Genomic DNA, 55,417 nt, shown 5'->3' with positions numbered 1-55,417 from the left:
CTGGCAGCTGTCGGCATTCCACCGTCAAGGTAAAGTGTTCGGCGGCGGCAACACCTTCGGCGTGCAGTACGGCGTCGGTCCTGGTGTCGGCGGTGCCGGCAACGGCCAGTTCGGCGCTTCGGGCGACACCGGTTTCGGTTCGGACCGCAAACGTACACGCGTCTTCAATGACATGGCGATCCAGCCGATGCCCAACTTCGGCATGGAATTTGTCGCCCTGTGGCAAAAAGACGAGTCGAAAGCTACCGGTTCCTCGACCTGGACCTCGGTCGGCGTGCGTCCTGTGTACGCGTTCACCGACAACTTCAAGCTGGTGGGCGAACTGGGCACGGACCGCGTGACGCAATCGGGCGGCCAGCCAGCCAAGCGCTTGACCAAGCTGACCATCGCACCGACGATTTCGGCAGGTCCTGGCCTGTGGTCGCGTCCTGAACTGCGCGCTTTCGTGACCTACGGCAAATGGAACGATGCGGCCACCGCCTCGGTCAACGCGTCGAACAACGGCGGCCCGATCTACAACAACAATACCAGCGGCACTTCGTACGGCTTCCAAGTCGAAACCTGGTTCTAAACACCGAACCAAACCTGCTGCGCGGCGCGCTTTGCGGCCTGCGATGCTCACCGTGCTCCAGCACGGCTGCGCTTCTCGGCCACAAATCACTGCCGCTCGCCACGGTTTTGTTCAGTGTTGATGTTTGTAAGTGCAGATCAACCTGGCGCATCCTTCGCGGATGCGTTTTTGGCGCCGTCCCGTGATATAAATACGCAGTAAGCATGTCATGGATCACGGCGCCGTCTTTACACCAAGATGATGCCCGTTTGCAAGCGGGTCTGAGCACAAGAGCGCCGGTACAGGCGCAGATTTCACCTTTTTCGGCTCCCGTATGCCGAAGCCCCCTAAAAGCTTGATCAAAAAAGGAATGTGGAGATGAAACTGAAATTCAAGATTACCCAACTGGCCGCATTGACCACCCTGGCATTCGCTGGCAGCGCCTTTGCGACCGACGTGGAAGTGTTGCACTACTGGACCTCCGGCGGCGAAGCGAAGTCCGTGGGCCAGTTGCAGCAAATCGTGAAGGAAAGCGGCTTCGGCTGGAAAGACTTCGCCGTGGCCGGCGGCGCTGGCGAAAACGCCGCGACCGCACTGAAAACCCGCGTCATTTCCGGCAATCCGCCGACGGCCGCCCAGATCAAGGGCCCATCGATCCAGGAGTGGGGCGCAGAAGGCGTGCTGGCCAATATCGATGATGCCGCCATTCCAGGCAAATGGGATGCCGTGCTGCCGAAAGTCGTCGCCGACATCATGAAATACAAGGGCCACTACGTTGCCGCCCCCGTCAACGTCCATCGCGTCAACTGGATGTGGGTCAATCCGGAAGTGCTGAAAAAAGCCGGCGTGGCCACCACACCGACGACCTGGGATGCGTTCTTCGACGCGGCCGAGAAGATCAAGAAGTCGGGCGGCATCGCGATCGCCCACGGCGGCCAGCCTTGGCAGGACGCCACCGTGTTTGAATCCGTCGCGCTGGGCGTGGGCGGCACGGAGTTCTACAAGAAAGCCATCCTCAAGCTGGACCAGAAGGAATTGACCGGCCCGACGATGCTCAAGGTGTTCGACACCCTGGGCAAGGTCAAGACCTACATCGACAAGGATGCGGCAGGCCGCGACTGGAATCTGGCGACTGCCATGGTCATCAACAACAAGGCCGGCTTCCAGTTCATGGGCGACTGGGCCAAGGGCGAGTTCACGGCCGCTGGCAAGGTGCCGGGCAAGGACTACCTGTGCGTGGCAGCGCCTGGCACGGACAAGGCCTACACCTTCAACATCGATTCGTTTGCCATGTTTACGCAAAAGGATGCGAATGCGAAGAAAGGGCAGATCGCCCTGGCCAACGCCATCATGAATCCGAAGTTCCAGTCGATCTTCAACCTGAACAAGGGTTCGATTCCTGTGCGTTCCGGCGTTTCCAAGGACAAGTTTGACGCTTGCGCCCTGAAATCGATGGAAGACATGGACGCCACCAACAAGTCCGGCGGCCTGGTGCCATCGTTCGCCCACGGCATGGCGCTGCCATCGGCCACGCAAGGCGCCGTGACCGACGTCATCGCCAAGTTCATGAACACCAACATGAGCTCGAAAGACGCGGTTGCAGCCCTGGCCAAAGCGGCAAAAGTGAAGTAATCACGACGGCGCCGGCACGCTCGCCGGCGCCCGCTGCATTGCATGCATCGCAGGCGTCCGCCCTGGCTTCGACCAGGCCGGCGCCACACGCAGTTCTCTCTACGGCTCTTCTATGTCCATACGCAAGCAATTCGACCGATGGATACCGCAGATGGTGTTGGGCCCCACGCTCATCGCCAGCTTGGTATTCGTCTATGGTTTTATCTTTTTGACCGGTTGGCTGTCGCTGACCGAATCGCGGCTGATGCCGAACTACGAGTTCGCCGGCCTGGTGCAATACGTCGAGCTGTTCGACAACGAGCGCTGGTGGACCTCGCTCAAGAACCTCGGCATCTTCGGTGTCCTGTTCATCGGTTGCAGCATCGCCATCGGCCTGTTCCTGGCCATCCTGCTGGACCAGAAAATCCGCGCCGAAGGCGCGCTGCGCGCCATCTACCTGTATCCGATGGCGCTGTCCTTCATCGTCACCGGCACTGCCTGGAAATGGATGCTCAATCCCAGCCTGGGCCTGGAAAAGGTCATGCACGACTGGGGCTGGACGTCGTTTACCTTCGACTGGCTGGTGAACTCCGACATGGCCATCTACACGGTGGTGATCGCCGGCGTCTGGCAATCGTCGGGTTTTGTCATGGCCCTGTTCCTGGCCGGCCTGCGCGGCATCGATGACGAGATCATCAAGGCGGCGCAAGTCGATGGCGCGTCATTGCCGACGATCTACTGGCGCATCGTGATTCCCGCCATGCGTCCCGTGTTCTTCAGCGTGCTGCTGATCCTCGCGCATATCGCCATCAAGAGCTTCGACCTGGTCATCGCACTGACGGCTGGCGGACCTGGCAACTCGTCGTCCGTGCCGGCCATCTTCATGTACCAGTTTTCCTTCACCCGCGGCCAGCTGGGCCTGGGCTCGGCATCGGCAATGATGATGCTGGCCACCATCGTGGCCGTGCTCGTGCCGCTGATGTATCTGGAAACGCGCAGCGCAAAGGCGATGAGATGACACACACTCCTACACGTAACAACAAACTCACCCTGGGACGGGTGGTGTTATACCTGCTGCTGATCCTGTTCGCGGTGTACTACATCGTGCCCCTGTACGTGACCCTGTCGACGTCGTTCAAGTCGCTCGACGAGATCCGCAGCGGCAACCTGCTGGCCTTGCCGCAGGTGTGGCAGTTCGATTCCTGGTCCAAGGCCTGGTCTTCGGCCTGCACGGGCGTCACCTGCGACGGCATGCAGCCGTTCTTCTGGAACTCGATCAAGATGGTGATTCCCGCCGTGCTGATCTCGACCTTCCTGGGCGCCTTCAACGGCTATGTGTTCGCGCACTGGCGCTTCCGCGGTTCGGAAATCCTGTTTGCCGCCTTGCTGGTGGGCTGCTTCATTCCGTTCCAGGTCGTGATCCTGCCGATGGCGCGTTTGCTGGGCGAATTCGGCCTGGCCAATACCACCACGGGCCTCGTCTTCGTGCACGTGGTGTATGGCACGGCGTTCACGACCCTGTTCTTCCGTAACTACTACATCGGCGTGCCGGAAGAACTGATCAAGGCGGCCCGCATCGACGGCGCCGGCTTCTTCCTGATCTTCCGCAAGATCGTGTTGCCGATTTCGGGTCCGATTTTCGTCGTCTGCATCATCTGGCAATTCACGCAGATCTGGAACGACTTCCTGTTCGGCATCGTCTTCGCCAGCGGCGATTCGCAGCCGATCACGGTGGGCTTGAACAACCTGGTCAACACGTCCACGGGCGTGAAGGAATACAACGTCAACATGGCCGCCGCGGTGATTGCCGCGCTGCCGACCCTGCTGGTCTATCTGGTCGCAGGCCGTTATTTTGTGCGCGGTCTGACCGCAGGCGCAGTCAAAGGTTAAGGAAAGAATATGTCCAGTTTATCGATACGCAGCATCCGCAAGGTGTACACGAATGGCGTCGAAGTCCTCAAGGGCATCGACATCGAGATCAAGGATGGCCAGTTCCTGATCCTCGTCGGCGGCTCCGGCTCCGGCAAGTCGACCTTGCTCAACATGGTGGCCGGCCTGGAAAGCGTCACGTCCGGCGAAATCCTCATCGACGGCAAGGTTGTCAACGACTTGCCGCCGAAGGACCGCGACATCGCCATGGTGTTCCAGTCCTACGCGCTGTACCCGTCGATGACGGTGCGCGAAAACATCGCGTTCGGCTTGAACGTGAAAAAAGTGCCGAAGGCGGAGCAGGAAGAAATCGTCGCCCGCGTCGCCGAAACCCTGCAGATCACGCACTTGCTGGATCGCCGTCCGGCGCAGCTGTCGGGCGGCCAGCGCCAGCGCGTGGCCATGGGCCGCGCCATTTCGCGCAAGCCGTCGCTGTTCCTGTTCGACGAACCGCTGTCGAACCTGGACGCCAAGCTGCGCGTGGAAATGCGCGCCGAGATCAAGCTGCTGCACCAGCGTCTGAAGGCCACCATCGTCTACGTCACGCATGACCAGATCGAGGCGATGACGATGGGCGACCTGATCGCCGTCATGAAGGACGGGGTAGTGCAGCAACTGGGCACGCCGCAGGAAATCTACGACAATCCGGCCAACCTGTTCGTGGCCGGCTTCATCGGCTCGCCATCGATGAACTTCATCACCGTCAAGCCTGTCATCGAGGGCAACGACGTCTTTGTCGCCATCGAGAACGCGGGCAAGAGCTTGCGTCTGGCCCTGCCGTTCGCCGCCGACAAGCTGCGCAGCTATGCGGGCCGCGACGTGATCCTGGGCGTGCGTCCGGAACAGATCACGGACATGAGCAGCGCGCACGGCGACGTGGGCCAGGAACTCGGTTGTTTGATCGATCTGGTCGAGCCGACCGGCCCCGACACCTTGCTGACGACGCGTTTGAACGGCGCGGCCGTGACTTGCCGCACGCACCCGCGCGAAGCCGTGCTGCCGGGACAGACCATGCAGTTGTCGTTCAACCTGTCGAAAGCGGCCCTGTTCGATCCGGCCAACGGCGAACGCATCGCCTAAGCGTTGTATTCATAAAAACGGCCCGCTTGTCGCATGACAGGCGGGCCGTTGTCGTTTATGCCGCCGCGCTTATTGCGCCAGCGATTTTTTATAGGCGATGGCGTGGCGCAGCTTGCCCTTGTCGTCGATCAATTCATCGAACGCTTCCCGGTTGACTTCCCGCAGGGCGCCCAGTTCGCGCGCGCTCTTGCCGCCGCTGACGATATCATCTGGCCGCAGCGCCACCATCGCCTGCGCGGCCAGCAGGACCGCATTGGCGTACGCCGTGGGATCGCGCAGATCGACGCGTGCCAGGTCCAGCGCCGGCATGCCGCGCAGCCAGTCGGCCCAGTAAAACTCGAGAAATTCCGTGGCGTGCTCCGGCGGCTCGTAGCCGATCCCGCGCGTAAAGTAGACAAGCGAGCGGTACGGGTCGTCGCCAAGGGACTGCAGGCCGATGGAGGGCGGCAGCTGCCGCGGCGTGATGGCCTGGTGGCGGCCGTTTTTCAGCCATACCTTGTTTTCCTCGCGCATGCGCGTCCAGAATGCCGCTTCGCCCAGCGCGCTGAAATTGTCGCTGACCTTGACCCAGACTTTCATTTGACGATTGCGCCCGCCGTCGGCCTCCCAAAATGTGGAAAACGTGTGGTGGCCATCGGTCAGGTACACGATGCCGCGCGGGCCGATGACGACGGTCTTCATGTCGCCCGGACGGCTGCCCACGGCAGCCTTGCAGCGGTAGCCGGCCGGTGGCGCGGCCAGGGTGGCGCCGGCCACATTGGCCGTGTTGGGCAAGACGTCGCCCTGGCCATTGGCTTCGCACAGGTCGGCGAATTTCTTCGGCTTGGCGATGTCGGCGAGGTGCTTTTCTTCGGCCGCATAGCGTCCCAGTTTGTAATACACCTGGTCGTAGCCGATGGCCGGCTGGGTCGGATGCAATTCATCGAGGCGTACTTGCAGGATGCGCGGATGGGCGGCGCTGCCCACGACGGTCGCCATCAGCGCCTGCTGGCGCGCGCTGAGGGCTGGTGCCTGCACGACGGCGGCATCGCGGGCCCAGGCCATGCTGGCGAAAGCGAGGGCCAGCGCGGCGGCGGCCCGGGGGAATGCGGCGTGCATGCGGCCTCCGAAGTGAGCGGTATGGCGTGCAGCATAGCGCGGCACGCGATTTCGCGCAGTCCGATAGGCGCATGCACTGCGCCATATCAAGACAGCTTCTTAAAACCACGTCTCCACTTGCAGGCCGAACGAGGTGCCGCTGGTGGCGTTGCCATACACGGGGCCCGATTCATTGGCCTTGTTGACGGCGGCCGTGGCGGCGTCGTTCCATTTGCCGTAGGTGACGAAGGCGCGCAGTTCGGGACGCGACCAGTAACCCTTGCCCGCCGTCAGGGTAGGCGCGAAGGTCAGCTTGGTCAGGCGCTGCGCGGCGCCGCCCGTGGGCGAGGTCACGCGGTCCGTGCCCAGTTCGAACTGCAGCTTGAAGTTGTCGTTGACGGCATATACGGGGCGCACGCCCAGGGTGGTCCAGGTCGAGCTGCCGCCCGTGGTGTCGGACTTGTCGCGCTGCACGATGGCGATCATTTCCGCGCTCCATTCCGGCGTCGGCTGTATCCACAGCGAATTGAAGATGCGCAAGCGCGTGACGTCGCTGCCGTTGCGGATCGAGCCCGTCGTGCCCATGCGGTTGCAGCACTGGCCGCCGGCGCCCGTGCCCGGCCCGACGCCGTACTGGATGCCGAAGGTGTTGGCGCCGCCCCATACCTTATCCTGCTTGTGCAGCACGGTGGCTTGCCAGCCGCTGTGCGAGGTGCTGTCCTTCTTGTCGGGCGTGATGAGGGTGGTCAGCACTTCCAGCGTGCCATCCTGATTGATGGGGATGCCCTGGTAGACGAGGTTTTGCCGGATGGCCGAGTTGCCGGGCTTGTCGTTATCTTTGAAGAAACCATAGCTGATGCGGCCCGGCCCCAGCTTGTACTGGTCGATGCCGCCGCCCGTGCCGTTCATATTGATGTATTGCAAGTCCAGCATGTGGATGTCAGGACGCATGTAGTAGCGCTTGCCGATCCAGGCCGTGCCGCCGTTGAGCGTGGCGATGTTTTTCGCTTCCACGTACATCTTCGACATGCTCAGGTCCGAATCGCTGACGGCGGAGCTGGGCGTGTAGGCGGCCACCATGATATGGCCGACGAAGCTGACGCCGTTGGCCGACTTGGCCATTTCCTTCTGGTATTCGAATTCGCCATAGGTGTCGCATTCGTTGCCGAGCCGGTAGCGCATGGTGTTGCCGCCCAGGCCGTAGCAGCTTTGCGGGCCGCGGCTGTCCGTGCTCGAGCCGAGGCCGGCGCGGAAGTAGCCGTGGTATTCGCCTTCGGCATCGCTGGCGTGGGCGGCGCCGCAGGCCAGCAGCATGGTGCAGGCGAGGGCCAGCGAGGTCTTCATCGGGTGTTGCATACAGTCTCCTTGTCGTTATCAAAATGCGTGCTTGGGCACGTCGTACCGGATCGCTGCCGATCCAATCGGGGGGCTGCCTGGGCGGAAAGGCTCAGGCGGCCAATATCTGTTTCGATGAAATCAGGTTGCCGGGCTGGCGCCGCGTGCGCGCCACGCCTTGCGCGTCGAACAAATGGAAGGCGCTGCTGGCGGCCGAGACCGTGAATGGCTGGCCCAGCGGCACGCGGTTGTTGCCGTCGCCGCGTATCACCAGTTCCTGGCCGTTGTCCAGCGCCAGGTAAATGAAGTTGGCTTCGCCCAGGTGTTCGACCAGGCTGACGACGCCCTGGAAGCGGGCGCCGCCGTCGCCATTTTCCAGGATGTGTTCGGCCCGCAGGCCCACCGTGACGGCGTCGCCCGGCAGCAGGCCGGCCGGATCGACGAGGGCCGTGACTTCCTGGCCGCTGGCCAGCGCCACGCGCACGCCGTCGTCCTGTGCGGCGACGACCTTGCCTTCGAAGAAATTCATCATCGGTGCGCCGATGAAGCCGGCCACGAAGCGGTTCGCCGGCTGCTGGTACAGTTCCAAAGGCGTGCCCGCCTGCTGGATATGGCCGCCATGCATGACGACGATCTTGTCGCCCAGGGTCATCGCCTCGACCTGGTCGTGCGTGACGTAGACGATGGTGGCGTTCAACTGGCGGTGCAGCTTGGCAATTTCCAGGCGCGTCTGCACGCGCAGGGCCGCGTCGAGGTTCGACAGCGGCTCGTCGAACAGGAACAGCTGCGGTTCGCGCACGATGGCGCGGCCGATGGCCACCCTCTGGCGCTGGCCGCCCGACAGTTCGCGCGGCAGGCGTTCCAGCAGGTGGTCGATCTTCAGGATGGCGGCCGCGTGGCGCACGCGCTGGGCGATGGCTTCCTTGCTGGCGCCGGCGATCTTCAGGCCGAACGCCATGTTGCGGTACACGCTCATGTGCGGATACAGCGCATAGCTCTGGAAGACCATGGCGATGCCCCGTTCGGCTGGCGGCAAGTCGTTGACGACCTTGCCGCCGATGGACAAGGTGCCTTGCGAAATGCTTTCCAGGCCGCACAGCATGCGCAGCAAGGTCGATTTGCCGCAGCCGGAAGGGCCCACCAGCACGACGAATTCACCGTCGCGGATGTCGAGGTCGATGCCGGCCAGCACATTGTGGCGGCCGTCGTAGGATTTGGTCAGTTGTTGCAGGCTTACATGGGCCATGGCGCACCTATTATTTGACCGCGCCGGACGTCAGGCCGCGGATCAGTTGACGAGAGAAAATGACGTACATGACGAGCACGGGAATGACGGCCAGCGACAGCGCCGCCAGCACGGAGTTCCAGTCCGTCACGTATTGCCCGATGAATTGCTGCACGCCCAGGGTGACGGTCTTGGTACGGTCCGATGGCGCCAGGATCAGCGGGAACCACAGGTCGTTCCAGGCGGGAATCATGGTGAACACGGCCACCGTGGCGATGGCGGGGCGGATCAGGGGCAGGATCACCTGGAAGAAGATGGCGAATTCGCCCACGCCGTCGCAGCGCGCCGCATCCTTCAGTTCGCGCGGCACCTGGCGCACGAATTCGGACAGGATCATCACGGCCAGCGGCAGGCCCTGCGCCGTGTACACGAGCACCAGCGCCGTCAAGGTGTTGATCAGGTCGAGCCGCACCACCAGTTCCAGGATGGAGACCGTGCCCAGGCGGATGGGGATCATGATGCCCAGCGCCAGGTACAGGGTCAGCAGGCGATTGCCCGTAAACGTGTATTCGGACAAGGCCCAGGCTGCCATGGCGCCGAACAACACGATCAGCAGCAGCGACAGCAGGGTGACGAACAGGCTGTTGCCGAAGTACAGCAGGAAGTCGGAATTGGCCAGCACCTTGTGAAAACCCACGAGCGAAAAGGTGGAAGGCGTGGGCAAGGCCAGCGGATTGTCGAAGATGGCGGCCCGCGTCTTGACTGAGTTGATCAGGATCAAGACGATGGGAAACAGGGCGATGATGGTGTAGCCGGCCAGGATCGCATGCACGGCGGCGCGGCCCAGGGGGCGGGTGGAAACGTTGCGCATGGCGGCCTTTACAGTTCGTAGCGTGTCAGCTTGCGCTGCACGAAAAAGAAATACACGCCCACGCCCACGAGGATCACGAGGAACATCATGGTGGCCACGGCGGCGCCCATGGTGGGGCTGCCCAGCTGAGCCTGGTAGCCGAAGAAGGTGCGGTAAAAGAAGGTGCCGAGGATGTCGGTGGCGTAGTTCGGTCCCGCCAGCGCGCCTTTCACGGAATACACGAGGTCGAAGGCATTGAAGTTGGCGACAAAGGTGAGGATGGTCACCAGCCCCAGGGTGGGCCAGATCAGCGGCAGCTTGATTTGCCAGAAGATGCGCATGGCGCTGGCCCCTTCCGCGTGGGCCGCCTCGATGATTTCCTCGGGCACGGCCAGCAGGGCCGCATAGATCAGCATCATGGGGATGCCGATGTATTGCCAAACGGAAATGAGGGCGATGGTCAGCAGGGCCGTCGATTCCTGGCCCAGCCACGGCGCGAAATAACTGCCGATGCCCACGCCATCCATCAGCGATTGGCCCACACCCCACAGCGGCGACAAGATCAGCTGCCAGATGAAGCCGATGATGACGACGGACAGCAGGGTCGGCAGGAAGATCAGGGTACGGTAGCTGCGCTCGCCCTTCAAACCCTTGAGGCTGAAGAGGGTGGCCAGCAGCAGGCCGATGGGATTTTGCAGCAGCATGTGGATGAGGAAGAATTTGCAGTTGTTCCACATCGCATTCCAAAAACTTTGCGACCATTGCGGGTCGAACAGGATGGTGGCGTAGTTGGCCAGGGCGGCAAAATGGTGCTGGCCGCTCTCATCGGTCGTGTACAGGCCCAGGCGCAGGGTATCGGCCAGGGGCAGGGCACTGAACAGCGAGTAAATGACCAGCGCCGGGGCCAGGAACACGAGCACGTGCCATGGGAAAGTTTTTTTCACGGCGAAACTCCAGACGAAGAAAAGCACCGGCGGCGGGGCCGCCGGCAAAACCGTGCCACCGGCTGCCGCATCGCACTGCTCAGGCCGGTTGCTCGGGGAGGGTAGACATGGTGATTACTGTTGCGGCTTGTACCACTTGGCAAAGCCGGACTGGATCTGGCGCGCCGCGTCTTTCGGCGCCAGCTTGCCGTTCAAGACCTGGGCATTGACGTTCCACAGCTCGTTTTCCATGCTCGGCTCGCCACGGTTGAGGATTTGCGCGTTCAGGCGGATGGTCGAGGCGCAACTGGCGCGCCAGCCGTTCATTTGCTTGGCCAGCGGGTCCTTGATGGAGATCAGGTGGTTCGACAGCGAAAAGAAGCCTGTCACCTTGTTGGTGTAGATGTCGGCGAATTCCTGCGAACCGAGCCAGGCGAGGAATTTGTAGGCGTCTTCCTTGTTCTTCGACTTCTTGTTGACGCTCATGCCGATGTCCGTGTGGTCCGAGATATAGCACTTGTCGCCGGCCTTGCGCACGGGAGGGTTGAAGGCGCCCAGTTCCAGTTCCGGGTCTTGCTTGAAGTAGGCGATGTCCCAGGAGCCGGACGGGTAGATGGCGGCCTTGCCCAGCGCGAACTGGTTCTGGCTGTCGCCATAGGTTTGCGCGCTGGCGCCCTTGGACAGATAGCTGCCCAGGCGGGCCTCATATTCCCATGCGGCGACGAATTGCGGGTCGGTAAATTTGGCCTTGCCGGCGATCAGCGCCTTGCGGCCCTCTTCACCCTTCCAATAATTGGCGCCGATGCTGGTGAACACCACCTGGTTCGCTTCCCACTGGTCGGCCGTGCCCAGGGCCAAGGGCGCATATTTGCCGCTCTTCTTGACCGTTTCCAGCACCTTGAAGAATTCCTCTTCCGTGGCGGGTGGCTGCAGTTTCAGTTCGCGGAAGATTTTCTTGTTGTACAGGAAGCCATGCATGACGGACGCGATCGGCATGCAGAAGGTGTCCTTGCCATCGTCCGTCTGCCACGCCACCTTGGCCGAGGCGGGGAAGTTGTCCATGCCGGCCTTGCCGTCGAGTTTTTCCAGCTGGCCCCGCTTGTACAGGGCCAGCGAGACGTCGAACGGGCGGCAGGCCAGCAAGTCGCCGGCCGTGCCGCCGCTCAGGCGCGCGTTCAGGGTGGAATCGTATTCGGTGGGGGCCGTGGGCGAGAACTTGATCTCGATGCCCGGATGTTTTTTCTGGAAGGCGGGAATGAGCACCGTTTCCCACAGGGTCTTGTCATCCACGCGCCAGCTTTCGATGGTGAGCGTGCCCGCCTGTGCCGTGCCGCTGGCCAGCAGCAGGGCCAGCAATGTATTGCGCGCGGCCACGCCGCCTTTTGCATGCAGTTGCATGTCGTCTCCTTGTTGGTGTTGGTCTTGTTTGGCTGCCTGTTACGCTGCAGTTGGCGGACAGTAGCATCGGGGGAAATGTGACGCCAGCGTCCGGCATTGCACCGGCGACTATCGCCTATCCTGTTGATTTGAAAGCATAAATTTATACTGCGCACATCTGCCTGCTTACCTTTCCTTACCGATGTCCGCTGCCGTGGCGCGCCGCGCGGGGCGTCGGGCGCGTGGGGCTCCTTGTGCGGTGCGCAAGGTAGTGCAACAAAAGCTCACGTTTCTTTACAAATCAGGGGACGAAATTACCAACCTGCTGTTTTGTAGTTGGGCTATAGTTTGTCGCGACAAGAACAAGGGGACAGGATTGAAGACGCCGCCGCACAGCACCGCCGACCGCCATGCCAGGGCCGCCCGCCGTCGCGGCGTGGCGGCGCTGGCGCTGCTTGCCTTCATGTGCAGCGGCGTGCCAGCGAGGGCCGAAGCGCTGCAGGTGCTGCACTGGTGGACCTCCGCCGGCGAACGCCGCGCCGCCGACGTGCTGGTGGCGCGCCTGGCGCAGGAAGGCGTTGAATGGCGTGACGCGGCCATCGCGGGCGGCGCGGGCGTCGGCGCGGGCAAGGTCTTGAAGAGCCGCGTGCTGGCCGGCAAATCGCCGGAAGTCATGCAGCTGATCGGCTATACCTTGGGCGAGTGGAGCGACCTGGGCTTGCTGCTGCAGCTCGACAGCGTCGCCGCCAGCAACAACTGGCGCGCGACCATGTATCCCACCGTGTGGGGCTTGCTGCAAAACCGCGGCCATACGATGGGCGTGCCGGCCGGCATCCACCGCATCAATACCCTGTTTTACAACCGCAAGATCTTCCAGCGCCTGGGCCTGGCCGTGCCGCGCAGCTGGAGCGACTTCGAGCGCGTGGCCGGCAAGCTGCGCCAGGCCGGCATCACGCCGCTGGCGCAAAGCAGCGAAGCGTGGCAGGTGGCGACCTTGTTTGAAACGCTGGTGCTGGCTGAATCGGGGCCCGCGTATTACCGCGCCCTGTTTGTCGACAAGAAAGCCGAGGCGTATGCGGACCCGCGCCTGCGCCACGCCTTGCAGCGCTTGAGATCGCTGAAACAATGGATGGGCACGCCGCTGCGCGAACAGGGCTGGCCCGAAATGGCGCGCCAGGTGGGCGACGGCGAGGCGGCCATGTACATCATGGGCGACTGGGTCAAGGGCGAGCTGAACGCCTGGGGCCGCGCCACGGACGAGGTCTTCGGCTGCGTCGCCGCGCCGGACACGGGCGACTACCACCTGTACAGCATCGATACCCTGGCCATGTTCGCTTCCGATTACACGCATCAGGGCGCGCAGGAAAAGCTGGCGCAGGTGGTCGCTTCGCTGCCCGTGCAGCTCGAATACAGCCAGGTGAAGGGGTCGATTCCCGCCTTGCGCCAGGCCGACCTGTCGCGTCTGGACAGCTGCGCGCGCGCCTCGGCGCAGGCATTCGCGCGCGGCGCCGCGTTCCAGGCGCCCAGCCTCGTGCACCGCATGGCCACCGATGAAACCAGCAAGGATGCCATCATCGCCGAAGTGCACCGCTATTTCCTCGATGAGACGATCAGTGCGGCCGACGCGCAACGCCGCATCGGCAGCATGTTGCAGGCGCTGAATAAAAAAGGACGAGACCATGTCACGCAAAATCCTCGTCGTTGACGACGATCAAAAGACCCGCATGCTATTGAAGGCCTACCTGGAAAAGAACCAGTACGAGGTGGGCCTGGCGCACGATGGCGCCACCTTCCTGGCCGAATTCCACCGCCACGTCGACAGTCTGTCGCTGGTGATCCTCGACGTGATGCTGCCCGACACGGATGGCTTTGCCCTGTGCAAGGTGGTGCGCGCCCGCTCGAACGTGCCCATCATCATGCTGACGGCCAGCTCCGACGAGACGGACCGGGTGGTGGGGCTGGAACTGGGCGCCGACGACTACATCGCCAAGCCCTACAGCCCGCGCGAATTGCTGGCGCGCATCAAAGCCATTCACCGCCGCACGGGCATCGACGCGGCCGCGCCGCCCCGCTATTACCGCTTCGTCGGTTTCACGCTCGACACGCTCGAGCGCACGGTGACGGATGCCGATGGCGAAGCGCTGCAGCTGACGGGCCTCGATTTCCAGCTGCTGCGCTACTTTGTCGAGCATCCGGGCGATATCCTCGACCGCAGCGTGCTGTGCGAACAGACGCGGGGGCGCGACGCGGGGCCGCTCGACCGCTCGCTCGATGTGCAGGTGAGCCGGCTGCGGCTGCGCCTGAAGGACGATGGCAAGCAGCCCATGCTGATCAAGACGGTGCGCGGCGCCGGTTATGTGTTTTCGGCCGACGTGAGCAGTGGACATGCCTGAGCGGGGCGTGCGTCGGTTGCTCGAGCGTCTGCTGCCGCCATCGCTGCTGGGGCGCCTGTCCGTGGTGATGGTGGCCGGCGTGCTGGCCACGCAACTGGTGGGCAACCTGATCTGGGCCACGCAGTTGCGCCGCGATTCGGCCGTGGAGGCGCGCATGGCGTCGCAGCACCTGGCCCGCAGCGCCGCCAGCACCATCCGTTTCTTCCTCAGCCTGCCGGCCAACTACCGCCCCATCCTGATCCAGCAATTTCGCGAGATGGGAGGCACGCGCTTCTTTGTCAACGTCAACCAGGGGCCGCTGGCCATCCGCGAAATCGCCCCGCACGCGCTGGCCGAGACGGTGGTGGCCACGGTGGGCGCGGCGCTGAAGAGCGACTTGCCGCAGCTGGCCGGCTACCGCGTGGGCTTCGCCTGGCCGAGCGACCTGGTGGTGGCCGACAGCGGCGCGCACATCGGCGACTTGCCGGAAAACTGGGTCCAGCACATCTTGCTGCTGAAACCGAATCCCGCGCCCGTCCTCGTGATCCAGGCCGAGCTGGAGCCGGGCAACTGGCTGTACCTGGCGGCACTGATGCCCAACCCGTATTTCTTGCAAAGCAGTAATCCGTGGACACTCGACCGGGTATTGCTGCAAGCGTTGTCGCTGGCGGCCGTGCTGCTGCTGTCGATCCTCGTCGTACGCTGGACAACACGGCCGCTGGCGGCCCTGTCGGACGCGGCCGAAGCGTTTGGCCGTGGCGAGACGCCGCCGCCGTTGCCGCAGACGGGCAGCCGCGAATTCGTGCAGACGGCGCGCGCCTTCAGCGGCATGCGCGAACGCATCCAGCGCTACCTGGAAGACCGCGAACGGCTGTTCGTCTCGATTTCGCACGACTTGCGCACGCCCATCACGCGCCTGAAATTGCGCACGGAATTGCTCGACGACGACGTGCAGCGCAACGAATTCCACGATGACCTCGATGAGCTGGACATGATGGTCAAGGGGGCGCTGCAATGCGTGAAGGATAGCGACATCCATGAAAACGCCACCGAGGTGCGCCTGGACCCTTTGCTGCAACGCATGGTGCGCGGGACACAGCTGGCCGGCCATGTCGTGCATTACGTGGAGACGGACCTGAGCGTGAAGGCCAAGCCCCTGGCCCTGAAGCGCGCCATCGGCAACTTGCTCGACAATGCCCTGTTTTACGGCAAGACGGCCCACTTGTCGGCGTGCCGCGAAGGTACCAACGTGGTCATCCGCATCCGCGATGACGGCCCCGGCGTGGCCGAAGAGGCGTTCGCCAGCCTGTTCCAGCCCTATGTGCGCCTGGAGCATGGCCGCGAGCAAAACGCGCATGGCATGGGATTGGGGCTCGGTATCGCGCGCAGCATCGTCCAGGCCCACGGCGGCGAGCTGACCCTGGCCAACCACCGCGAGGGCGGCCTGGAAGCGACCATCCGCCTGCCGGCCCAGTAAGCGACGTCAGCCTTACCCGGCCAGCAGTGCGCTGGGCACGCGCGGCGCGGACATCAGGTCGCGGAAGGCGGCCCAGTGCTCGGCGCGCGTCGCGCCCTGGCGCTCGACATAGGCTTTCGCCATGTCCTGGCCCAGGTTGTAATTGATGACGTAGGCGCCCATGGCGTCGTAGAACTGCAGGCGCTGCGCGGATTTTTCGGCCGGGTACAGGCGCACGTTGACCAGCCATTCCAGCGCTTCTTCGCGGCCCAGGCTGCCTTCGAGGTATTGGCGCGCGATGTCGTTGTCGGCATAACCGAGCTTGGCCAGCAGCGCGTTGAGTTGCGCATAGCGGGGCGCCAGCGCCGGGTCGAGGCCGGCCAGCGGGTACAGCACCTGTTGTTCGAAAGCCAGCCGTTCTTCGTCCGTGAAACTCAGTTCGATGCCGTAATTGGCCGTGCCTTCGGCGATCAAGGATTGCGGCGAATACAGCGGATAGATGCAGTATTCCATCCAGCCCTTGCCACGCACCAGGTCGCGCTCGAGCAGCACGTTGTAGACATGGTGGCCCGGATACGCTTCGTGGCAGCCGAGGTCGACGGCGCGATCGATGTACACGGGCAAGTCCGTATTGATCTGGATCACGCTCTGGTAGTTGCCCTTGTACCAGTTGTAGCCGCTCCACGGCTTGTCGGTGACAAATTCCAATATGAAATCTTCGCCTTCGGGCAGGGCGATGTAGCGCAAGGTGCGTTCGCGGCCCGCGCGGATGGCCGCATCCATGACGGCGTGCAGCTTGCCGGCGGGAATGATGAGCTGTGCGCGCAAGGCGTTCACCCTGTCGCTGACCGTGCCGTCGCCAGGCAGCAGCGCGTCGATCTGCGCCACCAGTGCTGCATAGTATGCGCGGCTGTGATGGGGCGAGACGGCGTCGTACAGGCGCGCGCTTTCCGTATCGAAATCGAGGCGCGTTCCCTGCAGCATCTCCGCGCGCGCCAGCACAGCTTGTAATTGCTTGCGCAGGTTGAGGGCGCGTTGGCAAGTTTCACCGGCCAGCATGGCCAGCGCCTTGTCCGTCGCGGCCTGGATGTCGCTCAAACTCAGTTGCTGTTCTAGCGCCTCCTGTTGCCATGCGGGCGGGCCGTAATAGGCGTCCACATACGAGGCATCGTGCTGGCCCATGGCCAGGACCAGCTTGACGTAGCGTTCGGCCACGTCGGCGAGAGTAGGAGAGTTGCTGTCGTTGTTTGTCATGGTGGCCTGGTTGTGCGGTTGGGCAGGCGCTTATTGTATAGCGCAACAGGCTGGAGCGAGGCACGGACACGGAGCACGGACGGGCGGCCTCATTTCCCTATAACAATTAGAAAAATGCATCTTGATATAGCTCAGTGAACCCGGCGTTCGCGGCCTGCGCGTGCGTTTTTGGTAGCAAGATGGCGTAGTCTTCTTTTTTTCGCATATACGTGATTTTCTTCTTGATTTTTCTTCGTTTATGGACGAATATGATGTACGAGATCCGGCACTATCTGACGTCATCGGGCAGGGATTTATATACGGAATGGCTGAAGCGCCAGCGCGATAATACGGCCAGGGTGGCCATCGTACGACGCGTGCTGCGCATGATGCCCGGTAATTTTGGCGACCATAAATTTTGCCACGATGGCGTGTGGGAATTGCGCATCGACGTGGGTCCTGGTTACCGTATTTACTATGCCATCGACGAGGGCCAGATTATTTTGTTGCTGTGTGGTGGCGACAAGCGCACGCAGTCGAAAGATATCGAATACGCCTGTGCCTGCTGGCACGACTGGAAGGAGAGAGGACATGAAAGAGGACGTGAAACAGGTCATGAGCAAACCACCAAGAGACCGCTCGCATGATGAAGCGATGGCAGAACTGTACCGCGATGATCCCGCCTTCGCCCTTGAACTGATCAACAACATCCTCGTCGATGGCGACCACGGCGAACTCCTGAGCGTGCTGCGCCAGCTGACGCGCGCCTTTGGCGGCGTGCCCGCCGTGGCGCAGGCGGCCAAGCTCAATCCTACCCAGCTGTACCGCACCTTGTCGCCCGATGGTAATCCATCCCTGAGCACCTTGACGGCCATCCTCGATGCCATGGGCTTGCGGCTGGCCGTGGAACCCAAGCAGCCATTTCCCGCACCGGCTGCCTGAGTTCTTTGCACGCGGCTAGAATTCCACCGGGCGCGCTTCGCGCATCGCTTGCGTCATGGCCAGGCCGATGCGTGTCGCTTCCGTCGCATCGTGCAAGGTCAATGACAAGGTGCGCCGGCCCAGTGCCGCATCCGTGAACTCCTGCGCCTCGATTAAAAAGGCGTCGGCGAAGCGGGCATAGAAGTCCGGCGTGCACTCATTGCGCACGCCATGCGCATCCGAAATTTCCACCCGGTTCAGGCGCGGATTGCTGCCCACGGCCAGGCGGCCCCCCGTGCCGAACACTTCCGTCAGGGTTTCATGGCCATGCGCCATGGTGCGCGAGGCCATGAAGCTGGCCATGCTGCCATCGGAAAATTCGACCGTTGCCAGCCCGTTGTCGACGTCGCCAAATGCCTGCAAGCCCGTGTGGATGGCGTTGGTGCCGCTCGCATACACGCGTTTGGGTGCGGGGTTGCCCAGCAGCCAGCGCGCCAGGTCGATATCGTGCACGCTGCAATCGAGGAAGATGCCGCCGCTGGTGGGGGCGAAGCGCATGAAGGCGCCGCTGGGATCGTTCTGGTCGCAAGTTTGCGAACGCACCAGATACGGCTTGCCGATGAGTCCCTGGGTGATTTTTTGCTGCGCGTCATGATAGCTGGCGTCGAAACGGCGCACGAAGCCGATCATGATCGTCAACTGCGGGTGGCGCGCCGCTTCCGCTTCCACCTTCAGGCAGTCGGCCAGGTCCAGCGACAGCGGTTTTTCGCAAAACACGTGCTTGCCGGCGCGCAGGGCGGCGATGATCTGGTCCGCATGCAGCGAGGTGGGCGTGACGAGGAAGACGGCGTCCAGGCCCGGGTGGGCCAGCAGGGCCTCGTAATCGGCATAGCCGGTGGTGATGCCGAGCTGGCTGGCTGCCCAGTCCAGTTCGGCCGGCACGGGGCTGCAGGCGGCCACCACTTCGGCATTCGGCACGCGCTGCGCCAGGTTGATGGCGTGGCGCTGGCCCAGCCGGCCCAGGCCGACGATGCCGACTTTTAATGTTGGGGATGACATGGTGTCTCCAGATTTTTTATTGTTGTTTATAAAGTTACGACGCCAGGGTCACGACACGACCCTCGCGCCACGACAGCGTCGCCGCTTCGGCCAGTTCCAGCGCCTTCAAGCCATCGTGGACCGTCGTGCGCAGCGGCGTGCCATGGGTGAGGGCGTCAAAGAAATGCGCCATTTCCTGCGCATACGCCACGCGGTAGCGTTCCAGGAAAAAATCTTCCGGCCTGTCCACGCTGACGTTCACAGCACCATAGGCCGTCACTTCCGTCGGCTTGTGGTTGCCCGCCTGCAGCATACCGGCGCTGCCCAGCACCTCGAAGCGCTGGTCGTAGCCGTAGGCGGCGCGGCGCGAGGCATTGATCTGGCACAAGCGTCCCTTGTCCGTGCGGATGGTGACGACGGCCGTGTCCAGGTCGCCCGCCTCGCCGATGGCCGGATCGACGAGGCAGCTGCCCGTGGCGTGCACGCTGACGGCTTCATCGTCGAGTATCCAGCGGAAGATGTCGAAATCGTGGATCAGCATATCCTTGAAGATGCCGCCCGAGACCTTGATGTAGCTGACCGGTGGCGGGCCCGGGTCGCGGCTGGTGACGACCAGCAATTCCGGCGTGCCGATTTCGCCCGCTTCAATGCGTGTCTTGACGGCATTGAAAGTCGGATCGTAGCGGCGCTGGAAACCCAGCATGCACAGCACCTTGGCTTCCTTGACGGCGGCGGCGCAGGCGCGCGCCCGGTCGATGGTCAGGTCGACGGGTTTTTCGCAAAAGATGGCCTTGCCGGCGGCGGCCGAGCGCAGGATCAGGTCCGCGTGCGTGTCCGTGCTCGAGGCGATGACGACGGCCTTGATGGCCGGGTCGGCCAATGCCGCCTCGACCGTGGCGCTGCTGCCGCCATGCAGGCCGGCCAGCGCGGCGGCCGCTTCCTGGTTGACGTCGACCACGTACTTGAACTGCATGCCGGGTTGGGCAGCCAGGTTGGCCGCGTGGATTTTGCCGATGCGTCCGGCGCCGAACAACGCTACTTCAATCATCATGTTCTCCTGGGGTGTGGATTTCTTCGATGTCGAGCTCTAATTTGTAGGCCAGCGCGATGAACAGCGCCTGGCACAGGCAGATGGTGCTGGTCAGCGAGCGGAAGGCGAAGGCGCTGCCCTCGGTGACGGTGAGCAGCGCGTCGGCGGCCCGCGCGAGCGGGGCCAGCTTGCTGTCGGTAATCACGAGGACCTTGGCGCCCTTGTCTTGCGCCGCCTTGATGCACTGCTGGGTTTCCTTGCCGTAAGGCGAGAAACTGATGGCGATCGCCACATCGCGTTCGCGCACGCTGCGCATCTGTTCGCGGTGCATGCCGCCCAGTCCGCTAATCAGGTGCACGCGCTTGTCCGTGTGTTCGAGCGCGTAGGCGATGTAGGAGGCGATCGGGAAGGACCGGCGCACGCCGATCACATAGATGTTTTCCGCTTTCAACAGCAGGTTGACGGCTGCTTCCAGCTGCGCGTCGTCGAGTCCGGCCGCCAGGTCGTCCAGACCGGCGCGGCTGGCGCCGACGAATTCGCGCGTCAGGTCGCCTGCGCTCAGGGCTGCGTCGCGCGTGGAAATGAGTTTGCGGATGCGCTGCTGGTAGTCGGGCGTGGCGCCGGCCTGGTCCGTATAAGCCTGGCGGAACACGTCTTGCATTTCGGAAAAGCCCGTGTAGCCGAAGCGCTGCGCGAAACGCACGATGGCGGACGGCTGCACGTCGCAAGCGGCGGCGATGTCGCTGATGCGCTCAAGCATCAGGCTGGCCCGATGCTTTTCAATGTATTGCGCGATGACTTTCAACTGGCGCGACAGGTTGTCGTACTCGGCGGCAATGTGCTGCATCAGTTGTTCGATGGGGGCGGTGGCTGCCATGTTTTTTTCCTTGGTGTACTTGCCGGACCGCTGTCTCCGTGCGGCTGGTTCTGGCGAGAATTATAGGAGGGAATCTTAAAAATAGAAACGAATTTCTATTTAAATTTATTTTGAAAATTTTATTGCATTTGTCTTTTTTGTGGCCTAAGCTGTGCGCAGTGCATCGGTTCGTGTGCCGCAAGGCCAGGCCGGTGACACCCTTCATAAAAGCTCGCAACTATAAAAATTAATCCGTCTAGGAGACATTCATGCATAGCAATAAAAGCAAGGGTTTGATGAAGTGCCTGGCCATCGCCAGCCTGGGCCTGAGCCTGGGTTTGAGCACGGGCGCCAGCCATGCTGCCGGCGAGAAATTTGTCATGGTCAGCCACGCGCCGGACTCCGATTCCTGGTGGAACACCATCAAGAACGCCATCAAGCAAGCCGGTGAAGATTTCAACGTTTCCGTCGACTACCGCAATCCGCCGAATGGCGACCTGGCCGACATGGCGCGCCTGATCGAGCAGTCGGCCGCGCGCAATTACGATGGCTTGATCGCCGACATCGCCGACTTCAGCGTGCTGCAAAAACCGCTGGGCACGGTAGTGGCCAAGAAAATCATGCTCGTGACCATCAATTCGGGCACCCTGGCGCAAAGCGAACAGTTGAAAGCCATCATGCACGTGGGCCAGCCCGAGTATGACGCGGGCCTGGGCGCCGGCAAGCGCGCCAAGGAAGCGGGCATCAAATCGTTCGTGTGCGTGAATCACTATGCGATGAATGCGTCGTCCTTCGAACGCTGCCGCGGTTTTGCCGATGCGCTTGGCGTCGACTTCAAATCGTCCACGCTCGACACCAATGGGGTCGACCCTGGCGTGATCGAAAGCAAGGTCAGCGCCTATCTGCGCAGCAATCCGAAGACCCAGGCCGTGCTGGCGCTGGGACCGGATTCGGCGCCAGCCGCCATGCGCGCCGTCGAGAAGCTGGGTCTGAAAGGCAAGATGTACTTCGCCAGCTTCGACTTGTCGGAAGAGATCGCCAAGGGCATCAAGGATGGCAGCATCCAGTTCGCCATCGATCAGCAGCCCTACCTGCAAGGCTACATTCCTGTCGCCGTGATGGCCATCATGAAACAGCAAAAGATCACTGACCTGGCCAAGGTCAAGGAAATCCTGATCGCCAATCCGAAATACCAGGCGCGCCTGGCGGAATACGGCCTGACACCGATCTACGGCCCACGCCACATCAGCTCCGGCCCCGGTTTCGTGACCAAGGAAAACATTTCCAAGGTCGAAAAATACGCCGGCCAATACCGCTAATCCACACAGTCGCCACCGGGTTTGCCCAGCGCCGCACCGCCTTCAGCGGGCGGCGCATGGGAGGAACACGCCTGGCGCCAGCGATGCTGGCAGGAAAGTAATTGAAATTGGTAACAAGTATCACTGAAAGGACATCGTATGAATGCGCTCAAAACCAGCCTGGCCAGCCCCGGCATGAATCCTCCTCCGCCTCCTGGCGCCTCCAGCAAGCCAGTTGCCGCCGCCGACGAGCGCGTGGGCACGACCAGCTGGGTCAAACGGTTTTTTGGCCGCCCCGAGTTCGCCTCGATTTCCGGCGCGGTGCTCGTGTTTGCCTTCTTCGTCATCACGGCCGGCGACTCCGGCATGTTCAACCTCGATGGCGTCGTCAACTGGATGCAAGTGGCGTCCTACCTGGGCATCATCGCCATCGGCGCCTGCCTGTTGATGATCGCCGGTGAATTCGACCTGTCGATCGGTTCCATGATCGGCTTTGCCGGCATGATGATCGCCATCCCGACAATCTATTTCCACTGGCCACTGTGGGCCGCCATCCTGTTTGCCTTCGCCGGTTCCATGGCGCTGGGCTGGCTCAACGGCTACATCGTCATCAAGACGCGCTTGCCATCGTTCATCGTTACCCTGGCATTCCTGTTCATCCTGCGCGGCCTGACCCTGGCCCTGTCGATCATGTTTGCCAACCGCACCATCGTCAGCGGTGTGGGTGACCTGGCGGCGCAGGACTGGCTGGCCAGCCTGCTGTTCCACGGCAATGTGGCCACTGGCCTGTTCCAGTGGATGGGCGCGCATGGCTGGATCGCCGTACTCGACGACGGCTCGCCGCTGGTCAAAGGCATTCCGAAAGTCATCGCCTGGTGGCTGGTGCTGGCCGCCGGTGCCGCGTTTGTCCTGTCGCGTACCCGTTTCGGCAACTGGATGTTCGCCGTGGGCGGCGACGCCAACGCGGCCAAGAACGTGGGCGTGCCAGTGCGCAAAGTGAAAATTTCGCTGTTCGTCTTCACGGCCTTCTGCGCCTGCCTGTTTGCCACCTTGCAAGTATGCGACGTGGGTTCGGCCGCCGCCGACCGCGGCATGCAAAAGGAATTCGAAGCCATCATCGCGGCCGTCATCGGCGGCGCTTTGCTGACGGGCGGCTACGGTTCCGTCGTCGGCGCCTGCTTCGGCGCGCTGATCTTCGGCGTGGTGCAGATCGGCATCACTTATACCAACATCAATTCGGATTGGTTCCGCGTGTTCCTCGGCGTCATGCTGCTGATCGCGGTGCTGTTCAATAACTTTGTACGCTCACGCGTCACGGAAGCGAGATAAATCATGAGCGAGCATATTCTTGCCCTGGAAAATGTCAGCAAGCGCTTCGGCTCCGTGCTGGCCTTGCAAAACATCACCATGCGCTTGCGCGAGGGGGAGGTTCATTGTTTGCTGGGCGACAACGGCGCCGGCAAGTCCACCCTGATCAAGACCCTCGCCGGCGTGCACAAGCCCACCGATGGCCAGTACCTGGTCGATGGCAAGCCCGTCGTCTTCAATTCGCCCAGCGAAGCGTTGGACATGGGCGTGGCCACCGTCTACCAGGACCTGGCGCTGGTGCCGCTGCTGTCCGTGGCGCGCAATTTCTTTATGGGCCGCGAGCCGATGAAAAAGCTGCTGGGCCTGGTGCCCGTGATGGATATCGATTATGCGGCCGAGACGGCGCGCGACAAGCTGGCCGAGATGGGCATCATGGTGCGCGACCCGCACCAGGCCATCGGCACCATGTCGGGCGGCGAGAAGCAGTGCCTGGCCATTGCCCGCGCCATCCACTTCGGCGCCAGGGTGCTGATCCTCGACGAGCCGACGGCCGCCCTGGGCGTGAAGCAATCGTTCAATGTGTTGAAACTGATTTACAAGGCGCGCGAGCGGGGCATTTCCGTGATCTTTATCACGCACAATGTGCACCATGCGTATCCGGTGGGCGACTCGTTCACGTTGTTGAACCGGGGCAAGTCGCTGGGCACCTTCACCAAGGATACGGTGAGCAAGGATGCCTTGCTGGACATGATGGCGGGCGGTGCGGAAATGCAAACGCTGATGAGTGAACTCGACGGTGTCACGATTTAAGGATAGCCATGAATAATTCCACACAATTTGCCCAGGGCCGCGCGCTCGACGTGATCTGCCTGGGCCGCCTGGCGGTGGACCTGTACGCGCAGCAGATCGGCAGCCCCCTGGAAGACGCGACGAGCTTTGCCAAATACTTGGGCGGCTCGTCGGCGAACATCGCCTTCGGCACGGCCCGGCTGGGCTTGAAGTCCGCCATGTTGTCGAAAGTGGGCGACGACCACATGGGCCGTTTCCTCACCGACACCCTGTCGAAGGAGGGTTGCGACGTCAGCCACGTGGGCATCGACCGCGACCGTTTGACGGCTTTAGTCATGCTGGGCATCAAGGACAAAAACACGTTTCCCCTGATTTTCTACCGTGAAAATTGCGCCGACATGGCCATCGACGCATCGTCGGTGGATGCGGCTTTCATTGCCTCGAGCAAGGCGCTGTTGATCACCGGCACGCATTTCTCCACGGCTGCCATGCACGCCGTCAGCACGCAGGCATTGCAGCTGGCCCGCGCCAACAACGTGCGCACCGTGCTCGACATCGATTACCGGCCCGTGCTGTGGGGCTTGTCGGGCAAGGCCGATGGCGAAACGCGTTTCGTTTCGAACGAAGGCGTGACCAAGCATCTGCAAAGCATCCTGCCGCAATTCGACCTGATCGTCGGCACGGAAGAGGAATTCATGATCGCCGGCGGCGGCGCGGACATCATGGCCAGCTTGCGCGCCGTGCGGGCCGCCACCCTGGCCACCCTGATCGTCAAGCGGGGCCCTCTGGGCAGCGCCGTCATCGACAATGTGGTGCCGCACAGCCTCGACGATGCATATAACTACCGCGGCGTGCGCGTGGAAGTGCTCAACGTGCTGGGCGCGGGAGACGCGTTCCTGTCGGGCTTCCTGAAAGGCTGGCTGCGCGGCGAGGATTACGAAGCGTGCTGCCGCTACGCGAACGGCTGCGGCGCCCTCGTCGTGTCGCGCCACGGCTGCGCGCCGGCCATGCCATCGCCCGTCGAGCTCGACTATTTCCTGGCCAATGCGGCAAAGCTGACGCAGCCGGACCAGGACGCCACCTTGTCCCGCTTGCACCGCACGACGGTAGCGCGCAAGCAATGGGATGAGTTGTGCGTGTTTGCCTTTGACCACCGCACGCAATTCTTTGAGCTGGCGCAACAGACAGGTGCGCCCGAGTCCGCCATCGCGGCCTTGAAACAATTGATGGTGCAAGCCGTGGCGCAGACGGAAACGGCCTTGCAGCTGGCCGGCAAGACGGGCGTGCTGATCGATGGCCGCTATGGCGTCGCTGCCCTCAACGATGCGACGGGACGTGGCTGGTGGATAGGCCGTCCCGTGGAATTGCCGGGATCGAACCCGCTGCAATTCGACTGGGGCCGTTCCATCGGCTCGCACCTGCTCAGCTGGCCCAAGGAACACGTGATCAAATGCCTGGTGCAGCTGCACCCGGACGACGCCGTGGAAAACCGGCTGGAACAGGAAGCGCAAATCAAGGCACTGTACGATGCGGCGCAAGTGAGCGGTCACGAACTGTTGCTCGAAGTCATACCGTCGGAAGCCTTGCCGCACGGTGACGACACGGTCTTGCGCGCTGTCAAGCGTCTTTACAATCTGGGCATTTACCCGGAATGGTGGAAGCTGGAAAGCATGTCGGCCCAGCAATGGCAAGCCATTGATGCACTCGTGCACGAACGTGATCCGTATTGCCGTGGCGTCGTATTACTTGGCTTGAACGCACCGATTGCCGCCCTGGCCGACAGTTTCGAGCAAGCCAGTGCCAGCACGACGTGCCGCGGTTTCATGGTGGGCCGCACCATCTTCCAGGAACCGAGCCGCCGCTGGCTGGCGGGCGAACTCGACGATGCAGACCTGATCGCCGCCGTGCGCGCCAACTTCGAGCAGCTCATTAGCTTGTGGCAGCGTACGCGCAACCGTCTGGAGCGTGCGGCATGAAGACCACCACGATCCGTTTGACCATGGCCCAAGCGCTGGTGCGCTACCTGGCCGCCTTGCGCACGGACGATGGACAGCCCTTGTTCGGCGGCGCCTTCGCCATCTTTGGCCACGGCAACGTGGCGGGACTGGGCGAAGCGCTGTATCAGTACAAGGATGTGTTCCCCACTTACCGTGCCCACAATGAACAGGCGATGGCGCATTCGGCCATCGCCTACGCGAAAGCCCACATGCGCCGGCGCATGATGGCGGTGACCAGTTCCATCGGTCCGGGCGCGACCAACTTGCTGACGGCCGCCGCCTTGGCCCACGTGAACCGCTTGCCCGTACTGCTGTTGCCCGGCGACGTGTTCGTCTCGCGCGCGCCGGACCCGGTACTGCAGCAGCTGGAAGATGGCACGGATGGCAGCGTTTCGGTGAATGACGCTTTCAAACCTTTGTCCCGCTATTTTGACCGCATCGTCTATCCGGAGCAGCTACTGACGGCCTTGCCGCGCGCCATTGCCGCCTTGACGGATCCGGCCGCTTGCGGTCCCGTGACCTTGTCCCTGCCGCAAGACGTGCAAACGATGGCGTATGACTATCCGGCGGACTTTTTCGAACCAAGAGTTGTGCGTTTCCGTGCCGTGCCGCCTGTCGAGCAGGAACTGGAAGAGGCGGTGCTGCTCTTGAAAAACGCCAAGCAGCCGCTGATCGTGGCTGGTGGCGGCGTGCTGTATGGCCAGGCCAGCGCCGCCCTGCAGGCGTTTGCCGAGCGCCATGGCATACCCGTGGCGGAAACCCAGGCGGGAAAAAGTGCCTTGTCGTGGGACCACCCCTTGCAGCTGGGCGCCATCGGCGTGACGGGTTCGCCAGCGGCAAACGCGCTGGCGGCGGACGCGGATGTGGTGCTGGCCGTCGGCACGCGACTGCAGGATTTCACGACGGGTTCGAATTCCCTGTTTGCGCAGGCGCAACTGGTGAGCCTGAACGTCAACAGTTTTGACGCCCTGAAACGCCGCGGCCTGGGCCTGCAGGCGGACGCGACACTCGGCTTGCAAGGCCTGTCGCGGCTGCTGGGCAGCTGGAATAGCGCGGGCCAGTGGATGGACCGGGCACAGCAGGCAGGGAACGCGTGGCGCGATGCGGTCAAAAGCATCACGGGCAAACGCGACGTGGCCGGCTTGCCGTACGACGGCGAAGTCATCGGCGCCGTGCAACGTTCTTCGGCGGACTCGACCGGCAACGATATCGTCGTCTGCGCGGCGGGCACCTTGCCGGCCGAGCTGCATAAATTGTGGCGCACGTCGACGCCGGGCGGCTACCACATGGAGTACGGCTACTCGTGCATGGGCTATGAAATCGCCGGTGGTCTCGGCGTCAAGATGGCCAAACCCGATGCCGAGGTCATCGTCATGGTGGGCGATGGCAGCTATCTGATGATGAATTCGGAAATCGCCACGTCCGTCATGCTGGACAAAAAACTCATCATCGTCGTGCTCGACAACCGGGGCTATGGCTGCATCAACCGCCTGCAGCAGGCGTGCGGCAACGTCTCGTTCAACAATATGTTGCCCGACAGCGCACCGCACATCGACTTTGCCCTGCATGCGCAATCGCTGGGCGCGCTGTCCGAACACGTGGGGTCGATTGCCGAACTGGAGCAAGCCATGCTGCGCGCCCGCGCCGCACCGCGCACGTATCTGATCTGCATCGATACGGACGACACGCGCACGACGGAGGAGGGTGGTTGCTGGTGGGAAGTGGCTGTGCCCGAAGTCTCCACCCAGCCAGCCGTGCAAGCTGCCCGTGCCCGTTATGAACTTGACCGCCTGAAACAAAGGAATTGAGATGAATACATGGAATGTGAAGATCGGCATCAACCCGATCTCGTGGATGAACGACGACTTGCCGAGCCTGGGCGGCGAAACCCCGCTGGAAACAGCCCTCAAGGAAGGCGCCGAGATTGGCTATGTGGGTTTTGAGCTGGGCAACAAGTTTCCGAAAGATGCCCCGGCCCTGAATGCGGTGCTGGGCAAGTATGGCCTGGCGTGCGTTTCCGGCTGGTATTCGGGACGGCTGGCGCACCGGTCGGTCGAAGAAGAGATCGCTTCCGTCGGCCCGCACTTGCGCTTGCTGGCCGACAGCGGCGCCACCGTCATGGTCTACGGCGAAGTGGCCGACGCCATCCAGGGCGAAGCGCGCCCGCTGTATAAACGCCCGCGTTTCCAGTCGCAGCAGCAATGGCAGGACTACGCCCACAAATTGACGGCGTTTGCCAAGCATCTGCTCGCGCACGGCGTGCGCCTGGCCTATCACCACCACATGGGCGCCTATGTGGAAACGCCGGCGGACGTGGATCAGTTGATGGCTTTGACGGGTGCCGAAGTCGGCTTGCTGTTCGACACGGGCCACATCACGTTTGCCGGCGGCGATGCGCTGGCGGTGCTCAACAAGCATATCGACAGGATTTGCCATGTGCATTGCAAGGACGTGCGCCCCAACGTCGTGAAACTGGCGCGCAATGGCCACTGGAGTTTCTTGCAGGCCGTCATCAATGGCGCTTTCAGCGTACCTGGCGACGGCAGTATCGACTTTCCGGCCATCCTGACGCGTTTATATCTGCACGGCTACGAAGGCTGGCTGGTGGTGGAAGCGGAGCAGGATCCGGCCGTGGCCCCCAGCTACGAATACGCGAAGATGGGCCACGACTACCTGGCCAACCTCGTCGAGGCCATCCCGCGCCTGGGCCGGGAGGCGGCATGAGCCCGCTACTGGTGAAAGCGGACAAGGCCGGCGGCAAGATCGTCGAGGTGACGCCCGAGTCGGCCGGCTGGACGCATGTCGGTTTCGCCGCGCACCGGCTTCAGGCGGGCGAATCGCTGAGCTTGGACACGGGCAAGCGCGAGCTGTGCATCGTCGTGCTGACGGGTACGGTCACCGTACAGGCCGGTGAACAGGAGTGGCGCGAGGTCGGTAACCGCCAAAGCGTCTTCGAGGACCGTTCGCCGTACGCCGTGTATGTCCCGCTGGATACAGCGGTCGGTATCACGGCCGTGAGCAATGCCGAGGTCGGACTTTGCAGCGCGCCGGCCACGACCCACCGTCCGGCGCGCCTGATCGAACCATCGAGTATGGCGCGCTCGGTGCGCGGCAAGAGTGCGAATACCCGCTATGTGTGCGACATCCTGCCGCAGACGGCCGAGGCCGACGGCTTGCTGGTGGTCGAGGTGGTCACGCCATCGGGCCACTCGTCGAGCTATCCGCCGCACAAGCACGACAGCGACAACGTGCCGCTGGAAAGCTCGCTCGAAGAAACCTATTACCACCGCCTCAACCCCGAACAGGGCTTTGCCTACCAACGAGTCTACACGGACGACCGCTCCATCGATGAAGCCATGGCCGTGGAAAACCACGACGTGGTAATGGTGCCCAGGGGCTACCACCCCGTGACCGTGCCGTATGGCTACGACGGCTATTACCTGAATGTGATGGCCGGCCCCAAGCGGGTCTGGCATTTCAAGAACGACCCGGCCCATGACTGGCTGATGACGAAATAACCTAGGACAAAACAATGACAACCATGATGATTGGCCACTTTATTGGTGGCAACCCGATGGCTTCGCGCTCAGAGCGCACGAGCGATGTGTTCAATCCCGCCACGGGTGCCGTGACGGCCAAGGTGGCGCTGGCCACGCCTTCCGAACTGAACGCGGCCGTGGCCGCCGCCCATGCGGCGTTTCCCGCCTGGTCGCAAACCTCGCCGCTGCGCCGCGCCCGGGTCATGTTCAAATTCAAGGAATTGCTGGAAGAGCACTCGGATCAACTGGCTGCCCTGATCACGGCGGAGCACGGCAAAGTGTTTACGGATGCCAAAGGGGAAGTGACGCGCGGCATCGAAGTGGTGGAGTTTGCCTGCGGCATCCCGCAAATGATGAAGGGAGAATATTCGGAACAGGTGGCCGGCGGCATCGATGCCTGGTCGATTCGCCAGGCGCTCGGCGTGTGCGTCGGCATCACGCCATTCAACTTTCCCGTGATGGTGCCGATGTGGATGTTCCCGATGGCCATTGCCTGCGGCAATACGTTTGTCTTGAAACCGTCCGAGCGCGACCCGTCGGCCAGCCTGCTGCTGGCGCAATTGCTGACGGACGCGGGCTTGCCCGATGGCGTCTTCAATGTGGTGCAGGGTGACAAGGAAGCCGTGGACGGATTGCTGCACCACCCGGACGTGCGCGCCGTCAGTTTCGTCGGTTCCACGCCGATTGCCGAATATATCTATGCGACCGGCTGCGCGCAGGGCAAGCGCGTGCAGGCGCTCGGTGGCGCGAAGAATCACATGGTCGTCATGCCCGACGCGGACATTGCCCAGACGGTCGACGCGCTGATGGGCGCGGCATTTGGCTCGGCCGGCGAGCGCTGCATGGCCATTTCCGTGGTGGCGGCGGTGGGCAATGTGGCGGACCAGCTGGTCGAAGCCTTGGTGCCGCGCATTGCCGCCTTGAAAATCACGCAGGGCATGGATCTGTCGGCAGAGATGGGGCCCGTCGTCACGCAAGTGCACAAGGACAAGATCGCCGGCTACATCGCCAAGGGTGTGGAAGAGGGCGCCAAGCTGGTGGCCGACGGGCGCGGTTTCGTGCTGCCTGGCCATGAGCAAGGGTTCTTCCTCGGCGGCAGCCTGTTCGACCACGTCACGCCGGACATGACGATCTACAAGGAAGAAATCTTTGGCCCCGTGCTGTGCATCGTGCGCGTGCCGGACTTTACGACGGCGCTGGACCTGGTCAATGCGCATGAGTACGGCAATGGCACGGCCATCTACACGCGCGACGGCAACACGGCGCGCGAATACACGCAACGCGTGCAGGTGGGCATGGTGGGCGTGAACGTGCCGATCCCCGTGCCGATGGCTTTCCACAGCTTCGGCGGCTGGAAGCGCAGCCTGTTTGGCGACCACCACGCGCATGGCCCGGAATCCGTGCGTTTCTATACCAAGCAGAAGGCCGTCACGCAGCGCTGGCCCGCATCGACGGCCGCCGGTGCCGAGTTTGCCATGCCGACTCTGAAGTAAAGCACCTTCAGGCGCGGCTGGTTCGCTTCTTGCTTACTGCAATGGTTGTGTTTAGCCATTGCAGATCGCTCCCATGACGTCCAGCCGTACCCAGCCTTTGCGCATCGTTGTCGTCAACACTATTGTCGAGCACGGCGTGCACGAGAATGCGGCCTTGGCTGCTCAGGTGCAGCGCGGCAATGCCTTGCGCATCGGCTTGCTGGAATCGGGCTTCGACATCGTCGCCTCGCTGCCAGCCGACCTCTACCTTCCCGAGCGCATCGCGCAACTGCAGCCTGATCTCATCATCATCGATGCCGAATCGGACGCGCGCGACGTGCTTGAGCACATCGTCATCGCCACGCGCGACGAGCGCCGCCCCATCGTGCTGTTTACCGAAGACGGCGCCACGGCCAGCATCGATGCGGCCATGGCGGCCGGCGTGTCCGCGTATATCGTGGCCGGCCTGCATGCCGAGCGCATCTTGCCCGTGCTGAACGTGGCCCTCGCGCGCTTTCGCCAGGAAGAAAAACTGCGCGCCGAATTGCTCGACACGCGGCACAAGCTGCAGGAACGCAAGGTGATCGAACGGGCCAAGGGCCTGTTGATGACGCATCACGGCTTGACGGAAGACCAGGCTTACCAGCGCTTGCGCAGCATGGCCATGAACAAGAAACTCAAACTGGCGGAAATTGCCCAGCGTATTCTCGACGTGGAGGACTTGCTGGGATGAAGCGCGCATTTCCTGACACATGCTGGTGCACCGCACCATTCCGGTGCATTTCTGGCTGCCTGGGGCCGGGCACGCACAGGCACGGTCCTTGCTGCTGGATGGCTATGGCCTTGTCCATGTCGGCGCGGCAAAACAGTAATTATCAGCAAGGAATGGTATGACACAGCAAGCGGGCACGAGTGCCCACGCGATGCGCTCCATGCATCCGGAAAAACAGACGATACGCATCGGCTACCTGCCGCTGACCGATTGCGCCTCGCTGGTGATGGCGTCAAAACTGGGTCTCGATGAAAAATACGGCATCAAGATCGAACTGAGCCGGGAGATGTCGTGGGCCGGCGTGCGCGACAAATTGAACAACGGCGAACTCGACGCTGCCCACGTGTTGTACGGTCTCGTGTATGGCGTGCAGATGGGCATCGGCGGGCAGCAGCACGACATGGCCGTGCTGATGAACCTCAATCACAGCGGCCAGGCCGTGACCTTGTCGGCGGCGCTGGCGCGCGAGGGCGCCCACGATGGACCATCGCTGGCGCGGCACATGCGCGCCGCGGCGCGGCCATTTGCGTTTGCGCATACTTTCCCGACCGGCAACCATGCGATGCTGCTGCAATACTGGCTGGCCGCGCATGGCGTCGATCCGCTGCGCGACGCGCGCGTGATGACGGTGCCGCCGTCGCAGATGGTGGCCGCCTTGCGCGCGGGCCAGATGGATGGTTTTTGCGCCGGCGAACCGTGGGGCTACAAGGCCATCGTCGATGGCGTGGGCGTGACGGCCACCACCAGCGGCGCCGTCTGGCCCGACCATCCGGGCAAGGTGCTGGGCACCAGCGCCGCGTTTGCGCAGCAGCATCCGAACAGCTGCCGCGCCCTGATCGCCGCCGTGCTCGAGGCGGGACGCTGGATCGACGCCAGCGACACCAACCGGCTGGCCATGGCGGCCACCCTGGCCGAGCCCGCTTATCTGCATACGCCGCAGGAAACCCTGGCGCCGCGCATCCTCGGCCATTACCAGGATGGTCTGGGCAAGACCTGGGACGAGGCGCACGGCTTGAGGTTTTATGGCGAGGGCGCCGTCAATTTCCCGTATTTGTCGGACGGCATGTGGTTCATGACCCAGCACCGGCGCTGGGGCTTGCTGCGCGACGAACCCGATTACCTGGCGGTGGCAAGGCAAGTCAACCGCATCGACCTGTACCGCCAGGCGGCGGAGATGACGGCCACGCCTTTGCCGGCATCCCCCATGCGCAGCTCGACCCTGTGCGACGGCGTCGTGTGGGACGGCAGCGCGCCGGAAGCGTACGCGGCATCGTTTGCCATCGGCCACTTTTTCTGATTGGAGAGTTCATCATGGCGCAATGTGGTAGCGTGACCCTGGTCGGCGCCGGTCCCGGCGACCCGGACCTGCTGACCCTCAAGGCGGTGAAAGCCATCGCACGGGCAGACGTGGTGCTGATCGACGACCTCGTCAATCCGGCCATTCTCGCGCATGCGGCACACGGCGTGCGCGTGGTCGAGGTGGGCAAGCGGGGCGGCTGCGCGTCCACGCCGCAAGCGTTCATCGAGCGCCTGATGCTGTCCGAGGCGCGCGCCGGCCTGCATGTGGTGCGCCTGAAGGGGGGCGACCCGTATTTGTTCGGACGGGGCGGCGAAGAGCGCGCCTACCTGCGCAGCCACGGCGTGGCCGTCGAGGTGATACCGGGCATCAGCAGCGGCCTGGCCGCGCCATCGTCCATCGGTGTGCCGCTGACGCACCGTGGCTGGAGCCAGGGTGCCATCTTCGTCACGGGCCACGGCAAGGATGCCGCGTCCGAGCCGAACTGGTCGGCCCTGGCGCAAAGCGGCTTGACGCTCGTCATCTACATGGGCGTGGCCCGTATAGCCGCCATCCAGGCCGGCTTGCTGGCCGGCGGCATGGCACCCGGCACGCCCGTGGCCGTGGTGCAATCGGCCAGCCTGTCCGCCCAGCGCCAGTTGCTGAGCACCTTGCAGCGCTTGCCGGACGATCTGATGGCCAGCGGCCTGGGCAGTCCCAGCATCGTCGTCGTGGGTGACGTGGTGCGCTGCGCCGATGCCTGGGATGACCATGGCGCCGGCGCCTTGCTGGCCGGGGCACTGCGGGAAGCTTAAGCACCCGGTGTTTCCAGTGCAACCATCGTACGCGCTTTTTTTCTTCCACAAGCGCGTCGGGCATGAGCTTTGATAGTATCCTCGTACTTGCTGGGCGGCCGCAGCGCCGTCCATTCGAGGAAACCGGAATAAGCGATCGACAATGCACACTTTGAGCAAGGGCGGGGCAGGATCAGGTATCAGGATATGGGCGGGTGGCCTGCTGCTGGCCCTGGCGGTGGGCGGCGCCCTGTATGCGGGCGCGGCGCGCACGGTCAATGACGACGCCGAACAGCGTTTCGACAATCTCACGCATGGTGCCCAGCACAGCCTGATCACGCGCGTAAAAAGCTATTCCGACCTGCTGCGCGGCCTCGAAGCCCTGTTTCGCACCAGCGAGCATCTGACGCGCCGCCAGTTCCACGATTACGTGACCGGCCTCGATATCGTGCGCCAGTTCCCGGCCATCGAATCGGTCAACTACGCGGCGGCCGTCCCGTCGGCACAGCGCGCCGCCTTCATCGAAGCCGTGCGCAAAGACACCAGTCTGGCGCCGCGCGGCTATCCCGGCTTCACCATCCGGCCCGCGGGGGAGCGGCCGGAATACACGGTGCTCACCTACCTGGAACCCGATTCCCTGCTGTCCGAACGCATGGGCGTCGACATCGGCGCCAACCCGCTGGTGGCGCAGTCGCTGGCGCAGGCGCGCGACAGCGGCAAGGTGAGCGCGTCGGGGCAGGTGATCATGATCAAGGGGCCGCCCGCGCACGTGGGCCTGGGCATGCGCCTGCCCGTGTACCGCAATGGCATGCCGCAGGGCAGCGTGGCCGAGCGCCGCGCCGCCTACCAGGGGTCCGTCGGCATCGGCTTTGGCGTGGCGCAGCTGGTGCACAGCGCGCTCGAACGCAGCGCCCTGGAACCGCTGCACCTGACCCTGTACAGCGCGGCGGGCCCTTTGCCGGCCAGCGGAACCCTGTCCATCACGCCGCAGGACCGCCTGCTGTTCAACGATGACGGCGACCTGGCGGCGGCGCCGCCGCAACCGGGCAGCGATGCCGACTATTTCGACCAGGTGCTGCCCGTCGCTTATCAGGGCGGCCTGTGGAAAGCCCATTTCCGCGTGCGCAAGGCGGAGCTGTACAGCCCCTTCGACCGCTATTTCCCGTGGCTGGCACTGGCCGTCGGCGTGGCCGGCACCCTGCTCATCTATGGCTACATCTTTACCCTGTACCGTTCGCGCCGCAACGCCGTGGCGCAGCGCACCCTGCTCGATACGGTGCTCGACAGCGTCGACGCCTACGTCTACATGAAGGATGCCGACCTGCGCTACCGCTACGTGAATGCGCGCACGGCCACCATCCTGGGCCGTCCGGCGGAGCAGCTGATCGGCCGCCAGGATGGCGAGTTGATGCTCGGCGATGCGGCCGCCGCCGCGCAGCGCACGGAGCGCCAGGTCTTCGACAGCGGCGCCAAGTTCGTCGGCGAGGAACGCTTCGTCGATGCGCAGGGCCAGGTGCACCACCTGTGGAGCGTGAAGGTGCCGCTGGGCTTGCCCGGTCCCGTCACGGGTCTGATCGGCCTGTCCACCGACGTGACGGAACTGCACCGCCTGAAAGAGCAGGCCGACGCGGCCAGCCAGGCCAAGAGCGACTTCCTGTCGAACATGAGCCATGAAATCCGCACGCCGATGAACAGCATCATCGGCATGGCGCACCTGGCGCTGAAATCCGTGGCCGACGCGCGCCAGCGCGACTACCTGCAAAAAATCTATCATTCCGGCCAGCATTTGCTGGGCCTGATCAACGATATCCTCGATTTTTCCAAGATCGAGGCGGGCAAGCTGGAGCTCGAGGTGCTGGACTTCCGGCTCGACACCCTGCTGGCGAACATCGCCAGCCAGCTGGGCGACGCGGCCGCCGTCAAGGGCCTGGCGCTGCAGTTCGATATCGCGCCGGAGCTGCCGCAGCGCTGGCGTGGCGATCCGTTGCGCCTGGAGCAGGTCTTGCTGAACCTGACCAGCAACGCCATCAAGTTTTCCGACAATGGCAGCATCTTCGTGCGTGTACGCCAGTCCGAGGAGCGCGGCAGCCACGCCATGCTGCGCTTCGAGGTGCAGGACCGCGGCATCGGCATGAAGCAGGAAGAGGTGGCGCAGCTGTTCCGCTCCTTCCACCAGGCCGACCCGTCGACCACGCGCAAGTATGGCGGCAGCGGCCTGGGGCTGGTGATCAGCAAGCAGCTGGTGGAGCTTATGGGCGGCAAGGTGGGTGTGTACAGCCAGCCGGGCCTGGGCAGCACCTTCTGGTTCACGGCGCGCCTGGAGAAAAGCGCGCAGGCGTCCGACGAGTGCATCGCCGAAGTCGAGCCGGAAGTATTGGGCGTGATACGCGGCGCATCCATCCTGCTGGTCGAAGACAACGTCTTCAGCCAGCAGGTGGGTTGCGAATTGCTGGAAGACGCCGGCGCCACGGTCTGCGTCGCCGGCAATGGCCGCGAAGCGCTGGAATTGCTGGCCCGCCAGCGCTACGACTGCGTGCTGATGGACGTGCAGATGCCGGAGATGGATGGCTTCGAGACGACGCGCCGCATCCGCGCCGACCCGAAACTCACAGGCCTGCTGGTGATCGCCATGACGGCCAACGCGGGCAGCGAAGACCGCGCCCGCTGCCTGGCGGCGGGGATGGATGAATTCGTGACCAAGCCGATCGCCCCGAATCTGCTGTTTCACCTGCTGGCGAAATGGTTCCGTCTGCGCGGTGGCATCGGCAACATCGGCCGCATGCGCGCAAGCGACAGGCAGGCGGCGGCGCCGGCAGCGCCGTCATTGGCCGTGACACCGGAATTGCGCGGCACGGCCATCCTCGACCTGGCGACCCTGGCCCTCACGTTCAGCAATGACGCCGTGAAGATGCGCAAATACACCCAGCTGTTTCTCGACACGGCGCGTGACGGCATCGCCGAAATGGAGCAGGCCATGGCGCTGGAAGACCTGGGGCGCCTGGCCGACCTTGGCCACCGCAGCAAATCGTCGGCGCTGGCCGTGGGCGCCCATGCCTTCGCGGGCCTGTGCACGTCGATCGAAGGCTTGCGCGTGGGCGGCGACCTGCAGCAGGCGCGCGTCTTGCTGACGGCTCTGAGGCCGGCGCTGGCGCAGGTGGCGGAACAAATTTCAGTGGAATTTGCCGCCAGCGACACCCCCTGACGCAAGCAGCGGCGATAATAGGCGTTTGACGTCTCCGGCCACCGGGCCGGAGGCGCGGCAACCCATCGGATCAGCATGCATACACCCGTCACGCCCGGCCTCCTCATCCTGCACGGCAACCAGCTGGAACAGCTGCGCGCCGCCGTCTTCCAGTGGCTGCGCCAGCATCCGCTGGCGCCGCTGGAAACGGACATCTTCCTGGTGCAGTCGAACGGCGTGGCCGAATGGCTGAAGATCGCCCTGGCCGAGGAAATGGGCGTGTGCGCCGCCACGCGCATCGCGCTGCCGGCGCGCCTGCTGTGGGAAAGCTACCGGGGCATGCTGGGGCGCGACAGAGTCCCGCGCGTGTCGCCATTCGATAAATCCCCGCTGACGTGGCGTTTGATGCGCCTGTTGCCGTCGCTGCTGGCCGACCCCGTGTTCGCGCCGCTGCGCTATTTCCTGGCCGATGGCGATTGCGAACGCCGGCTGCAGCTGGCCGAGCGCCTGGCCGACCTGTTCGACCAGTACCAGGTCTACCGCGCCGACTGGCTGGCCGATTGGACGGCGGGGCGCGACCAGTTGCGCACGGCGCGCGGTGAATCCATCGCCTTGAAGGACGACCAGCGCTGGCAGGCGCAGTTGTGGCGCGCCGTGGCGGCCGACGTCGAGGAGTTCGAACGCGATACGGGCCGCGCCGACATCCACGACGCCTTTCTGGCGGCGATCGCCGCCGGTGCCGCGCCGGTAGGCAAGCTGCCGCGCAGGGTCGTGCTGTTTGGCGTATCGGCCTTGCCGTACCAGACCTTGCAGGCGCTGGCCTCGCTGGCGCGCCACACGCAGGTGGTGCTGGCCGTACCCAACCCGTGCCAGTTCTACTGGGGCGACATCATCGACGGGCGCGACTTGCTGCGCGCGGAAAACAAGCGCCAGCGCCAGCGCAACGGCACCGACCTGGCCGGGATTCCGCTCGAGGAACTGCATGCGCACAGCCACCCGCTGCTGGCCAGCTGGGGCAGGCAAGGGCGCGATTTCATCCGCATGCTTGACGAATTCGACGAACACGCGCAAGCCGAGGGGCGCGACGACAGCCTGCGCATCGACCTGTTTGGCGAGGAAACGGGCGAGACTCTGCTGCAGCAGGTGCAGGTGGCCATCCGCGAACTGCGTCCGCTGGCCGAGCACGAGCAAATACCGCCCGACGCCGGCGACCGCTCGATCGAATTTCACGTGGCGCACAGCGTGCAGCGCGAAGTGGAAGTGCTGCACGACCAGCTGCTGGCCATGTTCGCGCATAGCGCCGAGACGCTCTTGCGTCCGCGCGACGTGGTGGTGATGGTGCCCGACATCGACACGTTTACGGCCGCCATCCACGCTGTCTTCGGCCAGTACCGGCGCAACGACGAGCGTTTCATCCCGTTCGAGATCGGCGATGTGAAGGACCGCAGCGTGAACCCGCTGCTCGTGGCGCTCGAGTGGCTGCTGCAGCTGCCGCAGCAGCGCTGCCGCCAGAGCGAAGTACGCGACCTGCTCGACGTGCCGGCGCTGGCCACCCGCTTCGGCCTGCAGCCGGACGACCTGGTCACCCTGGGCGCCTGGATCGAAGGGGCGGGCGTGCGCTGGGGCCTGGACCAGCATCACCGCAGCGGCCTGGGGCTGGGCGCGGCCGGCGAACAGAATGCGTGGATCTTCGGCGTGCGGCGCATGCTGCTAGGCTATGCCAGCGGCAGTGGCGCCAGCTTTGGCGGCATCGAACCGTATGCCGAAGTGGGCGGCCTCGATGCGGCGCTGGCGGGCTCGCTGGCGCAGCTGGTCGAGGCGCTGCTGCACTGGCGCACCGTGCTGGCCGGCGCGCGCACGCCAGCCGAGTGGGGCGTGCAGGCGCGCGCGCTGCTGGCCGCCTTCTTTGACGCCGACGACGAGGGCGACCGCCTGACCCTGGCGCAGCTGGAAGGCGCCTTGCAGGGCTGGCTGGAAACCTGCGAGCATGCTGGCTTTGTCGAGTCGGTGCCGCTGTCCGTGCTGCGCGTGGCGTGGCTGGGCGCGCTGGACGAGCCGACCCTGAACCATCAATTCGTCTCAGGCGGCGTGACGTTTTGCACCCTGATGCCGATGCGCGCCGTGCCGTTCCGCGTCGTATGCCTGCTGGGCATGAACGATGGCGACTTCCCGCGCCGCGCGCAAAAGGCCGATTTCGATTTGCTGGCGCTGCCCGGCATGGCGCGCCCGGGCGACCGCTCGCGCCGCGACGATGACCGCTACCTGATGCTCGAAGCCTTGCTGGCCGCGCGCGACAAACTGTACGTGAGCTGGGTGGGGCGCAATGTGCGCGACAATTCCGAGCAGCCGCCTTCCGTGCTCGTGTCGCAGTTGCGCGACTACCTGGCCGCCGGCTGGTCGCTGGACCGGCACCTGGTCTCGCTGACCACCGAGCACGCGCTGCAGCCCTTCAGCCGCCGCTATTTCGAGGCCGATGGCTTGCTGACCTACGCGCGCGAATGGCGCGTCGCGCATGCCGATGCGCAGGTGCAGGCCGAGGAACTGGCGCTGGGTCCCTACGAACTCGATCCCGGCACGCGCTTGAAACTGGGCGAGCTGGCCAGCTTCTTGCGCCAGCCCGTCAAATACTTTTTCCGCCGCCGCTTGAGCGTCCATTTCGCCGATGCGGCCATGCTGGGCGAGGATGAAGAACCGTTCGGCCTGAATGCGCTCGAGCGCTATCTGCTGGAAGACACCATGCTGGACGACGGCGGCGCCGTGGAAGCCTTGGACGACGTGCGCGCCAGCCTGGAAGCGCGCGCGGAAAAGCTGGCGCGCGAAGGCGTGCTGCCCATCGGCCTGATCGGCCGGCAAGTGCAGGCGCAGCTGGTCGAGGCGCTGGTGCCCGTGCGCAGCGCATGGCTGTCCTTGCGCGCCTCGTTCCCGTACGCGGCCGACAAGCGCGCCATCAACTTGCCGTTTGGCGAAGTGCAGATCGACGACTGGCTCGACAAATTGTGCAGCAACGGGCAGGAAACGGCCTGGCTGATGCAGATTTCCTCGAAAGTGACGGGCAAGAGCGGCCTGGCGCGCGGCGACAAGCTGATGCTGATGTGGCTGCGCCAGCTGGCCGCCGCGGCCCTCGGTTTTCCCGTTACCGGTTACCTGGTGGCGCGCGACGCCATCGTCAGCATGGCGCCGCTCGATCCGGCCACGTCGCGCGACGCACTCGCCACCTTGCTGGCGCTGTGGCGCGAAGGCATGAACCATCCGCTGCCCACGGCGTGCAAGACGGGCCTGGCGCTGGTGCAGCAGGGCGACCCGCGCGCCGTCTACGATGGCGGTTTTGACATGACTGGCGAGCGCGCGGAACTGTGTTTGGCCCGCCTGTGGCCCGAGTTTTCCGCGCTGGCGGCGGAGGAAGCGTGGGAAGACTGCACGCGCGAGCTGTATGGTCCGCTGGCCGACTGGCTGCAACAGCACATCACGATCGACCCGATCAGCGCGCCCGATGAAGGCGCGGGAGAAGAACAATGACGAGCCATCTGCTCAATCCCCTGGTGTTCCCGCTGCACGGCTCGCGCCTGATCGAAGCGTCGGCCGGCACCGGCAAGACCTGGACCATCGCCGCCCTGTACGTGCGTCTCGTGCTGGGGCATGGCGACGACGACAGCCGCTTTACGCGTCCGCTGCTGCCGGCCGACATCCTCGTGATGACATTTACCCGCGCCGCCACGCGCGAATTGTCGAACCGCGTGCGCGAGCGCCTGATCGAGGCCGCTGCTTATTTCCGCCACGAATCCGGCGGCAGCGACCCGTTTCTCGATGCCTTGCTCGAGTCCTACCCTGGCGAGAGCGAACGGCAAAAGGCCGCGCACCGGCTGATGCTGGCCGCCGAGACGATGGATGAAGCGGCCATTTTCACCATCGACGCCTGGTGCCAGCGCATGCTGCGCGAGCATGCGTTCGACAGCGGCAGCCTGTTCGACGAGGAACTGGTCAGCGACGAGCAAGCCCTGTTCGAGGATGCGGCCCACGATTACTGGCGCCAGCAAGTCTATCCCTTGCCGCCGCAGGCGCTCGACGTGCTGCTGGCCTGCTGGCCCGACGTCGGCGCGCTGAAGAAAGGCGCGCGCGAGCTAGCGCGCCGCGCGGACATCATGCGCATGGCGGGCGAAGAGCCGTTGTCGGCGCTGATCGCGCGCGAACAGCGGGCGCTGGCCGCGCAGCTGGCCATCCTGAAGGCGGGCTGGGTCGAGCGCGTGGACCAGATGGCGATGTGGATCAACGACCACCGCGCCGCCAATCCCAAGTGTTTCAACGGCGTCAAGATGAAGCCGGAGAACCTGGCGAAGTGGTTCGACGGCTTGCGTAAATGGGCGCAAGACCCGCTGTTGCTGCTGCCGGCCATCACGGCCAAGGCGTGGGAACGCCTGACACCGTTCGGCATCGAGGATGCGTTTGCCAAGAGTTTCACGGCCCAGGTGCCCGAGTGCTTCGAGCATACGGAGGCACTGGGGATCGCCCTGGCGGGTATCACGCCGCTGGCGCACAAGCTGCACCTGCATGCGGCGGCGGCCATCGCGCGGCGCATGGATCAGTTAAAACGCCAGTCGCGCCAGTTCGGCTTTGCCGACATGCTGCAGCGCCTGCACGACGCGCTGGCCGGCGAGAATGGCGCGGCCCTGCGCCGGCGCATCATCGACCAGTATCCGCTGGCCATGGTCGATGAATTCCAGGATACGGCGCCGGCCCAGTACCAGATTTTCAATCTGCTGTACCGGATTGCCGACAACGATCCGGCCCTGGGCCTGTTCCTGATCGGCGACCCGAAGCAGTCGATTTACGGTTTTCGCGGCGCCGACATCCAGAGCTACCTGGCGGCGCGGCGCGCCACCACCGGGCGCCACTACCAGCTGGGCACCAACTACCGTTCGACGGCGCCGCTGGTGGCGGCCGTCAACCAGCTATTCCTGCACGCGGAGCGCGACGAGGTGCCGGCCGGCGCCTTCCGCTACCGTAAATTGGGCGAGAATCCGCTGCCGTTCGAGGCCGTCGACGCCAAGGGCCGCGCCGAACACCTGGTAAACGCCGGCGGCCCGCTGCCAGCCCTGCTGGCCGCCTGCGCCAGCGATGAAGGCTTGCGCGGCGACAGCTACCGCGAGTATTTCGCACAGCACTGCGCCGAACATATCGTCGCCATGCTGGGCGACCCGCAAGCCGGTTTTACTGGCCCCGATGGTTTTACGCGCTTGCAGCCGGCCGACGTGGCCATCCTCGTGCGGGACCGCAAGGAGGCGGCCGCCATTCGCCGCGCGCTGGCGCGCCGCCGGGTCGCCAGCGTCTATCTGTCCGACAAGGATTCCGTCATCGACAGCGAGGAAGCGCAAGACGTGCTGCGCTGGCTGGCGGCGCTGGCCAACCCGCTCGACGGGGGGCTGGCGCGCGCCGCGTTTGCCACGCGCACCATCGGCCTGTCGCTGGGCGAGCTGGCGCGCCTGTCGAGCGATGAACTGGAATGGGAACGCAGGATCGAGCAGCTGAAGGCCCTGCACCTGATCTGGCAGCGCCAGGGCGTGCTGGCCATGCTGCGCCGCTTCATCCATGAATTGCAATTGCCCGCCATGCTGCTGCAGCAGACGGGCGGTGAGCGGCGGTTGACGAATCTGCTGCACCTGGCCGAGCTGCTGCAATCGGCCAGCCGCCAGCTCGATGGCGAGCAGGCGCTGATACGCTGGCTGGCCGAGCAGATCGCAGGCGAAGGCGAAAACGGCGACGAGCGCGTGCTGCGCCTGGAAAGCGATGCGGAACTGGTGAAGGTCATCACCGTGCACAAATCCAAGGGGCTCGAATACCCGCTCGTGTACCTGCCGTTCGCCGTCACGGCGCGCAAGGTGGATAAACGCAACCGCAGCTTCTTCGAGTATGCGGGCGAAGATGGCGAACGCCGCCTCGACCTGTCCTTGTCCGACGAGGCCATGGCGTTTGTGGAAGAAGCGCGCATCGAGGAAGACTTGCGCCTGCTGTACGTGGCCCTGACGCGGGCGCGCCACTTCCTGTGGCTGGGCGTGGCCGCCCAAGCCGCACGCAAGGCGGGCGAGAACACCTTGCACGAATCTGCGCTCGGCTACCTGCTGACGGGCGGCGACAAGCTGCCGTTCGACCAGTTGCTGCTGCGCTGGCAGCAGGTGGCGGGCAGCTGCGACGCCATCTATGTCAGCAACTTGGGGCAGCCCGACGCCTGCACGGTGCTGGACCGGGTGGAGCGGCGGCCCGAGTTGCGGCCCGCGCCCGTGTTCGCGGGCGAATTCGAGCGCGACTGGTCGGTGGGCAGCTTCACGTCGCTGACGCGCCAGATCGGCGCCGTGGCGGCCGCGCACGTGCCGCAGCGGGCGCTGGAAGAAACCTTGCTGGAAGATGGCACGGCTGTCGCCGTGACCTCGCCGATGCACATGGGCGACGCGCCCTGGCACCGTTTTCCGCGCGGCTCCGTGCCCGGCAATTTCCTGCACGAGCAGCTCGAGTGGATGGGCAGCGAAGGTTTTGACAGCGTCCACGATGACAACTTCGACACCCGGCTGGCCGCGCGCTGCGAGCGGTCGGGCTGGGGCCACCGCCAGGACGACGCCATCGCCTGGCTCAGGGAAATCGCCATCACGCCGCTGCCGCTGCTCGATGCGTCGCTGTCGCAGTTGGACAGCACCCTGTCCGAGATGGAGTTTTGGTTCCCCAGCGAGCATTTGTCCACGGCGGCGCTCGACCAGCTGTGCACGCGTTTGCTGCTCGACGGCGCACCGCGTCCCGTGCTGCCGCGGCGCCAGCTGCACGGCATGCTGAAGGGTTTTGCCGACCTGGTCATCGAACGGGACGGCCGCTACTGGGTGCTCGACTACAAGTCGAATGCGCTGGGCGCCAACGACGCGGCCTACCACACGCAGGCGCTGGCGGCCGGCATGGCGCAGCACCGCTACGATATCCAGGGCGCCATCTACATGCTGGCCCTGCACCGGTTGCTGAAAAGCCGTTTGGGCGATGCCTACGACCCGGCCGAACACCTGGGCGGCGCCATTTTCCTGTTCCTGCGCGGCATCGCGAATGCGGACACGCATGGCTGCTACTGGCTGGCGCCGCAGCTGGAACTGCTGGACGGCCTCGATCAACTTTTAGGAGAAACGGAACACCATGCAGCATAACGCGCAGTTGGATACCCTGCAGATGGATGCCTTGTTCAGCCATATCGACGGCGTTGCCGAGGGGGGGCACCTGCGCCGCCTGAGCGCCGCCTTTGCCCGCTTCATTGGCACGCTGGACGAGGGCGCGCCGAATGCGTCAGCCGTGGCCATGGCCTGCGTCGTGCTGTCCGAGCTGGAAGGGCGGGGGCACAGCTGTTTGATGCTGTTTGAGCTGGCCAGCAAACCGTCGCAGCTGCTGGGCTGGAGCGAGGAGCTGTGGCATGCGGTGCTGGCCGTTTCCGGTCCGTTGCCGGACAGCGTCGAGGGCTGGCGCGCGCTGCTGGCCGGCGCGCCGCAGGTGTGGACGGTGGGCGCCCCCGATGTGCGCCAGCCGCTGGTGCTCGATGGCGACCGCCTGTATTTGCGCCGCTACTGGCGCGATGAAAGCCTGGTGGGCGAAAAAATCGCCGCGCGCGCAGAGGATTTGACGAATCCGCCGCTGGCGCAGGTGCGACAATGGCTCGACATCCTGTTCGACCAGCCCACGCAGGACGGTGGCCCGGACTGGCAAAAGGTGGCGTGCGCCGTCGCCCTGCGCGGCAAGGTGGCCATCATCACGGGCGGTCCTGGAACGGGCAAGACGTACACGGTGGCCAGTTTGCTCACCTTGCTGTTTGCCGTCTCGCCGCGGCCGGAGCAGCTGCGCATCGCGCTGGCCGCGCCGACCGGCAAGGCGGCCGCGCGTTTAAAGCAGTCGATCGACAAGGCCCTGGAAGGCTTGGCGGCCAAGGCGGGCGATGCGCTGCCCCTGCTGGAACTGGCGCGGCGCATGGGCGCGGCGCGCACCCTGCATAGTTTGCTGGGCGCGCGGCCCGATACGCGCGCCTTTGCCCACCACGCGGGCAATCCGCTCGACGTTGACGTGCTGATCGTCGATGAAGCGTCGATGGTGCACCTGGAGATGATGGCGTGCGTGCTCGACGCCTTGCCGCCCACGGCGATATTGATCCTGCTCGGCGACAAGGATCAATTGGCGTCCGTGGAAGCGGGCGCCGTGCTCGGCGACTTGTGCCACGATGCGCAGGCGGGCGGCTACACGCCGGCTACCATCGCGTATGCGCAGGCGGCCAGCGGCGTGGCCATTCCGCCCGGTTTCGCGGGGGCGGCCGGCGCGCTGGCGCAGCAGACGGTGATGCTGCGCCACAGCCACCGTTTCAGCGGTCCGATCGGCGAACTGGCCTTGGCCGTGAATGGCGGCAGGCCCGATCTGGCCAAGGCGTGCTTCGCAGGCGACAGCGGCGGCCAGCTGGCGTGGAGCGTGAGCGCGCAGCCGAACGAGGTGCTGCGCCTTGCCTTGCGCGGGCGGGCCGACGCGCCGGGCGGCTACCAGCCTTACCTGGCGCTGGTCAATGCCGGCGAAGCGGCGTACGCGCAGCATGACGACTGGGTGCGCGCTGTGCTGCACGCTTTCGAGTCGTTCCGCATCCTGTGCGCCGTGCGCGAAGGCGAGTGGGGCGTGGCGGGCTTGAACACGGCCATCGAGCTGCGGCTGGAAAAGGAAGGGCTGATACGCCGCAGCGAATGGTATGTGGGCCGTCCCGTGATGGTCACGCGTAACGATTACGGTACGGGTGTGTTCAATGGCGACATCGGACTGACCTTGCGCGATCCCGCGCGGCCGGGATCATTGCGCGTGTACTTCCTGGAAGGCGAGAACGTGCGCAGCGTGCTGGCCACGCGCTTGCGCCACGTGGAGACGGCGTTCGCCATGACCGTGCATAAATCGCAGGGTTCGGAATTCCGGCACACGGTGCTGGTGCTGCCGCAGGAAGGCGGCGCCATGCTGGCGCGCGAACTGGTCTACACGGGCATCACGCGCGCGCGCGACTTCTTTACCCTCGTCTCGCCCACGCAGGCCGTGCTGTTCGACGCGATTCTGCGCCGCACGCAGCGGGCCAGCGGCTTGAGAGGGCTGATCGGCTGATAGGGTTCGACAGGTTTCTACACGGAAATATATGTGTTGTATTCCGAATATTGATGATAATTGTTCCGATTTTTGTGTGAAAATGCTTTCATAGAGAAAGTAGTGCAAAAGCACTGTTTCTCGTCACTACAATCGAAACGAGGAGTCCATCATGTTGTCTTCCCTTCGCACGCGGCTGGTGCTCATTTGCGTGGCTATCGTCGTACTGTCCATGCTGGCCTTGTCGGTCGCCAATTACGTCACCACGCGCAGCAGCATGCTGGTGTCGTCGGACCAGCAGATGCAGCAGCTGCTGCAAAGCCAGTCGGCGGTGCTGGCGCAATGGGTCGATGGCAAGAAAAAGGTCATGGCGTCCGTCGTCATGTCGGGCGAGACGCCCGATCCGCTGCGCGCTTTCCAGATCGCGGAAAAGGCTGGCGATTTTGCGGAAGTGTTCATCGGTTACGCGGACAAGCGCTCCGTGTTTACCCATCCGGGCCGCCCGGCCGACTTCGATCCCACGGCGCGCGCCTGGTACACGGACACGGTCAAGGCGGGCGTGCCGATGCTCACGCCGCCGTACGTGGACGCAGCCAGCCACAAACTTGTGGTGTCGTTCACGGCGCCTGTCGGGCCGAAACAGGCATTGGTGGGCGTGGCGGGCGCGGACGTGCTGCTCGATACGGTGATTGCCAACGTGGTGGCGATCAAGCCGACGCCGCACAGCTTTGCCTTCCTCGTCGACCAGAGCGGCACCATCATCGCCCACGCGAACAAGGACCTGAGCCTGCAGCCGGTGGCGAAACTCGATGCCGCGCTGTCGGCCGCGCAGGTCAACCGCCTGGAAAGCGCGCGCACGAGCGAGGCCGTGCGCCTGAATGGCCGCGACGGCAAGCTGTACGTCACGCACGTGGCCGGCACCGACTGGCTGCTGGCCGTGGTGCTGGACCAGCAGGAAGCCATGCAAGCCTTGCAGACGATGCTGACGACGGCCACCGTCACGGCCGCGCTGCTGACGGGGCTGGCCGCGCTGCTGCTGTCGCTGCTGGTGTTCAAGATGCTCAAGCGCCTGGAACTGGTGCGTGACGCGCTCGACGATATCGCCTCGGGCGAAGGCGATCTGACGCGACGCCTCGACGCTTCCGGCGTGGATGAACTGGCGCAGATCGCCGGCGCCTTCAACCGCTTCATCGACAAGATCGCCGCCGTTCTCGTGAAAATCCGCACGGCCAGCGAATCGGTGAAAGTATCGTCATCGGAAATCGCCGCCGGCAACCAGGACCTGTCGTCGCGCACGGAACAGCAAGCGAGCTCGCTGGAAGAAACGGCCGCCTCGATGGAGGAGCTGACCAGCACGGTGAAACAGAACGCGGACAATGCGCGCCAGGCGAACCAGATGGCGCAATCGGCGTCGGGCGTGGCCAGCAAGGGCGGGCAAGTGGTGGCGCAGGTGGTCGATACCATGGCCTCGATCAACGATTCGTCGAAGAAGATCGTCGACATCATCAGCGTCATCGACGGCATCGCCTTCCAGACGAATATCCTTGCGCTCAATGCGGCCGTGGAAGCGGCGCGCGCGGGCGAGCAGGGACGGGGGTTTGCGGTAGTGGCGACGGAAGTGCGCAGCCTGGCGCAGCGTTCCGCGGGCGCGGCCAAGGAAATCAAGCTGCTGATCGACGATTCCGTGAGCAAGGTCGATTCGGGCGCGCGTCTCGTCGACGAGGCTGGCGCGACGATGCAGGAAATCGTCGACAGCGTGCGCCGCGTCACCGACATCATGGGCGAGATCACGGCCGCCAGCGTCGAGCAAAGCTCGGGCATCGAACAGGTGAACCAGGCCATCGCGCAAATGGACCAGGTGACGCAGCAGAACGCGGCCCTGGTGGAAGAGGCGGCCGCCGCGGCGGAAAGCTTGCAGGACCAGGCCAGTACCCTGGCGCAGGTGGTGGGCGTCTTCAAGCTCGATGAAGGGCAGGCGCCGGCGCCTGTCAAACCGGTGGTGCGCACCGCCATCGCGCCACGCATCGCCAGCCGGCCAGCACCGGCGTCCGCCGTCAAGCCCGAACGCAGCGAGGAGTGGGAGACGTTTTAAGTTTTTAAGTGCGCCGTGGCGCCAGGGTCGGCGCCATCTGTTTCGCCACGTCGAAAAAAGCGTTGGTGGCCGGCGTATTCTGGCGCCGGTCGCGCACGGCCAGGCCCACCTTGCGGCTGACGGGTGGATTCAAGGGCAGGGCGACCAGCTCCGGATACTGCTCGCGCAGCCGCTGGGGCAGGGCCAGTTCGGCGACGATGGACAGGCCGTCCCCGCGGCTGACCATGTCGAGGATGGTGATCACCTGGCTGATGCGGTACGGTACCTGCGGCTGCAACCCCGCGTTGGCGAACAGCGGCTCGATCAGGCAGGCGCAGCCCGCCTCCGACATGATGAACGGCCCTTCGCACAACTGCGCCAGGGTGATGGTGGTTTCGCTGGACAGCGGGTGGCTGCGCGGCACCAGCGCCATCATCTGGTCTTCCACCAGCGGCGCCGTATCGAAACGTTCGTCGGGCAGCACGACGAAGCCGACATCCACCCTGCGTTCGCGTATCCACTGCACCACTTCATGGTCGGCGCCTTCGTCGATGCGCAAGTCGATGCCCGGATAGCGCAGGCGGAATTGCGCCGTGATGGCCGGCAGCAGATTCAACGACGACGTGGGGCCGAATGAGCCGATGCGCAGGGTGCCCTGGCGCTGGCCCAGCACGTCGGCCGCTTCCTGGCGCATGGCTTCGGATAAGCCCAGGATTTCGCGCGCGCGCACGAGCAGCTGGCGGCCCACGTCAGTCAGCTCGGCCGAGGCCTGGTGGCGCACGATGAGGTCCACGCCCATCTCCTTTTCCAGCGCTTTTAATGCATGCGAGACGGCCGACTGGCTGATGCCCAGCTGCGCGGCGGCGGCGGAAAAGCCGTGCAGTTCGGCCACCAAGGTAAAAATTTCCAGTTGCGTGAAGGTCATGGTGTGGTTTCTTTTTGCTATGAGTATTTGCTCATTATTTCATGAGTTGATATTAGTATTAATATATAAGTATACCGCACGTGCAGCGCCCGCTGCACAAGCGACATCATAGGACTTTCCATGCGTACTTCCGCCATACCATCAGCCGCCTTGCCTGCCGTGCAATCGCCGCTCGTCTACCTGAAACTGATTTTCGTCGCCCTGTTCTGGGGCGGTACCTTTATCGCGGGGCGCGTGCTGGCGCAGCAGATGCCGCCCATGACGGCGGCCAGCGGGCGTTTTGGCGTGGCCGTGCTGCTGCTGCTTGTGCTGGCCTGGAAACTGGAAGGGGGCTTGCCGCGCCTGGACCGCAAGCAGTTGATGACGACGGCGGCCCTGGGCCTGACGGGCATTTTTCTGTACAACCTGTGCTTCCTGGCCGCGTTGTCGCGCATGCCGGCCGGGCGCACGGCTTTATTTGTCGCGCTGAACCCCATTGTCACGGCGCTGGCCTCGGCCATGCTGTTCCGCGAACGGCTCGGATCGTTCAAGTGGCTGGGCATCATGCTGGCGTTCTGCGGCACGGCCATCGTCATCACGCGCGGCGATCTGGCCGGCGTGCTGCACGGCACGGGCGGCGGCATCGGCATGGGCGAAGTGTTCATGTTCTGCGGCATTTCCAGCTGGGCCGCTTATACCCTGATCGGCCGGGTCGCGCTGAAGGGCTTGTCGCCGATTGCCGCCACCACGTATGCGTCGATGTGGGGCCTGGCATTTTTGCTGGTGGGGGCGGCCGTGGAATTCCCAAGCGTGCCATGGCACAGCTTCGGCTGGCAAGTGTGGGCCGCCATCGGCTACCTGGGCGTGTTCGGCACGGTGATCGGCTTTGTCTGGTATTACGAGGGCGTGAAGGCGCTTGGCCCGTCGCGCACGGCGGTGTTCAACAACCTCGTGCCCGTGTTCGGCATCGTGCTGGCGGCGGTGTTGCTGGGCGAGCCGGTGCTCGCCTCGATGCTGGTGGGCGGGGCGGTGACGATTGCCGGCGTCATCATGACCAACCGGCAAGCAAAATAATTACTTGGCGCGACGGCGCTTCGACGGCTTCGCCGGCGCCTTCTTGTGCCGGCTGACCGAGGCGCGCATCACCTTCGGCTCTTCGATGCCGTTCTCGGCCGCCAGCATGCGGCGGATGTTGACGGCGTCCATGGCGCGCACGGAATTGGCGCGCGCGTTGAGCAAAATCATCGTGGCGAACTTGCCGGCCGACTTGATGCGCATGATCAGGCAGCGGCCCGCTTCATTCGTGTAACCCGTTTTCGACAGGCCGATGTCCCAACCCTTGGCGCCCACCAGGCGGTTCGTGTTGTGGTATTCCACGTCGCGGCCCTTGATCTGGATCACGTCCTTCGAATCCGTCGTGATGCGGCTGATTTCCGGGTAGCGCGAAGCGGCCACGGCCATCTTGACGAGGTCCGCCGCCGTCGACTGGTTGTTCGGCGACAGGCCCGTCGGCTCTTCGATCACGGTTTGGTGCATGCCCAGGGCCTTGATCTTGGCGTTGACGGCCACGGCGAACGCCGTCGGGCCGCCGGGGAAGGTGCGTGCCAGCGAGGCGGCGGCGCGGTTGTCGGACGACATCAGCGCCAGTTGCAGCACGTCGTGACGGCTCAGGCTGGCGCCCACGGGCACGCGCGAGGTGCTGTGTTTCAAGGTATCGACGTCCTCGCGGTCGATGCTGATTTCTTCCTGCATATTCGCCTTGGAGTCGAGCACGACCATGGCTGTCATGAGTTTGGTCAGCGAGGCGATGGGCACCACCACGTTGGAATTTTTTTCAAGCAAGACTTTGCCTGTACCGTCTTCGACCACCAGTATCGACTGGGAACCGAAAGGCACGGCGATGGCCGCTGTCGAAAGCGTCATCAGCACCGCGGCGAACATTTTTTTGAGCATGGGATTGTATGTGGAAAAGCAGTTTTGGGGCGCCATCGTGGGCGCTGCGCGCAAATCCGGAACGGGGCCGAGTGGGGACGCGGCGTGTATCTCGGAGGCAATATTTGCCAAGCTTAGACAATACCATTAAAGATCAAGCGATGTCTACGGTACAGGCCCGCAACAGGCGGCGTTGCGGCCAATTTGGCAAATAAAAACGGCTATTCTTGCCGTAGTGAAAATTGTTACGCAATTATTGATTTCATCTTGGAAACTTCGTATGATTTGAGCAATATTGATGGCGAGGGCCAGGCGGGCGCCGCGCTTCGTCGTTGATGCCTGCCGCTTCGTGCTTCGTCGCCCCGCGCTATGCCCTGCAACAGGGGCGCCGTAGACTGCGTTCATGCCTGAATCACAGACCACGGAGAACGCATCGTGTTAAAAAAATATACGGACTGGTACCGCAGCGTCGATGAGGAATCGCTGCTGGTGTTGAAACACCCCGAGATGGCGGAGCAGGTGCAGGGACGGATGCGCCGCTACATCGCCATGAAGCTGGTCAAGCTGACGCCGATCGAGCGCCAGCAGTTGCACGATTTCCTGCTCAAGTATCGTGGCGCCGGTTTTTACATCGCCGCGTGCAAGCTGATGCTGTTGTTCAGCGCCATCGGCGTTGCACTGCACTTGCTGCTGCCGGCCAAGTTCGAATTGCTCAAGGCCCTGGTCTTCAGCAACGGCCTGGGGTTTGCGCTGGTGTGGGGCCTGGTGGGCGTCTGGTTCAATTACCGCAGTTCCGTGCGCAACAAGTTCAAGAAACTCTTGCTGATCGTGTCGACCTGCGTAGCCGGGGTGGCCGTTGGCGTGCTGCTGGCCGGTTTGAGCGATACCGGTTCCATGGACATGGCCTTCGAGCGCTTGCTGCGCGTAGGCGGCACGGCCTTGCTCGTAGCTTGCCTGTTTTACATGGCGCCGTTGGCCATCGTGACCACCTGGCGCAACCGGCAGTACGAAGCGCTGACGGTGCAGCTGCAGCAGGATGCCGAGCGCGACCGTCTGGCGCGCGAACTGAGCGAATCGCAGCTGCGCCTGCTGCGCGCGCAGATCGAGCCGCATTTCCTGTTCAACACCCTGGGCGCCGTGCAACAGCTGGCCGAGCAGGGAGCGCAAGGCGCCGGCAAGGCCGCAGCATTGACGGCCGATCTGATCGCCTTCTTGCGCGCCAGCCTGGCGGAGATGCGCAGCGAGCAAGTACCCTTGCAAAGCGAGTTTGACATGGTGGCCGCGTATTTGCGCGTGATGCAGGCGCGTATGGGCCCGCGCCTGCGCTATGCGCTGGACTTGCCGGCCGAGTTTGCGCACGCGACGATTCCCAGCATGATCTTGCTGACCCTGGCGGAAAATGCCATCAAGCACGGTATTGAACCATCGTTGCGCGGCGGCGAGATCCGCCTGTCGGCGCTGTGGGTGGACGGCATGCTGCGCCTGCGCGTGCAGGATACGGGCATGGGTTTGCCGGAAAGCGGCACGGGCAGCGCACAGGGCGGTGGCCTGGGCCTGGAAAACGTGCGCAGCCGGCTGTTGCTGTCCGATCCGTCCGCCAGTTTGACCCTGCGCGATGGCGAAGAGGGCGGCGTGATCGCCGAAATATTGCTGCCCATCAAAATTGAAACAAGCCTGAAAGAAGCTGCCGCATGAATACCACCATCCTGATCGCCGAAGACGAACCCCTGATGCGCGAACGCCTGCAAATGCTGCTGGCGCAAGCCTGGCCCGAAGCGCACGTCGTGCTGGTGGCGGAAAACGGCAACGATGCCTGGGACGGTTTCCTCGAGCATGAGCCGGACGTGGTTTTTCTCGACATCCGCATGCCAGGCCTGTCGGGCCTGGAAGTGGCCGAGCGCATCGGCAAGCGCGCCCACGTGGTGTTCGTCACGGCCTACGACCAGTACGCCGTCGATGCGTTCGACGCAGGCGCCGTCGATTACCTGCTCAAACCCGTGCAGGCCGAGCGCTTGCAGCGGGCGCTGACCCGGCTGCGCGACAAGCTCGGCGCGCAGCCGGCCGACATGGCCAATTTACTGCAGTCGCTGCGCGCGGCCTTGCCTGCAGCGCCGCGCGACAGGTTGAAATGGATCAAGGCCAGCGTGGGCAAGCAGATCCGTTTGATCGACATCGACGATGTGCTGTTCTTCCAGGCCGACACCAAGTACACGCGCGTCGTGCTGGCCGGCTCGGAAGCGCTGGTGCGCACGCCGCTCAAAGATTTATTGGGCGGCCTCGACCCGGAACAGTTCTGGCAAATCCACCGCGGCACCATGGTCAACGTGAAAGCCATCGAAGCGGCCGAACGCATCGACGCCGAGCGCATGCAGGTGCTGGTGCGCGGCAGCACGGAAAAGCTGCCCGTCAGCCGCACGTTTACGTATTTGTTCAGGGATTGATATGATGCCAATATTTTTAATCTGACATTGAAATGGACATCTCATGACAATCTTGCGCCGCTGGTTCACCGCCATCCTTCTTTCCTTGCTCGCTTGCACCGCCGCCACGGCAGCGCAGAAGGAGGAAAAGGTGGTGTATCACGTCAATGACGCCAGCAATGCCACGGCTGCGCTGAAAAACATCCGCAATCACCTGGACGCCAGCCCCAAAGCCACCATCGTGCTCGTCGCGCATGGCCCCGGCATCGATTTCCTGCTCGATGGCGCCATCGACAAGAATGGCAATCCGTATGACGTGGTGGTGCGCGAGCTGGCCAAGCGTGGCGTGAGCTTTCGCGTCTGCAATAATACCTTGCAAGGACGCAACATCGACCGCCAGCGCGTGCTGCCCGAAGCCGTCATCGTGCCCTCTGGCGTGGCCGAGTTGAGCCGCTTGCAGTGGCAGGAAGGGTATGCGTATATCAAGCCCTGACGCAAACGCCGCGCCGCTGCCGGATGGCAAGGGGCGCGGCGTCAGTGGATGGGTGACGCTTACTGAATCTTGGCGATCGACACTTCCGTCGATTTGACCAGCGCGATGACTTCGCTGCCCACCTTCAAGTCCAGGTCCTTGATCGAGCGCGAGGTGATCACCGACGTGACGATGCCGTGCGGCGTTTCCACGTCCACTTCCGAGACTACGGGGCCAAAGATGATTTCCTTGATCTTGCCGCGAAACTGGTTGCGTACATTCACTTCCGAGATAGCCATGATATTTCCTTTGTGCCCGTAATACGCCAAGCGGCGCGACAAGGCCAGAGTACGGCGTGCGCGCGCTTTTGACCACGAATCGATGCGCATATCGATATGCGCAAAGCGCGCACCAGCGCTGACGCAAGCACATTCTTCGCCTATACTTGGCTGCAACATCCTGGAGGTTTGCCATGCGTCCATTGCCCTTGTTGCTGCTGTTGCCCTCATTTGCCGTGCTGGCGCAACCGGCCGCGGCGCTGCAGCCGATGGCCTTCCTGGCCGGCCATTGCTGGAAGGGCGAGTTCCCTGGCGGCAAGCAAACGGATGAGCACTGTTTCCAATGGCTGTACGGCGGCCAGATGCTGCGCGACGTGCACACGGTGCGCAGCCCCGGCAAGCCCGACTACGTGGGCGAAACCACGTATTACCACGATCCCGCCGCAAACAAGGTCACCTTCCTGTATCTGGAAAACAGAGGCGGCCACAGTCGCGGCACGATGCTGCCGGCGGACGGCGGCCTTGACTTTCCCGCCACCGAGTACGTGGTCGCCAAGGGCAAGACCTTGACCTACCGCGTGCGCTGGACGCCATCGGGCGATGCCTATGAAGCGGCCAGCGAGATGCTGCTGGACGGGCGCTGGGTACCGCAGTTCAAGTTGCTGCTGAAGAAACAGTGACCTTTGCTCCATAAAAAAAACCGGGACATGTCCCGGTTTTCTTGAGGCGTGGCGTGCTTACTTCTGATAAATCTTGTCGAACTCGCCGCCATCGTCAAAGTGTTTCTTTTGCGCTTGTTTCCAGCCGCCAAACACGTCATCGATGGTAAACAGCGTGATCGGCTTGAAGCTGGCCGCGTATTTCTTCGCGACTGCGGCCGAACGGGGGCGCAGATAGTGCTTGGCGACCAGTTCCTGGCCTGGTTCGGAGTACAGGT

45 protein-coding genes (1 of these 45 cut by a window edge) are annotated in these 55,417 nt (G+C 63.8%); 31 read left to right on the top strand and 14 right to left on the bottom strand.

Features of this window, described 5'->3' with window-relative positions:
* The 5 genes from ACQ4WO_RS09560 to ACQ4WO_RS09540 all read left to right on the top strand — a co-directional run.
* The coding region (locus ACQ4WO_RS09560; protein ID WP_436481173.1) for a carbohydrate porin at positions 1 to 571 on the top strand (571 nt) is incomplete at its 5' end.
* A 357-nt stretch (positions 572 to 928) separates the two neighbouring features.
* The gene (locus ACQ4WO_RS09555) at positions 929 to 2,182 is read left to right on the top strand and encodes an ABC transporter substrate-binding protein (RefSeq protein WP_034757604.1); all 1,254 of its coding nucleotides are present in this window, start codon (positions 929 to 931) and stop codon (positions 2,180 to 2,182) included.
* A 112-nt stretch (positions 2,183 to 2,294) separates the two neighbouring features.
* Positions 2,295 to 3,179, top strand: a complete 885-nt coding sequence (locus tag ACQ4WO_RS09550; protein WP_010397323.1) for a carbohydrate ABC transporter permease — start codon at positions 2,295 to 2,297, stop codon at positions 3,177 to 3,179.
* Complete coding sequence (locus ACQ4WO_RS09545) at positions 3,176 to 4,051, top strand: carbohydrate ABC transporter permease (RefSeq protein WP_139092701.1); 876 nt, start codon at positions 3,176 to 3,178, stop codon at positions 4,049 to 4,051. The genes ACQ4WO_RS09550 and ACQ4WO_RS09545 overlap by 4 nt, the downstream gene beginning before the upstream one ends.
* Before the next feature lie 9 nt (positions 4,052 to 4,060).
* Positions 4,061 to 5,170, top strand: a complete 1,110-nt coding sequence (locus tag ACQ4WO_RS09540) for an ABC transporter ATP-binding protein (protein ID WP_436481172.1) — start codon at positions 4,061 to 4,063, stop codon at positions 5,168 to 5,170.
* A gap of 69 nt (positions 5,171 to 5,239) precedes the next feature.
* Here ACQ4WO_RS09540 and ACQ4WO_RS09535 read toward each other — a convergent pair whose 3' ends face one another.
* The 6 genes from ACQ4WO_RS09535 to ACQ4WO_RS09510 all read right to left on the bottom strand — a co-directional run bounded on the left by ACQ4WO_RS09535 (position 5,240) and on the right by ACQ4WO_RS09510 (position 11,978).
* A complete protein-coding gene (locus ACQ4WO_RS09535) occupies positions 5,240 to 6,268 on the bottom strand; it encodes a ParB/Srx family N-terminal domain-containing protein (RefSeq protein ID WP_436481171.1) in 1,029 nt (342 codons plus the stop codon).
* Positions 6,269 to 6,367: 99 nt separating this feature from the next.
* The gene (locus ACQ4WO_RS09530; protein WP_436481170.1) at positions 6,368 to 7,603 is read right to left on the bottom strand and encodes a maltoporin; all 1,236 of its coding nucleotides are present in this window, start codon (positions 7,601 to 7,603) and stop codon (positions 6,368 to 6,370) included.
* 91 nt (positions 7,604 to 7,694) lie between these two features.
* Entirely contained in the window at positions 7,695 to 8,828 is a 1,134-nt protein-coding gene (locus tag ACQ4WO_RS09525) for an ABC transporter ATP-binding protein (protein ID WP_436481169.1), read from the bottom strand.
* A 10-nt stretch (positions 8,829 to 8,838) separates the two neighbouring features.
* On the bottom strand, positions 8,839 to 9,678 hold the full coding sequence (locus ACQ4WO_RS09520; RefSeq protein WP_046684851.1) for a carbohydrate ABC transporter permease: 840 nt from the start codon (positions 9,676 to 9,678) through the stop codon (positions 8,839 to 8,841).
* 8 nt (positions 9,679 to 9,686) lie between these two features.
* Positions 9,687 to 10,601, bottom strand: a complete 915-nt coding sequence (locus tag ACQ4WO_RS09515; protein WP_436481168.1) for a carbohydrate ABC transporter permease — start codon at positions 10,599 to 10,601, stop codon at positions 9,687 to 9,689.
* A gap of 114 nt (positions 10,602 to 10,715) precedes the next feature.
* Positions 10,716 to 11,978, bottom strand: coding sequence for an ABC transporter substrate-binding protein (locus tag ACQ4WO_RS09510; protein ID WP_139092696.1), 1,263 nt, complete (start codon positions 11,976 to 11,978; stop codon positions 10,716 to 10,718).
* A gap of 355 nt (positions 11,979 to 12,333) precedes the next feature.
* Here ACQ4WO_RS09510 and ACQ4WO_RS09505 point away from each other — a divergent pair, with 355 nt between their 5' ends.
* From ACQ4WO_RS09505 to ACQ4WO_RS09495, 3 genes are read left to right on the top strand one after another with little or no spacing between them, the layout of a single operon-like run.
* Positions 12,334 to 13,662: an ABC transporter substrate-binding protein gene (locus ACQ4WO_RS09505; protein ID WP_436481167.1), complete on the top strand. Its 1,329-nt coding sequence runs from the start codon at positions 12,334 to 12,336 to the stop codon at positions 13,660 to 13,662.
* A complete protein-coding gene (locus tag ACQ4WO_RS09500) occupies positions 13,637 to 14,350 on the top strand; it encodes a response regulator (protein WP_034757625.1) in 714 nt (237 codons plus the stop codon). The genes ACQ4WO_RS09505 and ACQ4WO_RS09500 overlap by 26 nt, the downstream gene beginning before the upstream one ends.
* A complete protein-coding gene (locus ACQ4WO_RS09495; protein WP_436481166.1) occupies positions 14,343 to 15,806 on the top strand; it encodes an ATP-binding protein in 1,464 nt (487 codons plus the stop codon). Before ACQ4WO_RS09500 ends, ACQ4WO_RS09495 begins: the two co-directional genes overlap by 8 nt.
* Positions 15,807 to 15,818: 12 nt before the next feature.
* Here the strand turns inward: ACQ4WO_RS09495 and ACQ4WO_RS09490 are convergent, their stop codons facing one another.
* The gene (locus ACQ4WO_RS09490; protein WP_436481165.1) at positions 15,819 to 17,039 is read right to left on the bottom strand and encodes a hypothetical protein; all 1,221 of its coding nucleotides are present in this window, start codon (positions 17,037 to 17,039) and stop codon (positions 15,819 to 15,821) included.
* A gap of 248 nt (positions 17,040 to 17,287) precedes the next feature.
* Between ACQ4WO_RS09490 and ACQ4WO_RS09485 the strand changes: the two genes are divergently transcribed.
* Together ACQ4WO_RS09485 and ACQ4WO_RS09480 are read left to right on the top strand one after the other, a co-directional pair.
* The gene (locus ACQ4WO_RS09485; RefSeq protein ID WP_425324045.1) at positions 17,288 to 17,665 is read left to right on the top strand and encodes a type II toxin-antitoxin system RelE/ParE family toxin; all 378 of its coding nucleotides are present in this window, start codon (positions 17,288 to 17,290) and stop codon (positions 17,663 to 17,665) included.
* Positions 17,634 to 17,960: a helix-turn-helix domain-containing transcriptional regulator gene (locus tag ACQ4WO_RS09480; protein WP_230518719.1), complete on the top strand. Its 327-nt coding sequence runs from the start codon at positions 17,634 to 17,636 to the stop codon at positions 17,958 to 17,960. The genes ACQ4WO_RS09485 and ACQ4WO_RS09480 overlap by 32 nt, the downstream gene beginning before the upstream one ends.
* A 15-nt stretch (positions 17,961 to 17,975) precedes the next feature.
* Here the strand turns inward: ACQ4WO_RS09480 and ACQ4WO_RS09475 are convergent, their stop codons facing one another.
* From ACQ4WO_RS09475 to ACQ4WO_RS09465, 3 genes are read right to left on the bottom strand one after another with little or no spacing between them, the layout of a single operon-like run.
* Positions 17,976 to 18,998: a Gfo/Idh/MocA family oxidoreductase gene (locus tag ACQ4WO_RS09475; RefSeq protein WP_436481164.1), complete on the bottom strand. Its 1,023-nt coding sequence runs from the start codon at positions 18,996 to 18,998 to the stop codon at positions 17,976 to 17,978.
* 34 nt (positions 18,999 to 19,032) lie between these two features.
* A complete protein-coding gene (gene iolG, locus ACQ4WO_RS09470) occupies positions 19,033 to 20,025 on the bottom strand; it encodes an inositol 2-dehydrogenase (RefSeq protein ID WP_436481184.1) in 993 nt (330 codons plus the stop codon).
* Positions 20,018 to 20,884: a MurR/RpiR family transcriptional regulator gene (locus ACQ4WO_RS09465; protein ID WP_034757651.1), complete on the bottom strand. Its 867-nt coding sequence runs from the start codon at positions 20,882 to 20,884 to the stop codon at positions 20,018 to 20,020. The genes iolG and ACQ4WO_RS09465 overlap by 8 nt, the downstream gene beginning before the upstream one ends.
* A 248-nt stretch (positions 20,885 to 21,132) precedes the next feature.
* On the opposite strand from ACQ4WO_RS09465, the gene ACQ4WO_RS09460 reads away from it, so the two are divergent.
* The 16 genes from ACQ4WO_RS09460 to ACQ4WO_RS09385 all read left to right on the top strand — a co-directional run bounded on the left by ACQ4WO_RS09460 (position 21,133) and on the right by ACQ4WO_RS09385 (position 48,495).
* Positions 21,133 to 22,182, top strand: coding sequence for a sugar ABC transporter substrate-binding protein (locus ACQ4WO_RS09460; protein WP_436481163.1), 1,050 nt, complete (start codon positions 21,133 to 21,135; stop codon positions 22,180 to 22,182).
* A gap of 174 nt (positions 22,183 to 22,356) precedes the next feature.
* Positions 22,357 to 23,490: an ABC transporter permease gene (locus tag ACQ4WO_RS09455; protein ID WP_319993144.1), complete on the top strand. Its 1,134-nt coding sequence runs from the start codon at positions 22,357 to 22,359 to the stop codon at positions 23,488 to 23,490.
* A 3-nt stretch (positions 23,491 to 23,493) separates the two neighbouring features.
* Positions 23,494 to 24,279 carry an ATP-binding cassette domain-containing protein gene (locus ACQ4WO_RS09450; RefSeq protein ID WP_070290739.1) on the top strand — a complete coding sequence of 262 codons (786 nt, stop codon included), beginning with the start codon at positions 23,494 to 23,496 and terminating at the stop codon, positions 24,277 to 24,279.
* 8 nt (positions 24,280 to 24,287) lie between these two features.
* A complete protein-coding gene (locus ACQ4WO_RS09445) occupies positions 24,288 to 26,234 on the top strand; it encodes a bifunctional 5-dehydro-2-deoxygluconokinase/5-dehydro-2-deoxyphosphogluconate aldolase (protein WP_436481162.1) in 1,947 nt (648 codons plus the stop codon).
* Positions 26,231 to 28,063 carry a 3D-(3,5/4)-trihydroxycyclohexane-1,2-dione acylhydrolase (decyclizing) gene (iolD, locus tag ACQ4WO_RS09440; RefSeq protein ID WP_436481161.1) on the top strand — a complete coding sequence of 611 codons (1,833 nt, stop codon included), beginning with the start codon at positions 26,231 to 26,233 and terminating at the stop codon, positions 28,061 to 28,063. The genes ACQ4WO_RS09445 and iolD overlap by 4 nt, the downstream gene beginning before the upstream one ends.
* A 1-nt stretch (position 28,064) precedes the next feature.
* Positions 28,065 to 28,979 (top strand): myo-inosose-2 dehydratase, encoded by a 915-nt coding sequence (gene iolE / locus ACQ4WO_RS09435; RefSeq protein ID WP_436481160.1) that lies wholly within the window; start codon positions 28,065 to 28,067, stop codon positions 28,977 to 28,979.
* The gene (gene iolB / locus ACQ4WO_RS09430) at positions 28,976 to 29,773 is read left to right on the top strand and encodes a 5-deoxy-glucuronate isomerase (RefSeq protein WP_436481159.1); all 798 of its coding nucleotides are present in this window, start codon (positions 28,976 to 28,978) and stop codon (positions 29,771 to 29,773) included. The genes iolE and iolB overlap by 4 nt, the downstream gene beginning before the upstream one ends.
* Positions 29,774 to 29,787: 14 nt before the next feature.
* A complete protein-coding gene (locus ACQ4WO_RS09425) occupies positions 29,788 to 31,287 on the top strand; it encodes a CoA-acylating methylmalonate-semialdehyde dehydrogenase (RefSeq protein WP_436481158.1) in 1,500 nt (499 codons plus the stop codon).
* A gap of 73 nt (positions 31,288 to 31,360) precedes the next feature.
* Positions 31,361 to 31,999, top strand: coding sequence for an ANTAR domain-containing response regulator (locus ACQ4WO_RS09420; RefSeq protein ID WP_436481157.1), 639 nt, complete (start codon positions 31,361 to 31,363; stop codon positions 31,997 to 31,999).
* A 157-nt stretch (positions 32,000 to 32,156) separates the two neighbouring features.
* On the top strand, positions 32,157 to 33,335 hold the full coding sequence (locus ACQ4WO_RS09415) for a CmpA/NrtA family ABC transporter substrate-binding protein (protein WP_436481156.1): 1,179 nt from the start codon (positions 32,157 to 32,159) through the stop codon (positions 33,333 to 33,335).
* A 14-nt stretch (positions 33,336 to 33,349) separates the two neighbouring features.
* Positions 33,350 to 34,129 (top strand): uroporphyrinogen-III C-methyltransferase, encoded by a 780-nt coding sequence (gene cobA / locus ACQ4WO_RS09410; protein WP_436481155.1) that lies wholly within the window; start codon positions 33,350 to 33,352, stop codon positions 34,127 to 34,129.
* Positions 34,130 to 34,271: 142 nt separating this feature from the next.
* The gene (locus ACQ4WO_RS09405; protein ID WP_436481154.1) at positions 34,272 to 37,310 is read left to right on the top strand and encodes a CHASE domain-containing hybrid sensor histidine kinase/response regulator family protein; all 3,039 of its coding nucleotides are present in this window, start codon (positions 34,272 to 34,274) and stop codon (positions 37,308 to 37,310) included.
* Positions 37,311 to 37,385: 75 nt separating this feature from the next.
* Positions 37,386 to 40,805, top strand: a complete 3,420-nt coding sequence (gene recC / locus ACQ4WO_RS09400) for an exodeoxyribonuclease V subunit gamma (RefSeq protein ID WP_436481153.1) — start codon at positions 37,386 to 37,388, stop codon at positions 40,803 to 40,805.
* Positions 40,802 to 44,461, top strand: a complete 3,660-nt coding sequence (recB, locus tag ACQ4WO_RS09395; protein ID WP_436481152.1) for an exodeoxyribonuclease V subunit beta — start codon at positions 40,802 to 40,804, stop codon at positions 44,459 to 44,461. Before recC ends, recB begins: the two co-directional genes overlap by 4 nt.
* Positions 44,451 to 46,424, top strand: coding sequence for an exodeoxyribonuclease V subunit alpha (gene recD / locus ACQ4WO_RS09390; protein ID WP_436481151.1), 1,974 nt, complete (start codon positions 44,451 to 44,453; stop codon positions 46,422 to 46,424). Before recB ends, recD begins: the two co-directional genes overlap by 11 nt.
* Before the next feature lie 151 nt (positions 46,425 to 46,575).
* The gene (locus tag ACQ4WO_RS09385) at positions 46,576 to 48,495 is read left to right on the top strand and encodes a methyl-accepting chemotaxis protein (RefSeq protein ID WP_436481150.1); all 1,920 of its coding nucleotides are present in this window, start codon (positions 46,576 to 46,578) and stop codon (positions 48,493 to 48,495) included.
* 4 nt (positions 48,496 to 48,499) lie between these two features.
* Here the strand turns inward: ACQ4WO_RS09385 and ACQ4WO_RS09380 are convergent, their stop codons facing one another.
* Positions 48,500 to 49,399: a LysR family transcriptional regulator gene (locus tag ACQ4WO_RS09380; RefSeq protein ID WP_436481149.1), complete on the bottom strand. Its 900-nt coding sequence runs from the start codon at positions 49,397 to 49,399 to the stop codon at positions 48,500 to 48,502.
* A gap of 120 nt (positions 49,400 to 49,519) precedes the next feature.
* Between ACQ4WO_RS09380 and ACQ4WO_RS09375 the strand changes: the two genes are divergently transcribed.
* Positions 49,520 to 50,452, top strand: coding sequence for a DMT family transporter (locus tag ACQ4WO_RS09375; protein ID WP_436481148.1), 933 nt, complete (start codon positions 49,520 to 49,522; stop codon positions 50,450 to 50,452).
* On the opposite strand, the gene ACQ4WO_RS09370 is transcribed toward ACQ4WO_RS09375, so the two are convergent.
* The gene (locus tag ACQ4WO_RS09370; protein WP_436481147.1) at positions 50,453 to 51,331 is read right to left on the bottom strand and encodes a serine hydrolase; all 879 of its coding nucleotides are present in this window, start codon (positions 51,329 to 51,331) and stop codon (positions 50,453 to 50,455) included. It abuts the gene before it with no gap.
* Positions 51,332 to 51,745: 414 nt separating this feature from the next.
* Between ACQ4WO_RS09370 and ACQ4WO_RS09365 the strand changes: the two genes are divergently transcribed.
* From ACQ4WO_RS09365 to ACQ4WO_RS09355, 3 genes are read left to right on the top strand one after another with little or no spacing between them, the layout of a single operon-like run.
* Positions 51,746 to 53,005, top strand: coding sequence for a sensor histidine kinase (locus ACQ4WO_RS09365; RefSeq protein WP_436481146.1), 1,260 nt, complete (start codon positions 51,746 to 51,748; stop codon positions 53,003 to 53,005).
* Entirely contained in the window at positions 53,002 to 53,751 is a 750-nt protein-coding gene (locus ACQ4WO_RS09360) for a LytR/AlgR family response regulator transcription factor (RefSeq protein ID WP_436481145.1), read from the top strand. The genes ACQ4WO_RS09365 and ACQ4WO_RS09360 overlap by 4 nt, the downstream gene beginning before the upstream one ends.
* A 43-nt stretch (positions 53,752 to 53,794) precedes the next feature.
* Entirely contained in the window at positions 53,795 to 54,223 is a 429-nt protein-coding gene (locus ACQ4WO_RS09355; RefSeq protein ID WP_436481144.1) for a DsrE family protein, read from the top strand.
* A gap of 59 nt (positions 54,224 to 54,282) precedes the next feature.
* On the opposite strand, the gene ACQ4WO_RS09350 is transcribed toward ACQ4WO_RS09355, so the two are convergent.
* Positions 54,283 to 54,501 (bottom strand): TOBE domain-containing protein, encoded by a 219-nt coding sequence (locus tag ACQ4WO_RS09350; RefSeq protein ID WP_034757699.1) that lies wholly within the window; start codon positions 54,499 to 54,501, stop codon positions 54,283 to 54,285.
* Positions 54,502 to 54,674: 173 nt separating this feature from the next.
* Between ACQ4WO_RS09350 and ACQ4WO_RS09345 the strand changes: the two genes are divergently transcribed.
* Positions 54,675 to 55,160, top strand: a complete 486-nt coding sequence (locus ACQ4WO_RS09345; protein ID WP_436481143.1) for a hypothetical protein — start codon at positions 54,675 to 54,677, stop codon at positions 55,158 to 55,160.
* 57 nt (positions 55,161 to 55,217) lie between these two features.
* Here ACQ4WO_RS09345 and ACQ4WO_RS09340 read toward each other — a convergent pair whose 3' ends face one another.
* A protein-coding gene (locus ACQ4WO_RS09340) for a sulfate ABC transporter substrate-binding protein (protein ID WP_436481142.1) crosses the window boundary here: on the bottom strand, positions 55,218 to 55,417 show its 3' end. 856 nt of this gene lie beyond the right edge of the window; the window shows 200 of its 1,056 coding nt (coding positions 857-1,056); the start codon falls outside the window, past its right edge; the stop codon is at positions 55,218 to 55,220.

Source organism: Janthinobacterium aestuarii, assembly GCF_051380835.1.
Taxonomy (GTDB): Bacteria; Pseudomonadota; Gammaproteobacteria; order Burkholderiales; family Burkholderiaceae_D; genus Janthinobacterium; species Janthinobacterium aestuarii.
This window is presented reverse-complemented; position numbering and strand designations above follow the sequence as displayed.

Excerpts from the sequence above, each read along its gene's own strand:
- ACQ4WO_RS09555 (WP_034757604.1), top strand. The coding sequence starts at position 929 with ATGAAACTGAAATTCAAGATTACCCAACTGGCCGCATTGACCACCCTG.
- ACQ4WO_RS09550 (WP_010397323.1), top strand. The coding sequence starts at position 2,295 with ATGTCCATACGCAAGCAATTCGACCGATGGATACCGCAGATGGTGTTG.
- ACQ4WO_RS09545 (WP_139092701.1), top strand. The coding sequence starts at position 3,176 with ATGACACACACTCCTACACGTAACAACAAACTCACCCTGGGACGGGTG.
- ACQ4WO_RS09540 (WP_436481172.1), top strand. The coding sequence starts at position 4,061 with ATGTCCAGTTTATCGATACGCAGCATCCGCAAGGTGTACACGAATGGC.
- ACQ4WO_RS09535 (WP_436481171.1), bottom strand. The coding sequence starts at position 6,268 with ATGCACGCCGCATTCCCCCGGGCCGCCGCCGCGCTGGCCCTCGCTTTC.
- ACQ4WO_RS09530 (WP_436481170.1), bottom strand. The coding sequence starts at position 7,603 with ATGCAACACCCGATGAAGACCTCGCTGGCCCTCGCCTGCACCATGCTG.
- ACQ4WO_RS09525 (WP_436481169.1), bottom strand. The coding sequence starts at position 8,828 with ATGGCCCATGTAAGCCTGCAACAACTGACCAAATCCTACGACGGCCGC.
- ACQ4WO_RS09520 (WP_046684851.1), bottom strand. The coding sequence starts at position 9,678 with ATGCGCAACGTTTCCACCCGCCCCCTGGGCCGCGCCGCCGTGCATGCG.
- ACQ4WO_RS09510 (WP_139092696.1), bottom strand. The coding sequence starts at position 11,978 with ATGCAACTGCATGCAAAAGGCGGCGTGGCCGCGCGCAATACATTGCTG.
- ACQ4WO_RS09500 (WP_034757625.1), top strand. The coding sequence starts at position 13,637 with ATGTCACGCAAAATCCTCGTCGTTGACGACGATCAAAAGACCCGCATG.
- ACQ4WO_RS09495 (WP_436481166.1), top strand. The coding sequence starts at position 14,343 with ATGCCTGAGCGGGGCGTGCGTCGGTTGCTCGAGCGTCTGCTGCCGCCA.
- ACQ4WO_RS09490 (WP_436481165.1), bottom strand. The coding sequence starts at position 17,039 with ATGACAAACAACGACAGCAACTCTCCTACTCTCGCCGACGTGGCCGAA.
- ACQ4WO_RS09485 (WP_425324045.1), top strand. The coding sequence starts at position 17,288 with ATGATGTACGAGATCCGGCACTATCTGACGTCATCGGGCAGGGATTTA.
- ACQ4WO_RS09480 (WP_230518719.1), top strand. The coding sequence starts at position 17,634 with ATGAGCAAACCACCAAGAGACCGCTCGCATGATGAAGCGATGGCAGAA.
- ACQ4WO_RS09475 (WP_436481164.1), bottom strand. The coding sequence starts at position 18,998 with ATGTCATCCCCAACATTAAAAGTCGGCATCGTCGGCCTGGGCCGGCTG.
- iolG (WP_436481184.1), bottom strand. The coding sequence starts at position 20,025 with ATGATTGAAGTAGCGTTGTTCGGCGCCGGACGCATCGGCAAAATCCAC.
- ACQ4WO_RS09465 (WP_034757651.1), bottom strand. The coding sequence starts at position 20,884 with ATGGCAGCCACCGCCCCCATCGAACAACTGATGCAGCACATTGCCGCC.
- ACQ4WO_RS09460 (WP_436481163.1), top strand. The coding sequence starts at position 21,133 with ATGCATAGCAATAAAAGCAAGGGTTTGATGAAGTGCCTGGCCATCGCC.
- ACQ4WO_RS09455 (WP_319993144.1), top strand. The coding sequence starts at position 22,357 with ATGAATCCTCCTCCGCCTCCTGGCGCCTCCAGCAAGCCAGTTGCCGCC.
- ACQ4WO_RS09450 (WP_070290739.1), top strand. The coding sequence starts at position 23,494 with ATGAGCGAGCATATTCTTGCCCTGGAAAATGTCAGCAAGCGCTTCGGC.
- ACQ4WO_RS09445 (WP_436481162.1), top strand. The coding sequence starts at position 24,288 with ATGAATAATTCCACACAATTTGCCCAGGGCCGCGCGCTCGACGTGATC.
- iolD (WP_436481161.1), top strand. The coding sequence starts at position 26,231 with ATGAAGACCACCACGATCCGTTTGACCATGGCCCAAGCGCTGGTGCGC.
- iolE (WP_436481160.1), top strand. The coding sequence starts at position 28,065 with ATGAATACATGGAATGTGAAGATCGGCATCAACCCGATCTCGTGGATG.
- iolB (WP_436481159.1), top strand. The coding sequence starts at position 28,976 with ATGAGCCCGCTACTGGTGAAAGCGGACAAGGCCGGCGGCAAGATCGTC.
- ACQ4WO_RS09425 (WP_436481158.1), top strand. The coding sequence starts at position 29,788 with ATGACAACCATGATGATTGGCCACTTTATTGGTGGCAACCCGATGGCT.
- ACQ4WO_RS09420 (WP_436481157.1), top strand. The coding sequence starts at position 31,361 with ATGACGTCCAGCCGTACCCAGCCTTTGCGCATCGTTGTCGTCAACACT.
- ACQ4WO_RS09415 (WP_436481156.1), top strand. The coding sequence starts at position 32,157 with ATGACACAGCAAGCGGGCACGAGTGCCCACGCGATGCGCTCCATGCAT.
- cobA (WP_436481155.1), top strand. The coding sequence starts at position 33,350 with ATGGCGCAATGTGGTAGCGTGACCCTGGTCGGCGCCGGTCCCGGCGAC.
- ACQ4WO_RS09405 (WP_436481154.1), top strand. The coding sequence starts at position 34,272 with ATGCACACTTTGAGCAAGGGCGGGGCAGGATCAGGTATCAGGATATGG.
- recC (WP_436481153.1), top strand. The coding sequence starts at position 37,386 with ATGCATACACCCGTCACGCCCGGCCTCCTCATCCTGCACGGCAACCAG.
- recB (WP_436481152.1), top strand. The coding sequence starts at position 40,802 with ATGACGAGCCATCTGCTCAATCCCCTGGTGTTCCCGCTGCACGGCTCG.
- recD (WP_436481151.1), top strand. The coding sequence starts at position 44,451 with ATGCAGCATAACGCGCAGTTGGATACCCTGCAGATGGATGCCTTGTTC.
- ACQ4WO_RS09385 (WP_436481150.1), top strand. The coding sequence starts at position 46,576 with ATGTTGTCTTCCCTTCGCACGCGGCTGGTGCTCATTTGCGTGGCTATC.
- ACQ4WO_RS09380 (WP_436481149.1), bottom strand. The coding sequence starts at position 49,399 with ATGACCTTCACGCAACTGGAAATTTTTACCTTGGTGGCCGAACTGCAC.
- ACQ4WO_RS09375 (WP_436481148.1), top strand. The coding sequence starts at position 49,520 with ATGCGTACTTCCGCCATACCATCAGCCGCCTTGCCTGCCGTGCAATCG.
- ACQ4WO_RS09370 (WP_436481147.1), bottom strand. The coding sequence starts at position 51,331 with ATGCTCAAAAAAATGTTCGCCGCGGTGCTGATGACGCTTTCGACAGCG.
- ACQ4WO_RS09360 (WP_436481145.1), top strand. The coding sequence starts at position 53,002 with ATGAATACCACCATCCTGATCGCCGAAGACGAACCCCTGATGCGCGAA.
- ACQ4WO_RS09355 (WP_436481144.1), top strand. The coding sequence starts at position 53,795 with ATGACAATCTTGCGCCGCTGGTTCACCGCCATCCTTCTTTCCTTGCTC.
- ACQ4WO_RS09350 (WP_034757699.1), bottom strand. The coding sequence starts at position 54,501 with ATGGCTATCTCGGAAGTGAATGTACGCAACCAGTTTCGCGGCAAGATC.
- ACQ4WO_RS09345 (WP_436481143.1), top strand. The coding sequence starts at position 54,675 with ATGCGTCCATTGCCCTTGTTGCTGCTGTTGCCCTCATTTGCCGTGCTG.